This window comes from Cutibacterium namnetense (assembly GCF_001642025.1).
Taxonomy (GTDB): Bacteria; Actinomycetota; Actinomycetes; order Propionibacteriales; family Propionibacteriaceae; genus Cutibacterium; species Cutibacterium namnetense.
The window spans coordinates 564353-621283 of the sequence record NZ_LWHO01000001.1; the positions used below are offsets into that span (position 1 = coordinate 564353).

Here is a 56931-nt window from a genome sequence, read left to right on the forward strand (position 1 = left end):
CTCCGATTACGATCGCGAGAAGTTGCAGGAGCGCCTCGCCAAGCTCGCCGGTGGCGTCGCCGTCATCAAGGTGGGTGCTGCTACCGAGGTTGAGCTCAAGGAGCGTAAGCACCGCATCGAGGATGCGGTGCGCAACGCCAAGGCCGCTGTCGAGGAAGGCATCATCCCCGGTGGTGGTGTTGCCCTGCTGCAGGCGTCCAAGGCTGCCGAGATCGAGGGCCTGGAGGGTGACGAGCTCACCGGAGCTCAGATCGTCCTGGCTGCTTGCGCCGCTCCGCTGAAGCAGATCGCTATCAACGCCGGTCTTGAGGGTGGCGTCGTGGCTGAGAAGGTCGCCGGTCTGCCCGCAGGACAGGGCCTTAACGCTGCAACCGGTGAGTACGTCGACATGGCCAAGACCGGAATCATCGATCCGGCCAAGGTGACCCGTTCCGCTTTGCGGAACGCCGCCTCCATTGCGGCTCTGTTCCTCACCACTGAAGCTGTCATCGCTGACAAGCCCGAGCCTGTCAAGGCTCCTGCCGGCGGCGGTGACATGGACGGTATGGGCGGTATGGGCGGCATGATGTGATCGCTCCCACTCGTTGACGACGGCGGGGCACCCTGCGGGGTGCCCCGCCGTCGTATGTAGTGAGGTCGTCGGCCCAGCGGCATCGACTACTCTCAGATGGTGCCCCGAATACCCTCTTCACGGCGTCCCGTCGACCGATTCCTCGCCGGAGCCGGATTATTCCATCCACTGCTGTCACTGTTAGCAGCAATCACCATCCTCGGAGTGGGGCAGGTTGGTGTTGCCTTGGTGCTCACAGCGTTGGTCGGCGGTCATCCAGACGCTCAGACTTCGACGATCGTGCTGTTGACATCTTTCGCCGGGGTCTGGCTCATGTTGTGGGCCTGGATGCGATTCGTCGACCAGCGACCCATGAGCTGTCTTGGCTTACACGGACCGGGCAGTGACGTCTGGATTGGGGTGGCAATCGCGGTCGCAATTCTCGCTATTGACGTTGTGACCATGACGGCCAGCGGCCAGGTGACGATGTCATGGACCAGACCGAGCGCCATGGCTATGGTGTTCATCATCGCCGCGATCCTGCTGTTTTTGGTACAGGGATGCGCCGAGGAAGCTGTGCTGCGCGGCTACCTCATGCAGTCGGTGGCAGCGAAGTGGGGGATTCCCGCCGGGCTGGCCATTCAAGCCGTCGTCTTTGCCGCGCTTCATGGAGCTAACCCAGGCACTACATGGGTGGCCTTGGTCAACGTTGCAGGATTCGGCCTCATGCTGGGGCTGCTGGTGGTTTGGCGAGGCAACCTGCTTGCCGCGATGGGTTTCCACACAGTCTGGAATTGGTTGCAGGGGATGGTGTTGGGATTCGACGTCTCGGGTCTGGAATTTCACCACAGTGTCATGACGACCGCCAGGGTGACTGGTTCCCGTTCCTGGCTAACTGGGGGAACCTTTGGAGCGGAGGGATCCGTCATCAGCACGATCGTCCTGGCCATTCTCATTACCGGCCTTCTCGTGACGATTCGACATGACTGGCGCAACAATTAGACCTATGGCATTGCTCGAGGTCATCTGTCTACACGAACACGACGCCAAGCGGGCAGCGGAGGGAGGTGCCGACCGCATTGAGTTGGTCGGCACGATGGATGACGGCGGTTTGGCGCCCAGCCCGGAGCTGTTGGCACGCACCCTCAGCGCCGTCGACATCCCGGTGCGTCCCATGCTGCGCCTGGACGGTGGGTTTCGGGCTGATCCGCGGCATCGTGAAGAAATGTTGCACCTGGTTCGTACTTACCGCGATCTGGGAGCTGACGGTCCGGCGCTGGGATTTCTCGACGAAGCTACCGGGGTCGACGTCGACACCGTCATGGAGTTGTCGCAGGGCTGGCCTCGTTGGACCTTCCATCGAGCTATTGATAACAGCCTGGAACCAGACAAAGCATGGATGCAATTACTCGGTTTTCCCGGGCTCGACCAGGTGCTAACCGCTGGATCACCACGAGGGGTTGGGCACGGCCTTGATGATCTTGTTGCCCGAGCCGAAGCGGATCCCCAAGTAGCCGATCTCATCATGGCTGGCGGCGGGTTGCGCGCTGAACATGTCCCGTGGCTGTACCGGGCTGGCATCCGGGCCTTCCACATTGGCAGCCCCGCTCGTCCTCAAGGGACATGGAAAGCGTGGGTGGATCCTGGCCTGGTGCGGTCCTGGCGAGATCTCCTCGATCGCTTGGCGGGGTGACCCGGGGCTCGCGTCAAAACGCCTGGATCCACATATCCCGTGTGCCCGGCGCCCGGAAGGGAATGTGCCCATGATCGTCTCCGGTGGCGTAAGGGGCTGGGGTCGAGGCCTGTGACGGCTGAGCTGTAACGCTACGCGGCTGATGGCGGGCAATGATTCGCGCCATTCCCTCGATGGTTTCCACGAGATCGTCCATAGACGCTGTGGCGGAATGGGTTAGGCCGACGGCGGTGTATCCCGTGGTCCCGGTGGAGGCCACGGAATTCACGTGCCAACCATCGTCGCGTGGTAGCCACCCGTTCTTGACGAAAGCGGATTTCATGCCCGCTGTCATGCCCCAATCCTGGTCTTCTGCAACGCTAGACATGAGCTCGCGGGCGTATGCGCGCATGGGCTCGGGAATGACGTCATTGTGGCAAAAAATGTGGTCGGCGAGTATGACCTGATCGGCGGCGGTCGTCGACGTCAGGCCCCAACGCTGTTCGGGATCGAAGGTGGTGTGGGTGGCTCCCATACGACGCATGGCATTGCGGACTCCGTCAGCCCTGCCGGCCTTGGTCCACAGAGCGGTAGCGGCGTCGTTACTGGAATTCTCAATCATGGGGACTAAAAGATCTTTTTCATCCTCCGTGAGCTGACGCTTCTCGCCGGCAGCCTGGATCATCACGGTTTCCATAATCGCTAGCTTGATGATGGAGGCGGTGATGTAGGTGGTGGCGCCGTGGTTGAGAACGTGGATTTCACGCTGCCCGTGTACCCGCATAGCCACGGACTGTTCTCCGTCACGGGTATCGAGGTATTTCTTCAGCTCATCCTGGTAGGGAAATGGCACGTATGGCCCGGGATCCGCAGGGCTGGCCAGCTTGGTCGGGGCAGGTTTGCGTGGTGCCGCTTTCTCCGGTCGATTGGCGGCTCGCACTACTGGTACACCGATGGCAGCTCCGGTAGCGACGAGCAGGCCCCTGAGCGCCGTGCGTCTGGTGATTAGCGCCTTCGCAGACATGCGTGCCCTCCTGTTCGTGGACCCGATGCGTTCGTATCCATTCTCACGCCGTTCGGTCCAATGCGTCCAGATCGTCTGCATCAATGATGCGGTACGAGTACCCTTGCTCGGCCAGGAATCGCTGACGATGGCTAGCAAAATCGGCGTCAACGGTATCGCGGGAAACAACTGCATAAAAACGGGCTACCAGGCCGTCCTTGGGGCGCAGTAGGCGGCCCAAACGTTGGGCTTCTTCTTGACGCGATCCGAAGGCTCCTGAGACCTGGATGGCGACTTCTGCGCTTGGTAGGTCAATGGAGAAATTGGCGACCTTAGAGACTACGAGCAGGTCGATCCGTCCCTCTCGGAAATCCTGGTAGATCTCCTGACGTCGAGTGGGTGTCGTTGAACCAGTGATAATCGGACACTGCAATTCGGCGGCCAGCTCCTCCAACTGGTCGACATATTGGCCGATAATGAGGGTGGGCTGGCCGCGATGACGCTCGACCAACTCTTCCACGACCCTGTTCTTAATCGGAAGGGTCGCGGCCATCCGGTAGCGGACGTCAGGTTCGGCCATCGCGCAGGCCATCCGGTCAGACTCAGACAAGCTCACTCGCACCTCGACGCAATCAGCAGGCGCGATCCATCCCTGGGCCTCAATCTCCTTCCACGGAGCGTCGTAGCGTTTCGGGCCAATGAGGGTGAAAACGTCGTCCTCGTGGCCGTCCTCACGCACCAGGGTGGCCGTCAAGCCGAGACGACGACGTGCCTGCAGGTCGGCCGTCATTCGGAAGACCGGGGCAGGCAGCAGGTGTACCTCGTCATAAATAACGAGACCCCAGTCGCGGGCTTCGAACAGTTCTAGATGTGGGTGCGTTCCGTGTCGCTTGGTGGTGATGACCTGATACGTGGCGATTGTTACCGGGCGTACTTGTTTGCGTGACCCGGAATACTCGCCGATTTCGTCGGGGGTGAGGGAGGTTCGACGAACGAGTTCCTCCTTCCACTGCCGAGCCGAGACGGTGTTGGTGACGAGGATCAAGGTCGTGCAGTGGGCGAGGCTCATGGCGGTGGCCCCGACAATTGTCTTGCCAGCACCGCATGGCAGTACGACGACTCCGGAGCCGCCGTCCCAGAAGGACTGTGCCGCTACCTTCTGGTAGGGGCGCAGGCTCCAACCGTCCTCGTCGAGGTCGATGTCGTGGTGCTCTCCGTCGACGTAGCCGGCGAGGTCTTCAGCCGGCCATCCCAGCTTGAGTAGCGCCTGTTTGAGGGTGCCGCGCTGCGAGGGATGGACCACAGCCGCCTCATCATCGATCTGGTCACCGACGAGACCGCGCACTGACTTGGAGCGCAACACCTCGGTGAGCACGGCTCGGTCAGTCGACACCAACACCAGCCCATGAGTGGGATGCTTCTCGATGCGTAGCCGGCCATAGCGCGACATCGTCTCGGTGACGTCGATGAGCAGCCCGGAGGCTACCGGGTAGCGCGAGTATCTCATGAGGATGTCGACGACCTGCTCCGCGTCGTGTCCGGCGGCCATGGCGTTCCACAGTCCCAGCGGGGTGAGCCGGTAGGTGTGGATGTGCTCGGGGGCGCGTTCCAGTTCCGCGAATGGGGCTATGGCGTGACGGCACTCGTCTGCCTGGGGGTGGTCTACCTCCAGCAGAAGAGTGTGGTCGGACTGGACAATGAGTGGGCCGGGTACAGAAGTCATCACCTCAAGTATCGTCCCGCAGCGCATGTTTGTTCCCCGCGAGGTTCGGTGTTGCGCGGTACGGTACCTTGATTCCCGTGGCGTGAAGACCGCGCTTAACGTGGAGCCGATTGAGCGATTGGGGCACGTACCACGCACCGATGGCTAACTCGTCTGGCAGGAAGTGATTCGCGAGATCGGCACGATGACTACCCCGCCGCCGCCCCGAATGACGCAGCGCACCGCACCGGCAGCCACGGCCATGATCCGTACCGTCTGACGCACTGAGGTGCCGTCATCAACAACCCGTTCGATGTGCATCCAGGTGCCATCCTGTTGGGCTTGGTGAAGCTGGGCGATGAGTTGCCGTCGATCAGAGAATCCGCGTCCCTTATTGTCCAACAGCGAGGCAGCCAGCTCTTCGGGGTCGGTCTGAGGAGCCGACGATGCCGGTAGATCTACCTTGGCTCGTGGGGGAGGGGGTGCAGAGAACACGTCGCCGTAGGCGTCGCGGGCTACCGGGGACATTCCCAACTGGCGCAGGCCGGCCAGCACCTGGTCGGGTTCGGCCTGAGCAACCAACACCTGGGGTCCGATGCGGCGCAGTCCAACATCGGTGGTCAGTGGGCTACGTAGAATTGCCTCGACGGCAGCTGGATCGTCGACCTCCAGGAGGGCCCCGGCAGCCGCTACTGACACTCGACCGTGGTCACGCACGACGTCATCGAGGAGCACTAGAAGGCTTTGCGGAACATCCCCCAGCGAGTGCTCGGCCCACCACTGGCGCACTCGCTCACCGGTCCACCCAGCATCGAGGGCACGACGCAGGCTGGAGCGGTTGAACCGTCTGACCCCGGCGATCCCGGTGGACTCGCGATCGGCAAGCAGGGCGAGGTCGGCAGCGGTGTCGGGGGTTAGCGGGCCGGGAGCGACTGCGGTCAGGTCAGACTGCAAAATCACCTCTTCGGTGCGTTCTGGCATGTCGGCACAGGTGTGTGCATCGACCAGGTCGGTACGCGCGTCCAGTGCGACCATTCCGAGCACTCGGCACTCGTCGAGGACCGCCTCGACGAGAGAGTCATCGACGGTGGTGCCCGGCTGACGCCACCGGATTCGATTCGCGACGACCTCGGTCTCGATCGGGGTGCCCGGTTCGGCGCTGCGTAGCTCTCGATGCACCAGTCGACGCCATGCCCGAGCAGTTGCAGGTGCAGAGGCGTCGAGAGTGTTGTCGAGGTGACCGGGCAGCTGCGAAATATGCCGCCACGCGTTTCTGAGGCTCACCCATTGTCCCCACAGCGAGTCAGCGCGCCATCGGTCGGCGAGGGGGGTGGGAAGCCAGCTGCGTCCGTCAGCCCCGATGAGACCGCCTGCGACAGCCAGAGCGAGATAGACCCATCCATCGTCCCCAGACGCCACCCGAGACAGTACGATGCGGGCATCGCGCTTGGCGAGGCCACCGTTGGCCAGTACAGCGCAATTGTGACGCTCTACTGCCTCCAATAGGGCAGACATCGCGCTGACAGCTTCGAGGGCTGTTCCGAGACCGGCACGGTTCACCAAATTGGTCTGACGTGGTTCAGGCCACGGCGGTGGGGTAGGGCTGGGCTGCTTGGCGAAGAGGCGGTTCCCGCGCAGCGCCAGGGACACTTCCCGGGGCAAAATAACGGTGTCGTCGTCAAGGGGACGCAATAGTTGATGGGCCAAAGCAGTCTCGACGGGGGTGGTGGCCGTGGCAGGAGTAACTGTGCGCCGAGCGTTGGGGACGTGCCCAGTGGGGGACCACATCAGACGTTCCAGCACCGGGCGAGCCTTGGGGCCGGCCTCCGCCAACCTTTCGGTGACCTTGTCGGGCTCCATGGGCATGACGGATACGGGGGCGAGTCCGGCGGGATATCCGGACAGATGAGTGGTGACGATCTGGATGACGTGCAGCCGTCCGGAATCTTCCAGAACTAGGACCATGTCGAGCAAGTCAGAGATGCCGTCGGCAATGTCGGCCTGGATAGCTTCAGGTTTAGTGGGCCACCCGTGGCACAAGGCCTCAGCTAGCTCGGTGAGGCTGAGGTCCCCTTGGGCAGCTAGCGCCGTCAAAAGACTCAATCGCCAGCGATCGAGGCTGGAGATCGCAGCATTGATGGATGCGTGGGTGCCCGCACGTGAAGACACCTCAGCCAAATCTTTCGGGATGGGATTGGCTAAATCGGGACGCAGGGTTAACAGCCGAGACAGACTCTGCGCGTCGAGATTTCGGATGGTGGAGGCAAGGGTCGTCGGCTCCTCGGTCGCACTCATTGGCAGGACCTCGGGTCTTTGGGTGTGAGTTGACGATCAATAAGCATGAACCCCAGACCAAGCATGATTACGCAACCCACACGAGACATCCATGCGAACTGTGCCAAGACGGTGCGTACCGGTGACTCGATAGCCCCGCCAATAATGACGGCTGCTGTCACTGCGGTAAGAGCTTTGGTGAGGCGTCCAGATGCAAAGGGGTGACGCCATGCCAGCCACCATGTGACGAAGAGGGCTGGAATAGATAACGGGGACCAAGCAGACCCCAGGGCGAGGATGACGATCCACGGCCATCCCAACCCCCGGCACAGGTCGAGGAGGGATCGGCTGCCAGCCTTGGTAGGAGTACGCGGATCGAGACGGGTAAGCATGCGAGCCGGCTTGATGCGGGGCGGCGGTGTCGTCGATACCGGCGCTTCGGTCGGTGCCGACCACGCGGAATAGCCGCTAGCGAGCCGACTGGTGCAGATCGGTTCATGCGGATCGCGGTGCCCAATACGCGGCCCTGTCAACCCAGCCTGGGTGGAAAACGGATCGGTGGGCTGACGGCTGCTGCGTCGCCGAGGGGTCAGCTCGCTGAGCGGGCGGTGATCGCCCCCCTGATAGTGACGTGGGGCGCTAATGGGCTTACCCGCGGCAGGATTGAGGGGCTGGGTCGGGACCTCCAACGGATCGACCCGAGGTGCCTGGAAGGCGCGCGGAGCAGGCCGGGAACCGACGACGTCGACGGGTGTGGTGGTGCTGCGTGCCATAACTCCATGGTAGGGGGTGAGGCCGACCAAGCGGCACGCTCACTTGACTCGGACCAACGCTCATAGGTGTTGAGTGTGATCGCTCAGGAACGCTCACATGGCTTTAGTCTCACTGCAGGCACGTCTCAGATTAGGACGTGACGCATGCTGTGATCGCGTCAAGGAGGGTTCGACATGGAGGTCATCATCTGCTCTGATGAGCAGGCCGTCGGGCGGATCGCCGCCGACCGAATTGCAAAAGTTTTGGGTCGGGCCGAGACTCCGGTGTTGGGTGTGGCGACTGGATCGACTCCGCTGACGACCTACTCTTCCTTAGCTGTACTCGCAGCGGAGGGTGAGGCTGACTTCACGGAGCTACGCGCCTTCGCTCTTGACGAATATGTCGGGCTTCCCGCAGACGATGAGCGTTCTTATGCAGCCACTATCCGCCACACCGTCACCGAACAGCTGGGATTCGACTCGGCCAACGTTCATACTCCCGACGGCATGGCTGACGATCTCGATGCTGCCTGTGCCGCCTATGAGACGGCTATCCAGGATGCTGGGGGGGTCGACGTTCAGATCCTCGGCATCGGGGCAAATGGCCATATTGGGTTCAATGAGCCCACCAGTTCGCTGTCTTCGCGCACTCGCGTCAAGACCCTCGCGGAGCGCACCAAGGCCGACAATGCTCGCTTCTTTGAGAAGGGGGAACAGGTCCCGAGTCATTGCGTCACCCAGGGGCTCGGCACCATTATGGATGCCCGCAATGTCGTGTTGTTGGCTCTCGGAGTCAACAAGGCTGACGCGCTGGCAGGGGCTGTCGAGGGGCCTGTTTCGGCGATGTGCCCCGCGTCGGTGCTGCAGTTGCACCCGCACGTTCTGGTGATCGCGGACGAGGCCGCAGCCTCGAAGCTCACCATGGCTGAGTATTTTCGATGGACCGACTCTCAGCGAGGTGACCTCTCCGGAGCGATGTGAGATCCAGTGACGTCCCTGGCTTGCTAGGCGTCCTAGGCTATCGAATCTCGAAACAATTGTGAGTGGTGGACCGCCGTCAAGGCTTGTAGCCTTGTATGGTGGTCTACCGGCCGTCATGACCAGAAGGAGTGAGCCAGAGATGCCAACCGGAAAGGTGCGTTTTTACGACGCCACCAAGGGGTTCGGTTTCCTGACGAAGGACGGCGGCGGCGACGTGTACGTCAACGCTTCCGCCCTACCCGCAGGGGTGAATGCCCTGAAACCCGGTCAGAAGGTTGACTTCGGGGTTGTTGAGGGACGTCGAGGAGAGCAGGCCCTGTCCCTGCAGATCGTCGAGGCCCCTGTCTCGCTGTCTAAAGCCAGCCGCAAGAAGCCGCAGGAGATGGCGGTGATTTGCGAGGACCTCATCAAGATGCTCGACAAGATGGGCAATGGTTACCGGCACGGACGTCACCCCGATCCTCGCACTGCCGGTGCGGTGGCCAAGATGCTTCGTGCCGTTGCTGACGAGTTGGAGCTGTGATGACACAGGTGACGTCGAAGCCGCGTACTGCGACCCGAGCTATCAAGACCGATGCGACCATTGCAAAGGCTGTTGATCAGGCCCGGGAAGCTGCCGAGTATCGCGCTGGTGACTTTGGTGTGGGCGAGCACGTCGGAACCATCGCCGAGGATGAACGAGTCCTTACCCACCTCTTCGAGTGCCCGCATCCTGGGTATCGAGGATGGCGTTGGGCCGTGACCATGTCGCGTGCTCTACGTGGCCGTAACGTTACTGTCAATGAGGTCGTCCTCATCCCCGGTGAGGATTCTCTACTGGCCCCTGCATGGCTGCCGTGGCGTGATCGGGTGCGTGCTGGTGACATCGCCGCTGGCACCCTCATGCCGACTGCCGACAACGACCCGCGTTTGGAACCTGGTTACACCGGCGGTGAACTGGCCGCAGACGAGGACCCAGCTGAATGGGCTGCCACTCGCGCTGTTGCCGCTGAGCTGGGGCTGGGGCGTGAGCGACTGCTATCGCGGGAGGGTCGTGACTCCACTACCGAGCGCTGGCTTGCCGGTGAGGGCGGCCCGGATAACGCGACGAGCCGTCATGCGCCAGCCAATTGCGTGACTTGCGGATACTTCGTGCGGCTACAGCATTCCCTGGGGCGAATTTTTGGGGTGTGCTCGAATGAGTACTCTCCCTCCGACGGTGCGGTGGTCCACGTCGACCACGGTTGTGGAGGCCACTCCGACGTCGTCGAGAAGCGTCGGGGGATTGAGCTCCCAGAGCCGGTTTTCGACACCATCTCGCTTGACGAGTCGTTGTTCGACTGAGGTCGTCTCGCTTGTAGGAGTCCCGGCCTATGAGCGAGCTCAACGATGGGAACGTCGCCAGCAATATGCGGTGCCGACAACACCCAGGCCGGTACCCGTCAGGCAGATCCATAGCCAGTCACGGTAACCAGTCTCGGTGAGACGGTCGAGCATGATCCAGCAGATGAGGGATGCTACGGCGAAGGCGATAGTCCCCACGATGCCGACCGTCACCCCGTTTTCGTCAACTGGGGCGACGTCCGCCTGGGTAAACAGGTGATGGTTGGACACGATTCCATCGTAAGCCCTGCAACACTGCTGTGACGCGTCATCTCTAGAATGCCTCCGTGCCTAGCAACACCGCATCAGCAAGATTCGATAATTGGTTCCATTTGACAGAGCGTGGCTCGACGAGGTCACGCGAGGTTCGCGGCGGCATCGTCACCTTCTTCACGATGGCCTACATCCTGGCCCTCAATCCGCTCATCATCGGTACTGCGGCGGATAAGAATGGCAAGCTTCTCAATGGAGCTCCGAAATTCCTCGACGCCGCCGGCACCAGCCTCAATACCGCTGGTATTGACGACAACAAAGTCATGGTAATGGCGGTGACTGCTCTCGTAGCAGCCGTCATGACGATTGCCATGGGCATCTGGGGACGATTCCCGATGGGTATCGCAACAGGCCTGGGCATTAACTCCCTGCTTGCCTACGTCGTGGCCCCGACGATGACGTGGTCTCAGGCTATGGGCTTGGTTGTCTGGGAGGGCATCCTCGTCCTGGTGTTCGTCCTCACTGGTGTCCGGGAAATGATTTTCCGGGCCGTCCCGAATTCCTTGCGGTCAGCGATCAGCGTCGGAATTGGTCTGTTCATCGCTTTTGTGGGATTTGTGGATTCCGGCGTGATACGCCGCGGGGTGGGTACCCCTGTCACCCTCGGAGTAGGCGGCAACTTGGAGGGGTGGCCAATCTTGCTGTGCCTGTTCGGCTTCCTGCTGCTGGTGGTGTTGCATCAGCGTCACGTCAGGGGATCCATGCTTATCGCGATCATTGGCACGTCGCTGCTGGGTGTAGTCATTGAGGCCGTGGGAAAGATTGGCGCGCAAAGTGACAAGAACCCCACTGGCTGGACCCTCAATGTGCCCCGTCTGCCTGGAGCTACGGATTTCCGCTGGCCCGACCTGGGCCTGCTCGGTCATGTCGATCTCTTTGGTGGGTTCCTTGCCGACGGGCACTTCCGTATTGGTGTCTTTTTGGGCACCTTGCTGGTGGTCTTCTCCCTCATGCTCGCCGACTTCTTCGACACCATTGGGACGGTTGTAGCAATCGGAGACGAGGCCGGGATTCTTGATGAGACCGGCAATCCTGAGCACCTCAGGGGAATCCTCGTCGTTGACGCGTTGGCCGCAGTAGCCGGCGGCCTTGGCTCGGCGTCGTCGGCAACGGGTTACGTTGAGTCGGCGGCCGGTGTGGGAGAAGGAGCCCGTACCGGGATCGCCTCCATCGTAACCGGACTGGGATTCCTGCTGGCGATGTTCCTGTCGCCGATTGTCTCGATCATTCCGTCTGAGGCAGCCGCGCCGGTGCTCGTTTTCGTTGGATTCCTCATGATGACTCAGGTTACGCACATTGACTGGAAACACGTCGAGGAAGGCTTGCCGGCCTTTCTGGGCATGGTGTTGATGCCGTTCTCCTACTCGATCACTACGGGTATCGGAGCTGGCCTCATCATGTTCTGCATCACTAAGGCCATCGCGGGCAAGGCTCGCAACGTGCATCCGCTACTGTGGGTCGTTGGCCTCCTCTTCGTGGTGTACTTCAGCCAGTCTCTCCTCATGAAGCTGTTTGGCCAGCTCTGAGACCAGTGAGGTGGATGTCTTTGACGGTGTCCGGCTGCCAGACTACTAAGAGGTCTGGTGTCGGGCGGCCCAGGTCGACGGCGAGGTGGCTCCAGCCCGGATATGAGTTGAGGAACTTCAATACGGCGTCAGCCTCACCTCGCCGTGCCGTCGGCACTGTGCCGATGATCTTCGACAGCTCAACCCAGGTGGCCAGTGTTTGCCCGGTGCCGGCGTAACCGATTTTCATGCCGGGTGCTGGGCGTAGTGGAAGCTGTGGGTCCTCACCCATGAGTTGTTTCAACGAGTAGGTGCTTGGTAATCCGGCGGCTGCCAGATCACAATCCAGCTCCTCGGAGCGTGCCACCGTCATGGGGATTTCGGTCCACCCCCACGATAGATGGGTAAGCCATTCATTGACAAGCCGCCAGCACCGTGCCAACCGATCGGATTCGATATAGCGTCCCCTAACGAGGTCTTCGACATCGTTAGGGGTCGGCCATCCGGTTGGCAGCATTGGACCTTCAACATTGGGCTTGTAGAGCGGGTGGAACGGGCTGCGCCACCTCGACCGGCGATGATGGTGAACGGGCACGCTGAAACGAGCCTCGGTCCACTTACGCAGTTTCTTGGCGAGACCCTCGTCGGCCTCGAATATGTCGCGAACTTCGTCGATCGCGATGGCGTTGAGTCTTAACCCACCCATAGCGACAGGGTATAAGACAGCGGGCTGACATAAGGTGTCGTCCATGAATCCACGCTCCCGGCAGCACATCATTAGCGGGGTTCTCATCGTCCTCGTACTTCTCGTTGTGCTGGGCTCCCTGCTGTAATAGGTCGGCCTCGCATGGCAGGATGTGTCAATGTGAGCCAACGATTTCGGACCCGACGTCGCGCTTGCCGAAGTGCGACTGCGTTGCTAGCACTCGGATGCGCTTGGGGGCTATCGGTCGGCCCTGCTGCAGCTGCCGGCTTCACCGTCAACACGAATAGAAAGCTCGGCAAACCCGTCGGTATGGCTGCCGACCTTAATAATGACTGGTACTGGATCACCGACGGTTCCTCGTCGACGGTTCGCTCTCTGCTTGCTGTCGATAAGTCAGGCAAAGAGGCTCACCGGGTGACATGGGAGCCAGCCTTCCACGACGTCGAGGCGTTGTCGTGGGCTCATGGGGTGTTGTACGTTGCTGACATTGGCGACAAAAAAGCTCAACGTCATGGCATTCGGGTAATGTCGCCCACCTCAACGGCAGCTAAGCATTCCACCTATTACGAGTGGATGTTCACTTATCCGGACGGTGCTCACGACGCCAAAGCGTTGTCCGTCAGCCCCAAAGGGAATTTTTACATCATCACCGACGGCCCGCACCCTGCGATTTACCGGGGCGGCCCCCAGGTGAGTCGCACGGAGTCGAACCCGCTAGAAAAGGTAGCGGATGCGCCCGCCGGGGTAAAAGATGCCACATTCCTACCAGACGGGTCACGATTGGCCATACTCACCGACCATGAGGTGCGCATCGTTGACGCTTACTCCTGGAAGACGCTTGCCAATGCGGCCTTTTCCGGGGGGCAGGCCATCACGACAGACACCACTCAAAAAGGTCTGGAGATTGCGACCTCAGGCAACAAGGTGCGGGGGATCAAATTCCCGACAACCTTGACCTCGATCACGCCGACTCGGTCACCTTCTCCGAAAGCCACGGCGGGAGCCACCCAGGCCAGCGGCAAGCCGACATCCAAGGCGCGATCAGGAACTTTTATCGCGGTCATGGGGGCGGTCATAGTGGCGTTGTGTGCCGGCGTCGTTACCTTCTTCCACGGGCGTTCCCGGGACACCACTTGGCGGCACCGTTAGTCGCGGTTGTCTAATAACCAGTCCAGGCATGCCGTCAGAGCTTCGACGTCGCTCGGCTCAATCGAGCTGAAAGTTGCGACTCGGATCTGATTGCGCCCTAATTTGCGGTAAGGCTCGATATCGAGGATGCCGTTGTCTCGGGCACGGCTGCATAGCTGTACGGCGTCGACGGACTTGTCGATATCGATCGTCACAACAACCGGGCTGCGCAGCACCGGATCAGTGACGAACGGGGTCGTCAGAGGGTTGTCCTCGGCCCAGCGGTAGAGAATTCCTGACGTTGACGCGGTGCGTAATGCAGCCCACGCCATACCGCCTTGATCAAGTAGCCAACGGCATTGCGCCTCGAGCATGACGAGGGTGGCCAAGGCTGGAGTGTTAAGCGTCTGATCTGCTCGCGAGTTCGTCACGGCCAGACTCATATCGAGCATCTGGGGCACCCAGCGGGCCGATGAGGTCACTCTGTTCGAGCGTTCGATCGCGGCGGGTGACAGGAACGCAAGCCACAATCCACCATCCGAGGACAGGTTCTTCTGTGGGGAAAAGTAGTAGGCGTCAACGGTTGACATATCCGCCGCGACGCCGCCGGCGGCCGAGGTGGCGTCAACGAGAGTGAGGGAGTCGTCGTCAATGTCATCAGGTCGCCGAACTGGGGCGACGACGCCGGTGGAGGTCTCGTTATGAGCCCATGCGTAGGTGTCGACGCCGCTGACGGCCTTTGGCAGGGCAAGCTCGCCGGGTTCGGCTCGGAATACGGCGGGGTCAGCAAGGAAAGGGGCACGCTGCAGAGCCGAGGAGAATTTTCGCGTGAATTCGCCATAGACGCCGGTGGCAGCTCGTTTTTCCACGAGGGAGGCGGTCGCCATATCCCAGAAAAGAGTGGCGCCACCGTTGCCGAGTGCCACCTCATAGCCGGCTGGCAGATTATACAGTTCGGTCAATTCTTCACGGATCGCCGCAACCACATGACGGACCGGTGGTTGGCGATGGGAGATGCCCATCACTGATCCCGGTTCGGACAGACTGGCCAGCACTTCCCGCCGGATCCGAGACGGGCCGCAGCCGAATCGAGGGTCGGAAGGCAAAAGGTCACGGGGAATCCTCGACTGAGCCATGATCCGATCCTTGCAGATCATGGCGGGCATAGCGGCGGTGTTCACGCTGTGATCGTGTGGCAGGATGAAGGAAACTCGGTTAGGAGGCATTGATGATCACCCGCATTGCTTCTCAGCACGTCGTCGATCGTGATGGCAGTGATTCACCAGCGACTATCACCGTCGAAGCTGGACGCATTAGCCACGTCAGCGAGGGCATTGATCCGAAGGCCGAACTCGTTGACGAGTGGGTCTTGCCCGGATATGTCGACACTCATTGTCACGGTGGGGCTGGTGCTGACTTCACCGATCCTGACCGTGAGGTCGCTCTACGAGCCGTCCGCTACCATCGCAGCCAGGGATCGACAACTCTGTTCGCATCGACGGTGACTGCAGCACTTGACGATGTCGTCACGCAGATTGGGCGGCTTCGCCAGCTCGTCGACCTTGACGAGATCGCCGGCATCCACTTGGAGGGGCCGTTCCTCGCTGAGTCGCGGAAGGGGGCCCATGCCGTTGAGCTGCTGTGTGACCCAGATCCGGTGTCCGTGGATCGTCTCATCGCGGCTGGCAGTTCGGCTCTCAAGATGGTGACTATTGCGCCAGAACGCACGCACGGCTTGGAGGCGGTGGCTACCTTCAGTAACGCGGGAGTACACGCTGCTATCGGTCATACCGAATGTGACAACACCACGGCTAGCGCCGCAGTCGACGCTGGAGCAGACGTCATCACCCATCTGTTCAATGCGATGCCATCCATCCATCACCGAAGGCCCGGTCCGGTGCCGCCGATGCTCACTGATCCGCGCGTGGTTTGCGAGCTCATTTGCGATGGGGTGCATCTGGCCCCAGACGTCATTCGGATGGCGGTGTCGACTGCCGGCCCGAAGCGTATTGCCCTGGTGACCGATGCCATGAGCGCGACCGGTCAGCCCGACGGCGACTACATCCTGGGCCAGCTGCCAGTGAAAGTTGTGGATGGAAGAGCCCGTTTGCTGGCCGCTGACGGTTCGCTGGGAGCGATAGCCGGATCGACTCTCACGATGGGGCGAGCGGTCGAGTTCGTCACTTCCGTCGTGGGTATCCCGTTGGGGCAGGTTGCCGTGATGGCGGCCACAACACCGGCCAAACTCCACGGTTTGGACGAGGTTGGCGTCATCGAGGAGGGCCACTGGGCTGACCTGTGTCTCACTGACGCGAAGGGTCACCTGGTACGCGTTATTCACCGTGGTGAGGCCGTCTGAGGGCCACTACGGGTGATTGAGCACTAAACTTCTTGTGAAGAGGGTCGCTCGGGCGTGAGCAGTGGCGCCCGAAAATTTGTTGATAGTTAGCTTGTCTAATAGGCAGGCGGCTAGCGTCGCCCCTCGGCTGTGAGGGCGGGGAAGAGGTGGACCGTGAGCAGTGAGCTCGTCGACACGACAGAGATGTATCTGCGGACTTTCTACGAGTTACTCGAGGAGGGTGTCGAGCTGCGTCGGGCCCGTATTGTTGAGCGACTGCACCAGTCCGGTCCGACCGTCTCCCAGACGGTGGCTCGTATGGAGCGTGACGGCCTCGTGGTCGTCCAGCCTGATCGCTCCATCTCGCTGACCCAGGAAGGCCACGACGTGGCCCAGACCGTTATGCGTAAGCATCGTCTGGCCGAGTGTCTGCTTACTCAGGTTATTGGTCTTCGTCCCGATCTGGTGCATGATGAGGCTTGCCGGTGGGAGCACGTCATCTCCGGTGAGGTTGAGAAACGTCTTACCGGGCTCCTCGACGATCCTGATGTTTCCCCGTACGGCTGTCCACTGCCGCCGGAGCAAACAGCGTGTCGTCCGGATGGTTCCGCCCGCTTTCGTGACGATTCCCAGCCCCTAGACGAGGTCATTGCCGAGGCTGGCTGCCCGGTTAGCGTGACCGTCATCCGATTGTCGGAGTTCTTCCAAGCTACCGAGGGCAATCTTGCGGACGTCTACGCTGCTGGCCTGTTACCGGGTAAGAGCGTTGAGGTCGATGATGACGCCGACGGTATCCGTTTGACGGGCCCCGACGGTTCTGTGGTCATCGATCCGGAGATCCTCTCGGGTCTGTTCGTCGTCCAAAATTCTTGAGCTGCGGTGACCTTGTCGCGATGAGTGTGCCTCAAATCCTGGGGCCCAGTCAGTTGCTGGCCCCGGACCAGATTGCCACCCTCTGTGAATCGGGCTGGTATGACACCGCCGATTCCATGTTGAGGATGGCGCACGCAGCTGAGTCTGATAATCCTCACCTGGTGCAGGCTGCGGCCGTGACGGCGGCAGCTCGCCGGGTCTTGGCTCTGGACGCCGAGGACTTTCAGGAAATCGGTGACGCTTTGCCCGCTGACCTGAGATCGCGCCTTGTTGACTCTGGTTTTCCGCACCACCCACGGGCCGTAGCGAGGGGAGCACTTGGGAGTCTTTTCCCTCTGTATGAGCTCATGCTCGAGATCCTCGACATCCGGATGCATCGGGAGGAGCCTCAGCAGGTGGTTGTGACCTGCCACATCTTGGGCGAGTACTTGGTGCAGTTGGCCTGGCAGTCGGTCTTAGGTGATGGCGGGGATCCGCTCACCCTGCCTGACAAGGTAGGCGAGAAGTGGGGTGATGATGGTCAAGGCTGTGCTCACACCTCCGCTATGAATGCCACAGCCCGACGCAGCCTGCATGCTGCCCAGGGAGACGAGGAAGGTTATACCTCGTACCTCGATAAGTTCCACTCCCGGCTGGGGGAGGCCCTCGGAGTGTGCGCGATGAATCATGCCACTATCGATGCCGGTGAGCGTCCCGATGTTGGTATCACCTGTCCTGACCCGTGCCAGTGGGTCTTAGCTGGAACTTGGGAGGAGCGCAGAGCCCTTGACGCTCGGGTGCGTCTGGCTCGGATTTATCAAGAGTCCGGCCTGGTCGCCCTGCGTCACCACGCTCCGGTAGGACACTTTTTCGGGGTGCCGTCGGGCAGCGAGATCGGCAATGCTTGGGTGACGACGTGGAACAAACTCAATGAGCAGTGGGCTGACGGTTCCAACCCGATGCTCGACCCATCGGCCCCAGGGTATGGCGTTGACGCGCCTGACGAGGCACTGCCTGGCCTGTCCCGGGTGGTGTCGGTCATTGCAGCGCGGCCGATTCGAGCTGGCCGTTTGCTTCGGGATCTGGGAGACACCGCGATTGCCGAATTGAAGGCAGCTTGACGCGGATCGCGTATTGGTGCATCGGGAATAGCCGGGCGCCTGATGCTGTTGGACGACATATGGGCCGAGGCGCCACGGCGTTGCGGTCGACTGAACCCAAGCAACTACCGGGAGGTACAACGTGGCTACCGTCGCATTGACTAAGGACAATTTCTCCTCGACCATCGATTCCAATGATGTCGTCCTCATCGACTTCTGGGCCTCCTGGTGTGGGCCGTGCCAGCGGTTTTCACCGATCTATGAGGACGCTAGTGGGCGCCACTCTGACGTGACCTTCGCCAAGGTCGATACTGAGGACCAGCAGGAGCTGTCTGCCGGTCTGGAGATCACCTCCATACCAACGATCATGGCTTTCCGTGCCGGATACCTTGTCTTCCGCCAGTCTGGCTTGCTGCAAGGCCGTCAGCTCGATGAGCTTATTGAGAAGGTCAAGGGGATCGACGTCGAGGATCTCAAGAAGCAGGCTGCGGCCCAAAACCAGGGCTGACACCGGTTTTTTCATGCTCAGCTGAAACGCGAGGCTCAGGGCCGGCGGCGGGATGGTAGCGTCCTGCTGTCGGCCCGTCTTCCGTCATACCTCGTTGAGAGACGATGGAGCGGGTCGTGGTGCCGAGCGCATAGGTTCGCCGGCCAACCATGCCGTTCCTAGGAGCTGTCCGTGACATCGAGAATGGAGGTGGCCGAGCTCGTCGAGACGACGCAGCCGGCCGGCCCGAAGCATCGCATAGGTGCGGTTGCCGCAGTCGCTACCCTGGGTTCGCTGTTATTCGGCTACGACACTGGGGTGATTTCTGGTGCCCTGCCGTTTATGTATTTGCCCTATGATGCCGGCGGTCTGGCCCTGACGGTGGGGCATGAAGGTGCCATCGGTGGCACCCTAACCCTTGGTGCTGCTTTCGGCGGCCTCATAGGCGGCATGATGAGCGATCGCTGGGGTCGACGCCATAACCTCCTGACCCTGGCTGTTCTCTTTGTCGTGGGAGCCTTAGGAACTGCCGTAGCTCCCAGCATCTGGGTGATGTATCCCTTCCGGGTGGTGCTCGGATTCGCCGTGGGAGCGGCTTCAGCGACAGTGCCCGTCTACCTGTCAGAGACCTCGCCCAAGCGGGTGCGTGGTCGGATTGTGGCACTCGACCAGTTCATGATCGTCTTTGGCCAGTTGCTGGCTTTCTCTGTTAATGCCGCTATCTCGGCGGCTCAAGGGGGACCCAGCTTGACGGTAACTGCGGATCCGACGGGGCGGCTGTCTCCGGGGACCTATTCCTGGGACACCCTGCAGACCATGACGACCTCCCATGGGGGAGCGATGACCGACGAGGCCTTTCGCGCCTTCTTAGCTCAGCTGTCGATATCCGCAGGATCCGGTGGAGCATGGCGCTGGATGCTCGTGGTATGCACCCTGCCCGCCATCGCGCTGTGGATCGGTATGCGGAAGATGCCCGAGTCGGCTCGCTGGCATGTGAGCCATGGCCAGCTGCGGGAGGCCATCGCATGCCTCAAACAGGTGCGCGTCGAAGGGGTTGATGAGCCGATCGTCGACGAGGTCACTGAGATGGTTGCTCTCAACGGTGAGGGCGGCAGACTCAGCCATCGTCAGCAGTGGGCGGTCGTCATGGAGTCACGCTGGACGCGTCGCCTTCTGCTGGTTGGGATTTTCCTTGCGGTCGTTAACCAGACTACCGGCGTCAATACCGTCATGTATTACGCTCCCAAGGTTCTGGAGTTCGCAGGGATGAGCACCCAGGCGTCGATTATCGCTCAGGTGGCCAATGGCGTCATGTCCGTTATTGGTGCCGCCGCAGGCTTGTGGCTTATCGAACGGTTTGACCGTCGTCACCTGCTCATCTTCGATGTCACCGCGGTCGGTGCGTGCCTCCTTGGTATTGCGGCTACTTTCGGGTTGGCGATTGCTCCTCATGTGGGTAAAGGGATACCGAAGTGGTCACCCATTCTCGTGCTCGTGCTGATGAGCATCTTCATGCTTATCGTGCAGTCCACCAATGGCACAGTGGTGTGGACCATGCTTGGTGAGATGTTCCCGACCCGGATGCGCGGGGCGATGAACGGCGCTGCGGTGTTTTGCGGGTGGCTGGCTAATGCGACGATCACCTGGACTTTCCCGGCCATGCTGGCAGGGTTCGGTGGCGCAGGAACCTACCTGACCTATGGTCTGGTAAACCTTGTTATCGCGTTGGTTCTCGTCAAGATCATGCCGGAAACCAAGGGGCGCTCGTTGGAGGAGATTGAGGTCGAGATGAAGGGGCGCTACGCCTGAGATCGGTCCGATAAACCTCGGTTCACCTTAAGCTGGAACCGCCACGACGCAACCGGGGTACGAAGATTTATCGATGTGCTACGACGACTGCGGATGGAGAGCGCCTCTCCCTGTCAAAAGCAATTTGTATTGCGGCCCCGATAGGATTCGAACCTACGACACATGGTTTAGGAAACCACTGCTCTATCCCCTGAGCTACGGGGCCCTGCCCACACAGGGCCTTACTAGACTAGTCCGACAGGGCTGCCTGGACCAACCGAACCCCATATTGTCATGAAACTGGGTTGTCGATGATCTTGTCGTGCCTGCCGCCAACTTGGCTCACGACGGAGTGGCGCGCTGCTTTGGCGGTGGATTCTTCTCGATAGACTGACGGCGTTTGTTAACACGCAGGGGAGCCAGGATGAGCGAAGAAGGACTTGCGGCCGCACGCCAGAAGATGACCGAGGCAGGTGTCGATCCCGTCGCCATCGAGGTCTTCACCTCCTATTACCACCAGCTCGAGACCGGTGATACCGGGCTCATCCGCGAGGACACGATTTCCCCGCTCACCGATCCGCCACTACTCGACGACGTTGAGGTCAGCGAGGAGCAGGCTGCTGAGGCCCTCGACAAGACCGTCATCATCAAGCTCAACGGCGGGCTCGGAACCTCGATGGGTCTTGACCGAGCTAAGTCACTGCTCGAGGTGCGAGACGGCAAGTCCTTCCTCGACATCATTGCCACCCAGGTGCTCTCGGCCCGCAAAGCTTTCGGCGCGCGACTGCCGCTGATGTTCATGAATTCCTTCAATACCCGCGAGGACACTCTTAAGGCCCTCGAGAAATATCCGGACTTGGCTGTCGATGGCCTAGAGCTCGACTTCCTACAGGATCAGGAACCTAAGCTCGACGCTGAGACCCTCGCCCCGGTTGAGTGGCCGAAGGATTCCTCCCTCGAGTGGTGTCCCCCGGGCCACGGCGACCTCTACACCGCCCTGCTCGGATCCGGCATCCTCGACCATCTACTCGAGGCTGGATACCAGTACGCCTCGGTATCCAACGGTGACAATCTTGGTGCCGTTCCGGACGGTCGTCTCGCAGGCTGGTTTACGGCGTCGGGTGCTCCTTACGCTGCTGAGCTGTGTCGTCGCACCATTAACGACAAGAAGGGCGGCCATCTGGCCATTCGTAAGTCTGACAACCAGCTTATTCTGCGCGATACCGCGCAGACGGCTGAGGAGGAGATGGATTACTTCACCGACGAGCATCGTCACCCCTTCTTCCACACCAACAATCTATGGTTCGACCTTCAGGCCCTTAAAAAGGTGCTAGACGAGCGACACGGCGTGATGGGCTTGCAGATTATTCGCAACGAGAAGACGGTCGATCCGAAGGATTCCTCGTCGACTCCCGTCATCCAGATTGAGTCCGCTATGGGGGGCGCTATCGAGGTTTTCGAAGGCGCCACCTGCATCTGCGTCGATCGGTCCCGATTCTTGCCGGTCAAGACGACCAACGAGCTGCTGCTGCTTCGGTCTGATGTCTATGACCTCGACGATTCCGCTCACCTCGTCAAGACCACCGACCGGACGTGTGCAGTCGATCTTGACAAGGACTTTTACAAAAAGATCGGTGATTTCGACGACCGTATCCCTGAGCCGCCTTCGCTGCGCCGTGCTACCTCGCTGAAGGTCAGGGGAGACTGGGCCTTTGGTTCGGGAGTTGTCGTTGAGGGGGACGCTTCGCTGATCACTGAGAAGCCCCAGGCGGTTCCGGACGGGACCGTGCTCACTGGCGAAATTCCCGGTGTGAAGAAGTGACACCGGATCAGCAGTGTTGGGAGGCGGTGGCCGCAGTCCTGACTGGACAGCGACTTATCGCCCCTGACAAGCCAGGATGGCAGGCCATTGACCTCGTGAAGTGGCTGGCGGAGCAAGGGTGGCCGGCGAGTCGATTGGCGCAGCGGCGTGCTGAATCCCAGCAGGCCGGACGATCCTGGCCCGAGCCGATTCCCGATGACTTGTCCACAGGCCTGGAGTTCGCTCGCTACGGAGCAGTACTAGCGCAGGTGCGTCAGATCGCTGGACTCGATGGGTTGAGTGCCAGGGTGCACCGGGGCGCGGTGGTCATTGGGCCAGACGAAGCTCGTCTGTTGGCCGAACGTCCACCGCATAACGTGCTGCACTGAGCCTGGCAGCTCTGGCGCGCCTTCACTGGACCGGACGAGAGCGTAGTTCGTCGCGGATCTCGATGAGTAGGTCAGCGGTGGTGGGGGCAGCCACGGGTTCATCGTTAGTGCGCTTGAGCTTCTCCGTAGCCAGCTCGATGGGCTTGATGAGCCCGAAGTAGATGACGAGGGACATAACGAAGAAGGAGATGACGGCGGTGATGAAGGCACCGACGTGGACCCCGCCTGGAACCCAGTCGGAGAAGTTCGGCGTGCCGCCCAGCTTGCCGATCAGATCCATGAGGATCGTCGTAAATGATTTGACGACGGTGGAAAATGCGCCGCCAAGGATGAATGCGACGGCCAGTTCAATGAGATTGCCGCGCATCAGGAAGTCCTTGAATCCCTTCACAGAGCTCCTTTCGGGTTGGTGTGCTGCCCGCAGACGTCGGGCCTGCTAAAAACCGTAACGCGACTGGGAAAGCGCTGATACTGCTTCCCGCGTCTGGACAGCTGCAAACTCACTCCACCACCAATCCTAATGGCTGCCCCTGACCAGCCACCGCGATCGCTGCGGCTTCGGCCGATTCGGTGGATACCACGACGAGCTCCGTTGACGGAGATCCCTGGATGAGTCCGCCTCCGCTGGTAGGTAGGCTCCGGATGATGGCACCGCGCGTCAGAACGCGTGGAGTCCCATCTTCGCTAGGACAGACAACGGATATTCGCTGGCCCACCTGCAACATCCCGACCATTGACGAGTCAGCCAAGTGGATGCCGACGAGAGCCTTTCCAGGCCCGACGGCGGACCCGGACAGCACTGTTGAGTTCGTCAAGATTGTCCCCTCGGTGATCCGTACCGATGCTTGACGGCCCTCCACTTGCGCAAGGGTGACTGTCTCGTGAGGGAGAATACTTGGATCGACCCGGATGGTATGAAGGTCAGACCGCTGGATGACGCGACCGCCCTCAATGGCATGCGCGGCGACGATGACCTCACGCCCCGACGACGAGGTTGCCACGCCGGGGGACGCCACTAGGAGCACTGCGAGGGCCGCGAGGATTGCAGCTAGCCCGCGCCGGTGACGGGCCACCATGACGTGCACACGTCGCCGCGCGGTGGGTTTATGGGTACGGCTTAAGCGTCGGGTGTCCTGGGAGTTTTTCGATGTCAGTTTCACACCGACAGTTATCGGCAGGGGAGAGCAGATTTTTCAGTTATCCACAGGACAGTTTTGACATTGCTTGAGCCAAGCTCACGTCAGGAGGTGCTTTCGGATGTCTTCGTCGTCGAGGAAGATGAGGACGAGGCCGGTTCAGACTTCGTTGAGGACTCTGAGGTCGTTGACGAAGAGCTATCCCCGGTGGCTGCCTTTGATGCGCCTTTGGTGTGATTGTCGGTGGAGTAGAACCCTGACCCCTTGAAGACTACCCCGACCGCGCTGAAGACCTTGCGTAGATTGCCCTCGCAGGACGGGCAGACGGTCAGTGAGGGGTCGCTGAACTTCTGCACAACCTCGAGGTCACGACCGCAGTCGTTGCATTGGTACTGGTAGGTGGGCATGATCTCCTCGTTCCGGCGGTATCGGGCGCCTGTCGAATGATAGGCGTGTTACCGGGCACCAGAAAATCGTGGGCTCCCTACTGGCCGAGCAGATGCAGCCCGCTGGGGGTGAGAGCCGCCGTGACGGGCTCGTCCCAGGGGTCGTGGGGCACTTCGTCGAGGATTTCGTCATCATTGACGACCGCCCACACTGGAACGTCACAAGCCCGGTAGGTGAGGACACGGTCGTACCAGCCTCCGCCCACCCCCACACGGTATCCAGATCGGTCGACGAACAGCGCCGAGCACAGCACCACCTCGACCTGGTCGATCGCCGAGGCAGGGAGACTAGGAGCTACCGGCTCAGGGATCTGCCACAGGCCAGTTCGTACGTTCTTGCTGTCATACCATGCCCAGGCCGGTTCATTGAGGGGACGGCCGTGGCCGTCAGTTAGAACGGGTGCCAGAACCTTTTTGCCCATCATGACGAGAGTGTCGGCGAGATCCATGGTGTCCGGTTCATCGCCACGAGAGAGGTAGAGGGCGACCGTGTGGGCCCATAGCAACCGGCTCATGGCATGCTCGGTGCGCCGATCGTCGCGGCTCATCCGCGTTCGGTGATCCAATGCGGCACGATGAGTCAGGCTACGACGTCGCAACTCTTCCTTGCCCGGCTGAGGATCCACTCCGGCGGGTCTCCTATCTGACGGAACATGGTCTGTCGTCACCACCCCATGCTATGCCCTAGCCGAGTCGCTGCCAGGCAGATAGCAGAACGCCCTCTAGGGTGATGTCATGGCGTTCTTCCATAGGAAAAAGCAGGTCGAGGCCCCACAACCCGAAGCGGAACCCCTCGGCCTGCCGGGAGCGCCGGAGACAGATATGTCAGGCCGTCGTTCTGTCGACGATCATCGCGACTACCTGTGCAGCCTGGTGCAGGCCGTCCCCCCAGTAGCCGTAGAGGTGCCCAGAGCCGTCGGTCTGGCTGTCTGCGAGGACGTTCACGCGCCTCACGATGTTCCAGTCGTGACGACGGCGGTTTCTGACGGCTACGCTCTGGACTCAGCGTCGACTCGGATGGCCGGACGCCCAGGTGCCGTTGAGATTCAGGTCGACCGCCGCCCACCTAGCCCGGTAATTCCTGGTACCGCTGTGCGGGTCATGGCTGGATCGCTGCTTCCCGAGGGAACTGACTGCGTCCTGCCGCAGGATTTATTGAATAGCGACGGCGACATTGTGCTGTTTTCTCCGGTGAAGAGATGGGCTGGCACCCGACTTGCGGGCTCGGATTACGGCGCTGGTGAGGTCTTGGTGCGCAATGGGACGATTCTTCACCCCGGCATCATCTCGGTGCTTGCTTCGGCCGGAATCAACGAGGTGTTCGTCCGTCCGCGCCCCAAGGTCGTCATTGTTGCGGTGAGTGCTGATGAGGATCAGCGTGAGGAGATCGAGCGACGGGCGCGGGTCAATGGCGCCGAGGATATTGCCTCTGTTGATGCCACTGCTGCAGCCATCGAATCTGCTACCCGAGCGCTCGACGTGAATGTCACTGTCGTCTCCACCGGCACCTCCAGTGACAGCGAGTTGACCCGGTTGCTGGCGAATGCCGGACGTGGGGCTGATCTCGTGATCGTCACGAGCGACCGGGTAGTTGTCGGTCAGCAGGATCCCGTGTCATCGGTGTTGCCACCCATGGGAGGTACAGACTTCGCTAGGGTGGCGATGGAGCCGGGGGCAAACCAAGTGTTCGCCCTGATAGATCCGGGTTTGGTTCCCCTGATCGTCCTGCCGGTTGGACCTGGGCCAGCTCTCATCTCCTTCATGGCCTTTGTACAGCCCCTGCTGCGTAAATTGTCAGGTCTTCCCCCGGCCGAGAAACTCAAAGCGGAGACGGATCGACCGATTGCGCGGCATCCAGAATCCACCACGTTCGTCCCAGTACGTCTAGCGCGGGTGGGTGGGCGTCCGGTGCTATCGCGAGCCGGAATGGGGGATGTCACCCACGTTGTCGATTTGTCGATGGCCGATGCTATCGCTGTTGTCGGGGCGGGGGACGAACCAGTTCCCACTGGCATGCCGCTGACCTGCTGGCGACTGGGGTGATGTCGTGACCTCATCTCGTCTGCCGTGGGGAGTGTCGATGCCGCGGCATCATCACTGGCCAGTGACTATGCAGGCTGGCGGGGTGGTGCTGCGTCCGCTGCGGCGTGCCGACGAGGCGAGGTGGACGACGACGCGGGAGCTCGATTGGGATTGGCTAGGCCCGTGGGAGGCGACCAAGCCTCCTGGCTCTCATGAGAGGGTTGGTGGCTATCTGACGATGATTTCCCGAAGCCGCCGACGTGCCAAGGAGGGCACGTCGTTGCCGTGGGCAATTGGGTGGGATGATGGTTGGCCGGACCATCCTGCCGTAAATCGAGCCACCACGCCCCTTATCGGGCAAGTGACGGTGTCATCGATCTCGTTGGGATCTGCGATGTCGTGCTCCATGGGCTATTGGGTGGCTTCCGCTCATGCCGGTAAGGGGATCGCGCCGACCGCGGTGGCGTTGGCGTGCGATTACGTTTTCCAGGTCATGGGATTGCATCGCGTCGAGATATGTGTGCGGCCAGAGAATACGAAAAGTTTGCGCGTCGTTGAAAAGCTGGGCTTGACAGAGGAAGGGTTGCGGCCGTCGTATTTGCATATCGATGGCCAGTGGCGCGACCATCGAGTGTTCCGCCTGTTGAATGACGATTATCCTGACGGGGTGCTGCGCAACTATTTGGTCAATCACCTACTTCCAGGATCTGCGGTAGGGGAGAACGAGGACTGAACCACATTGTTGTGATTCGTTTCCCGACACTCCGCGTGTGGTCCCTGCGACACGCCGAAACGGGCCCGTAGCGTGTCACTTGTGGAAGCCCTCCAAGCTGTTCTCATCGTCATTGTCCTCGTGGGGTGGATCGCCTACCTCGTCCCCATGGTCGTCAATCGACGGCGCTCCCAAGAGGTTGCTGATGACAAGCACGAGGACTTTCCGAACACCATGAGTGTGGTGTCCCGGGGCTCTTGCACAGTTACTCCTGACGATACCGGCGAGGATCCTCAAGTGGAGCTGTCCACCCCGTACACGCGGTCTTATGCACGTTGGGACCTGAGGCGTTCATGGGCGGTAGCCGCTCGACGCCGGATGACGACAATGTTGGTGCTATTGGGACTGACGGTGTTGTCGATGGTGCTCGCTATTGCTGACGTGACGCCGTGGTGGCTGGTGGCCGTCTTTGCATTGTTGTTGGTGGGCTTCTTAGTCCTTGCCCGCTGGTCCGTGGTGGCCATGGCCAAGCGTTTCGATCGCAGGTACGCGCTCATCAATAAGGGATGGGACGAGGAGACGGTGGCGTTGGAGGTGAGTGCGAAACCCTTTCCTTCCGAAGACGAGCCCACCTCCTGGACGATCGACCTCGACCGTCCAGTGACGGCCCCGGAAGGCTCGCTGTGGGATGACGTCGTCGTCACTGCTCCGACCTATGTCTCGACACCACTGAGCGCCCGGACGGTCCGCACCATTGACCTATCCGCTCCTGGGCCGGTCCCTGGTCAGGTCGACACCCCTGTCGTTGCCGAGAAGCCGGTCGAGACGCCCGACGATGAGCACGCTGCGGAGGCCCACGAGGGTCCCTCGGGGATTGTTGGTGTCGCCTCAGCCTGAACCGGGTTTTGAGCTGACACAATGTTCCTTGTGTCGTCCGCGCCTCGGGCAGGGATCGCGCGGTGCCCTGGCAGGTTGGCCTTCGGAATTGACGAAGTCTTCGCCCAATCATGCGTCGTATGGCGCGGGGTCGCCAGGGTGTGGTAGCGTAACCGCGTTGTTGGGGCATTGGCGCAGTTGGTAGCGCGTCTCGTTCGCAATGAGAAGGTCAGGGGTTCGAATCCCCTATGCTCCACTCGTAGTCAAAGGTCAGTTCCGCTCGTGGCAGTAGGCGATTCCGCTGCGGGCAGCTGCGTCACCGAAGCACGGTCCGGGTCTGGGGTGAAGCTGAGGGTGCGGGTACCGACGCCGAGAGCGTCGATGACGATGAGTTTTCCCACGGCCGGCGTCCCGATCCCAGTAAGCACCTTCACGGCTTCGGCCGCCATCATTGACCCCACCTGGCCGACGACCGGGCCGAATGTGCCTCCAGCAGCGGCCGACGGTACCGAGTCGCCAGCGGGGACTTCGGGGAACAGATCACGCAACATCGGCCCGTGCCCGGGCCAGAAAACCGACAGCTGTCCTTGGTACTGCAGAATCGTTCCCCAAACCAGCGGGGTTCCGGTGATCTCGGCAGCGTCGCAAGCTAGGTAGCGAGTGGCGAAGTTGTCGGTGCAGTCGAGGATGACGTCATGACCCTTGACGAGGTCGAGCGCATTGTCAGTTCCCAGCCGGGCGACGATGGCCTCCACCAGCAGATGCGGATCCAGTCGTTGCGCCGCATCTTTGGCGCTGAGGGCCTTGGGCCGCCCCACGTCGGCCTGACGGTGGATCACTTGCCGCTGCAAGTTGGACTCGTCAACGACATCGTCATCAAGGATCGTGAGGTGGCCTACCCCGGCGGCGGACAGGTACAGCAGTACCGGGGAGCCGAGGCCGCCAGCCCCGACGACAAGCACCCGGCTGTCTTGCAGTCGGCGTTGGGCCTCCTGCCCGAATCCGGGCAAGACGATGTGGCGGGCGTATCGGGTTAGGTCACGGTCGGTCAGCAATGACCTGGGGCCCAGGTCTGTTACGACATTGTGGCCGCTGGCAGCACGAGGTATCGCCTCGCCCATCGGGTTTGGAAGGCTCACAGGCTGTCGTTCTCCCTCGGGCCGCGGACTCGCTCAGTGATGATCCCGTCGAACGACGAGCTGGCTTGCGCCAGACGCCGACGAGGGATGCGTCCCGATGTGCGAGCCGCCCGTCCAGCCGCCACAGCCATCTTCATCGCCTGGGCCATGCCCACCGGATTGTGGGCACGGGTTACGGCCGACGCCAGGAGTACCGCGTCGCACCCCAGTTCCATGGCCAAGGCGGCCTCCGAGGCTGTGCCGACCCCGGCGTCTAAGATGACGGGGACGCTCGCCCGATCGACGATCAACTCGATATTGTGCGGGTTGAGGATGCCTAACCCGGTACCGATCGGGGCGCCGGCCGGCATCACCGCAGCACAACCGAGGTCTTCCAGCCGCATAGCGATCGCTGGATCGTCATTGGTATAGGCCAACACGACGAAATCATCGGCCACGAGTTGTTCGGCGGCGTTCACGAGCTCAACGGGTTCGGGCAGCAGGGTGTCTTCATCAGCGATGACCTCGAGCTTGACGAGGTTGGTATCCAGGGCTTCCCTGGCCAGTTTCGCGGTGAGGATGGCGTCTCGCGCTGTGTAGCAACCAGCCGTATTCGGCAGGGCGGTGATCTGGTGGCGTTGCAGGATCTCAAACACGGACTGACGAGCCCCGGCGGCGAATCGACGCATAGCCACGGTCGTGAGTTGGGTCCCCGAGGCCACCAGTGCCCGCTCGAGGGTGTCCATGCTCGTGCTACCGCCGGTGCCCATGATGAGTCGGGATGTGAGCTTCAGGCCACCGATGCGCAGCGGTTCGTCGGGGTTCGGCGCAGCTTTGTCGTCACAGTTCACTATGGTCTGCTTCGCGTCCGCTTCTTCCGTCATCATCCGCCCTGTACTGCCGTCACAACGTCGATGGTTCCTCGTACCGGGGTTGTCGCCCACTGTGAGCGACGTATCACGGCCCCGTCCACGGCCACTGCAATCCCCAGCGGCGAACCATTGATGGTCCGCCCGTCGGCTCTTAGCGCTTTGCCGGTACGGGCACTAACCAGATCGAGAATCGTCTCATCGCCGCTGTGAGCATACGGTTCTCCGTTGATCATCGTGGTGGTGTAGCGGCCGTGGTTGGGCGCCATGTGATCGCCATTGTTTGTCGTCATGATGACTCCTTACCGGTTGCAGAATCGGAATGGGTCGACCGCTGCGAGGAGGGCCGAATTGTTGTCCTTCTCGGTGCCGCAGACGACATCTGCGCCAATCTTTGAGCCGATTGCAGCCAGGAGAATGCCGTGCCGGAAGTATCCCATCGAGACAGTGAGCCCATCGCCTACCTGTCCGATCATGGGCACGTCGTCGGGGGAACCAGGACGGGCCTTGGCTGTCATCTCGTAGATCTCGCAGTCGAGAATTCCGGGTACTAAGCGGTGGGCGTCGCGCAGCAGCTGGTGAACACCCTCGGCACGCACTCCGATCATGTCGTCTTCTCGAGTCGTCGCGCCTAGGACGATGGTGCCGTCGGTGCGCGGGACGATGTAGACGGCACGGCCCTGAACGACGCCGCGGATGGTCCGTGTGACCAATGGCTGCAGGGGCTCGGGGACGCGAAGTCGCAACACCTCACCTCGTACTGGGCGCAGCAGGTCAGTGAGAGCGTGCGGAATGCCGGTGATTGCGCCAGTGCCCACCCCAGCGGCGAGTACGACGTGATCGGCGTAATACTTCCGGCCGTCAGCGCCACCCAGGCCGATCGCACGATGATCCTTATTGAAAAGTACCTCACCGGCTCGGGTGGGTACGACTTGGTCACCAAGGATCTCGAGAATGGCACCACACAGCTGTCGGGGATCAACTTGGTGGTCGCCGGGAATGTCGACTGCCCCGACGAATCCTGGGCCCAGTGCGGGTTCCGCAGCTCGCGCCTGGGACACACTAAGCCGGTTGACTGTCATGCCCATCCGGTGCTGGAGCTCGAGCAATTCATTGAGGGTCTGGCGGTCGGCGGAATCTCCGGCGCAGACAAAGGTGGAGCTTTCCAGATACCCGATGTCGTGGCCAACATCGTCGGCTATGGCGGCGGCGAAGTCGCGGTAGATCCGGCCCGACTCCACCATGAGGGGGTAGAGGGTCGGCTGGTCCCAGACGACCTCGGAGACCGGGGCGAGCATCCCGGCAGTAGCGAAAGTGGCACCGGAAACTGGGGCGTCGTCTAGGACGGTGACCTCGATTCCGCGACGACGCAGTTGCCAGGCCGTCGTCAGGCCGATGATTCCGGCTCCAGCGATGACAACTGAGGAGGGGCGACCACGCTCTGACGGTGGAATAGTCGAAGCCTTGGTGGCGTGACTGTGGCTCTTCTTATCGGCGTGACCCACGGCAGTGGATCCAGCGAACTCTGGTCGTGTGGCGGCAGTGCCCACAGTGTGTCCTCCCTTCGGCGGCATGACCCGCATCAGGTAAAAGCGGTCGGCGAATGTGCCCTCTCAGCCGCATCCTGTTCCGTGCGGCTCCCGCGGAAACTTCTCCCATCATAGGCCTCGTGGGATCTGGGCTCGTGACCCCGGCGTCCGGCTTTAGTCGGGCGGTGCGGTGGTACGGTCATATGCCGCTACCGTGTCACGATTTGCGGGGAATAAAACATCCCGGTTATAGCCAGTTGTTTTTGTGGAATATGACATAAAGAATTCCGCTGCTGGCCACCATGGCGAGTATGCAGTATAGGTAGCCGAACCTCCAGTGTAATTCTGGCATGTTGTCAAAGTTCATGCCATAAATCGACCCTATGAGAGTGGGCACGACGAGGATGGCCGCCCATCCCGAGATGATCTTGAGATCCTCGTTGGAGCGTTGGTCGACCAGGGTGGCGTTGACGGTAAGAATCTGGGTGAGCAGCTCCCGAATGTCGGTGATTTGTGAGGATATTCGGGCTAGGTGGTCAGCGACATCGATCAGGTAGGCCTGCAGCTCTGGAGGAACTTGGTGTTTGGCCGATCCGGCCCTGAGCGCAGCGATGACCGGGATGAGCGGGTTAGTGGCGTGCTGTAGGTCGATGGCTTCCCGAGACAGGCGGTAGATGCGCTCCGGGGCTGCGGAGTCCCCACTGAACACCTGCCTCTCGATCTGCTCGATGTCGAACTGAATGCCGCCGATGACAGGGAAGGTCTGATCGACGACGCCGTCAAGGATCGTGTACAGCACCGATTCAGGACCGTGACGCAATAGTTCCGCCTCCGTGGGCAGGCGAGGGGTCCACTTGAGGCTCGACAACTCGTCGGGTATGCGCTGCATGATGACGACGACGCAGTTGCGTTGCTTAATGACTTCGGCCTCGACAAAGGCGACGTCCTCAATTGAATCGATATAGAACGGCGGATGCAGCACCAGGAACAGAGCCTCGCCATGGCGTTCGAGCTTGGGACGTTGATGACCTTCGGCGAGGTCCTCAGCCAGCAGCGGATCGAGGCTCATGAGATCAACTAACCGCCTGATCTGCGTGCGGTTAGGACTCTGCTCGACGATGATCCCTAGACGTTCGGGATGGCCGTCCAACCATGACAGAGTGGTTTCGACGTCAGGCTGATGCTCCGGATCAGCCGGAGCTCCCTGCTCGAACCACTTGATATCGACGATGCCTGGTTTGGTGTCGGCGATCGGGCCGGTCACCACTGGTGAAGTTCCCCCATGTGTCCTCGCGCTTGTTGACGCAGTGTTCCTGGATTGGAATGTTGGTGACATTGATCGCCTCCTTTAACATCTGCCTGGCAAGCCTACTGCGTACAGCGTCAGTCGCCGTCGTCGTGACCGCGGCCGCTAGGGGCGTCGTCGTCGACGTACATGCCTGGGGTGTCCAGGATGATGGTGGTGCCGCCGGCTGCGTCGGACAACTCGCTGGGGGCCAGCCACTTGGCTAGATGGTAGACACCGACGGTGACGATGGTGCCTAGAGCGATGCCGCCCAAGGTGAATGACTCGCTGAACTTCAGCGACACGTCTCCGACGCCGATGATGACCCCAGCGGCCACCGGGACGAGGTTCACTGGGTTGCCGAAATCAACCTCATTTTCCTTCCAGATTTTCGCCCCGAGCAGACCGATCATTCCATACAGGACGACGGTAATGCCGCCCAGGACGCCGCCGGGGGTTGCCGAGATGACAGCGCCAAATTTGGGGGAGAAGCCGAACAGGATCGCCACGACTGCCGCTACCACATAGGCGGCCGTCGAGTACACCCTCGTGGCGGCCATGACACCGATGTTCTCCGAGTAGGTGGTCGTCGGGCCGGCACCCAGGAAGGTCGCCAGCATCGAGGTGGCACCATCGGCAGCCACCGCCCGTCCAACCTGGTGGTCGAGGTCTTTACCGGTCATCTCGGCGACGGCCTTGACGTGGCCGGTGTTCTCAGCGATGAGGGCGATAACCACTGGCAGAGCTAGCAAGATGAAGGCCAGGTGGAAGGCCGGCAGGTGGAATCCGACGACATTGGTTGATGCGTAATGGGATCCGTTGTGGGCCTGAGGTAGGTATTGCCAGTTGTCCAGGTTCGTCACCGGAGGCAAGCCGATCCATCCGGAGTTGTGCACCGCCGACCAATCTACCCGTGGGGCGACGCTGTTATCGGAGCGGTGCAGCGGGCCGAATACGAGATCTTCGATCCACGACAGCAGATAGCCGATAACTAGGGCTAAGAAGATGGCGATCCGGGACACGAATCCGCGCGGTCCCACCGACAGTGCGATGACGAGCAGCATGACGATGAGTGCGGTCCACTGATCGGTAGGCCAGTAGGTTTTGGCAACGACCGGGGCGAGGTTGAACCCGATGAGCATGACGACGGCGCCGGTCACCGTCGGCGGCAGAACCTTATGGACTATTCGAGATCCGGCAGCCTGGATGATGATGCCGCAGATTAGTAAGGTCAAACCGACGCACAGCAGGGCGCCCGAGACATCATTGGGTTTACCACCCGAGGCATATATAGCGGTCGCCACTCCAGGGAAGGCGGCCGACGAGCCGAGATAGGACGGTACTTCATGCTGGGTGACGAAGATAAACACGAGGGTCGCCACGCCCGACATCATGACCGCCAACTGCGGGTTGAGACCCATGAGAACGGGAAAGACGAAGGTCGCCCCAAACATGGCCACGACATGCTGGGCACCTAGGCCGATGGTACGGCCCCACCCAAGTCTCTCGTCGGGAGCCACCACCTCACCTGGTTCTAGTACACCGTGATTGTGCAGTTTCCAGATCATGGGTGTCCTTCCGGGGTCGGCTCCCTTCCGGAATCTCAGCGTATCGGTCGGGTAGGCGTACCCGTCCAGGGCCCCGATAGGTGGCTTAAATCCACGAGTGGAACCACATTCTCGCCAGCCATGCCTTTCGGGTCATGAGACCGTCGGTGAGGATCGGGTAAATGAAGGCAAAGTCTGCGGCGACCAGAACCATAACCGTGCCCACGACAATCGCGCCGATGCGTCGTCGGCTTGTAGCCCTGGCTGGTCCGAGGATCTGACCGAGCCAGATCGCCAGGATTGTCACGGTGAACGGGATGATGCAGATCGCGTAGAAGAAGAACAGCGGGCGATCGTCGTAACGGAACCACGGGATCCACGTCGACATCATCGCGACGATCGGCAAGGTGAACCGCCAGTCACGGGCGAAGATCCACCAGATCACCGCAGCTGCCAGGGCAATGGCCGCGAACCACCACAGCACGGGGGTCCCGGTCGCAGAGATGACGCGCAAGCAAGTATCGCCGACGGCCTGGCAACCCTGCTGACCGGGCTTGATGCCGTTGACGGCGTCGACGCCCAGTGGGCGCTGGTTTACCAGCCACCCCGACGGATTCGAGGCATAGATGTGGGTTTGCGTCATCATGTACGAGCTGGTGTGGAAGTCGTATATCTGCTGGTGGTAATCCCACAGCGCGGCCAAAGGCCTCCCAACCACCTTTGACAGGGCTGGATTGGGGGTCGGACCAGCCCACGACTTACCGAAAACCATGTGCGGGTAGGTGGCCAGCCATTTCGCCCAGGTGGCGAGGTACGTCAACAGTGCGACGACGACGAGGTACACAAAGGCGGGCACCCCGTCTCGGAGGAAGGACCACCACGCCTTCGTTCCGGCGCCGGCTAGACGACGTGCCGACCAGTCCCAGATGACACTAACGATTCCCATGGTCGCCAGCACGAACACGGAGTTCCACTTCGTGCCACAGGCCAGGCCGAACATGATGCCTGCGACCAGACGCCAGGGTCGCCACCCCAAAACGGGGCCGAAACCTCCGTCAAGATGCGGATTGCCAATGGTGCGCAAATGATCAGCCAGTCGGTGACGGAACCAGTCTCGGTCGGCCGCTACCGCGGACACACCTGCCACCAGAAAGAAGGCCTGGAAGATGTCGAGCAGTCCAATCCGGCTCATGACGAAGGCCAAGCCGTCGAGGGCGAGCAAGATGCCGGCAATGGCACCCACCATGGTCGAGCGGGAGAGGCGTCGAGCCAGCCGGATCGTCATGAGGACGAGTAAGGAGCCAAAGACCACCGAGCCGAACCGCCAACCGAAGGAGCTAAATCCAAACAACTGCTCCCCGGTCGCGATGAGCCATTTGCCGACTGGCGGGTGGACAACGAACTCGGCGTCTGGAGTCCAGGTATTCGTGACTCCGCGCACGATGTCGGCATTGGCTTTGGCGGCGTCAGGCCAGGTGGCTTCGTACCCCTGATGGAGCATCGTCCAGGCGTCCTTGGGGTAGTAGGTCTCATCAAAGATGAGGTTGTGGGGGAAGCCGACGTTCCACACGCGCAGCAGGAAGGCCACCATGGTGATGAGAGCCGTGATGATCCAGCTCGTATACTCGTCGGTCATCCGACCGTCATCGAGGCGTTCGATGGGCGACAAGGATCTTCTCGTTGCTGGCACAGTGCCATGATAAAGGGTTGGTCGGACGTCATGGTCGGTCCGCCGTGGGACGATAGCTCGGTGAGCAAGACACAACCGGGACGAGTCATCCTGGCAGGCACCCCGATAGGCGACCGTCGTAGCGCCTCGCCTGCCCTCATCGAGACCCTGCGGGATGCCCGCATCATTGCCGCCGAGGACACCCGTCGGCTGCGTGACCTGCTGCGCCGCCTCGACGTCGAGACTTCCGCCCGCGTGGTGTCCTACTTCGAAGGCAACGAGACCGCGCGCACGTCCGAACTCATCGACTGTCTTCTCGACGGCGACGATGTCGTCGTGGCTACTGATGCGGGGATGCCTTCGGTTTCAGACCCAGGGTACCGACTTGTCATCGCGGCTATTGAGCACGGCATCGTCGTCACCTCAGTGCCCGGGCCAACCGCCGTCACGACCGCCCTAGCCATCTCCGGGCTACCCACTAACCGGTTCTGTTTCGAAGGGTTTCTGCCGCGCAAACCGGGGGAGAGGCGTCGTCGGTTGGGCGAGCTGGCTGAGGAGCCACGCACCGTAGTTCTCTATGAGGCTCCGCATCGGCTCGCTGATCTTCTTGACGACGCCGCCGAGATCCTTGGTGTCGATCGACGGGCTGCGGTGTGCCGGGAATTGACGAAGACTCACGAGGAGGTTCGCCGCGGCGGCTTGGGGGAGTTGGCTGAGTGGGCCCGTGAGCATGCCCGCGGGGAGATCACGGTTGTCCTTGAGGGAGCCCAGGGCACCATCGTCAGCATTGACGAGGCTGCTGAAATGGTCGCACAGCTCACCGCTGACGGCCTCAAACGATCTAAAGCCGTCGCCCAGGTGGCCCGCGCCACCGGAGTCGACCGCCACGAACTCTACGACGTCGCGCAGCAGGCTTTGGCCACCGACAAGGAGGAATCGTGAACGAAGCCATCCGTGAGGTGCTGGGAGATGCCGGAGCACCGCCCCTGCCCGAGCCGCTGGCGGGTTCCATTGTGGACTCCCATACCCACTTGGACACCGTGAATGACATCGTCGGCATCGAACCGGCTATCAGCTTGGCGGCCGCCCGTGAGGTCGGGGTGACCCGCATCGCTCAGATTGGGTGTGACGTCGAGGGGTCCGAGTTCGCTGAGGAGCTAGCGCGGACGCACAAGAACATTATCGCTGCGGTCGCCATCCATCCCAACGACGCTGCCCGTCTCGGCAGGAAAAAGATAGGCGATGCCTTGAAGCGGATTGACGAGCTTGCCGGCGTCGGCAACCACGTCCGCGCCATCGGTGAAACCGGTATTGACCATTTTGGGACCATCGACGCCGACGGTCAGGCCTTGCAGCGCGAGGTCTTTGCCGCCCATATCGCCATGGCCCATACCCATAATCTCACCCTGGCGATCCACATGCGCGATGCCCGTAATGGTGGTGAGGGCGACGGGTCGACCTTGGGCCGTCAGGCTCACGATGACGTCATCGACATCCTCAATGCGGAAGGCTGGCCCGATCGGGTTATCATGCACTGCTATTCGTGTGACGCTGACCTGGCCCGGATCTGCTTGGATCACGGGGCGTACCTATCGTTTTCCGGGACCATCACTTTCAACTCGGCCGGCCCGCAGCGCGATGCCCTGGCAATCGCGCCAGATCATCACATCCTGGTAGAGACTGATGCGCCTTTCCTTACTCCCGCCCCGCGGCGAGGTAAGCGCAACGGGCCGTACCTGCTGCCTCACACGGTACGTTTCATCGCCAAACAGCGTGGGTGGGATGAGGCCCGTGCCTGCCAACAACTAACCGATAATGCTTTTGCTGCCTACGGAGGTGCCTGGTGAGTGAGACCGGCCTGCTCAATCCGGCGTCGATCCGACGCATTGCTGATCAGATCGGTCTGCGACCGACGAAGGCTCGAGGACAAAATTTCGTCCACGACGCCAACACGGTGCGCCGGATAGTCTCCTTGGCACAGGTGGGTGCTGAGGACCGAGTTATCGAGGTCGGTCCTGGACTGGGGTCGCTCACCTTGGGGCTGTTGGAGACCGGTGCGGAGGTCATCGCCGTTGAGATCGACGAGGTGCTGGCCAGCCAGCTTCCCCATACTGTCGCTGAGCGGATGCCGGATGCTGCAGATAGGTTGGAAGTCGTCGTGTCCGACGCCCTTGACGTCCAGGCCGTCCCTGGCCCGCAACCTACCGCCTTGGTGGCGAATTTGCCGTATAACGTCGCGGTCCCGGTGTTGCTGCACATGCTGGCGGTCTGCCCGCAGTGGAGCACCGGCGTCGTCATGGTGCAGTCGGAGGTGGCCGACCGGCTGGTAGCCGCTCCCGGTTCCAAGATCTATGGGGTTCCCAGCGCCAAGTTGGCATGGTACGCCGAGGCGAAGCGGGTCGGAAACGTTCCCCCGACGGTCTTCTGGCCAGTACCTAATGTGGAATCTGGGTTGGTTCGGATTACGAGACGACGTCCTCCCCAGGTCGATGGACGGGACCCGCGCGCCACCCGCTCTCAAGTTTTCCGGGTTGTCGACGCGGCCTTCGCCGCTCGCCGCAAAATGCTGCGCTCGGCCCTAGCCGGGCTATGCGGTGGATCGACGGCGGCTGCCGAGCTCATCACTGCCGCAGGAATTGATCCGACGGTGCGCGGCGAAGCCCTCGACATTGGCGATCTGGCCCGCGTCTCGGAGTCCCTAGCCCAGGCGGGTATCCTCGCCGATCCAAGTCAGGTGTGAACTTCTGCCGGTACGGTAAGCACATGGTGATGATGGACGATCCGTTCGACTTGCTCCGGCCGACGACCGTGACGGTGCGGGTCAGCGCCAAGGTCAATTTGGCGCTCGGGGTTGGCAGCCTTGCCCCCGACGGGTTTCACCCACTGGCAACTGTGTTCGAGGCTATCGGTATTTACGACGAAGTGACGGTGACTCGTCGCGAGGATTCGCGCATCACCCTCACTGTCTCGGGAGCGGACGCCGATCAGGTTCCCACTGACGAAACGAACTTGGCCTGGCGGGCTGTGGAACTCGTTCGTGAGGAATTCGCGTCAGGATGGGGGCAACGCGGCCATGGCATCGACATTCATATCGATAAGTCGATTCCGGTTGCGGGTGGAATGGCTGGCGGATCGGCTGACGCTGCGGGCGCCCTCATGGCCGCGGCTGCGCTGTGCCGGGCCACCGATTCCCCTGAGGAATTGCAACCGTTAGCTGCCCAGCTCGGCTCTGACGTGCCCTTCTGCCTTACCGGTGGAGTGGCTCTAGGGCGAGGCCGAGGAGACCGTCTTGCACCAGTGATTTGTCGAGGGCGTCATTGCTGGGTATTTGCGACGTCAAATCAGGGGCTGTCCACCCCGGCTGTCTACCGACGTTTCGATGAGTTGGGCGGTAACCCTGGGGGAGAAGCGGTGCCCAATGATCTCATTTCGGCCTTAACCCGCGGTGATCTTGATGCTGTCGCTGCCAGCCTGAGCAATGACTTACAGGCCGCTGCCATTGATCTTCGGCCCGAACTTGAACAGGTGCTGACAGTGGGGCGGGAGGCTGGCGCGCTGGCTGCTGTGGTTTCTGGATCGGGGCCGACCTGCGCCTTCCTCGTCCGGGACACCGCTGGCGCCAAGAAGGTCAGTGCTGCTGTATCCAATCTGCCTCAGGTCCATCGCACCCGAACTGCCCGCGGTCCAGCGGTGGGAGCGCAACTCCTGCCTGGGCCGGTGGGGAGCTTCGCATGACGGACTTACATCGCAACGCTTCGCACCAGAGCTCGCTGCGCAAAGACCCGGTGGACGGCATCATTGCGGCGTGGGCTAGGGAGCGGCCTGACCTGCCCGTCGAGGTGATGGAGGTGTGGTCGCGCGTCACGAGGCTCGCCCGTCGTCTGGACCGTGATCGCGCCAAAGCGTTCTCGCAGTGGGACCTTGAAGGCTGGGAATTCGATGTGCTAGCTGCGCTGCGACGCTCTGGTGAGCCATACCAGCTCAGCCCAGGCCAACTCCTCAGCGAGCTTGAGGTGGCATCGGGGACGATGACGAACCGCATCACACGGCTTTCAGATCGCGGACTGGTGCGTCGTCTTCCCCATCCCAGGGACGGGCGTGGAGTTATCGTCGAACTTACCGATGAGGGGTGCGAGCGGGTTGATGGAGCCCTAGCGGCATTGCTGGAGTCTGAGGGGCGCTTGCTCGAGTCAATGGATGCCCAGGTTGTCGAACAGGTGGGTCAAGGTTTGCGCGCCGTGCTGGCCCGTCAAGAAGAATTGGATTGAGGGTTTTCTCTTTGGGCGTGACGGCTGAGACGTGGGCTCTCCGAGAGACGAGCAAGCCCGTTGAAAGCCAGGTCAACCAGGTGGGCAGCAACGACTTCCTTGGCTGGTTCACGGCTATCGAGCCAGGCCTGCCCGGTCATGCCAACCATGCCGGTAAGAGCTTGGGCATACAGGTAGGAGTACGAGGCGTCGAATCCGTGACGGTCAAAGTTGTCGGCGAGTATCCCCTCAGCCCATGACGCGACGTCGGAGAGAATTGACGCGTACGAGCCGGTGGTTGAACCGACCGAGGAGTCTCGCGAGATGATCCGAAAACCGTCTGAACGGTCATCGATGTAGTCCAGCAAGGCCAGTACTGCTGACTCGAGGGTGCGTTTTGGGCCTTGCCTTGGGCGGGCCATGGCGGCATTGAGAGAATCTTGCAGGTGGCGCACCTCGCGGTCTACCACGACGGCGTACAGCCCATCCTTAGACCCAAAATGCTCGTAGATGACTGGTTTGGAGACTCCCGCGGCGGCGGCGATCTCCTCGACGGAGGTCCCCGCCACGCCATTGTCCGCGAAGAGGCGACGCGCCACGACGATGAGCTGTTCACGACGTTGGCCACTGGTCATCCGCGCCCGGCGGCGCGGGGATGACGGCTGGGAGGCGAACTCCGACGGCATGATATTGAGCCTACTGGGCGTCGCCGCATGGCCGAATCGCGATGCATGCTCTATGGTTATGGGGACTCGGTTCGCCGAGCGTTCCCCGGTTGGTCTGTCGGCAGGGCCCGCCTGACTTTGAATCAGGACTAGCGACGCAGGTTCGACTCCTGCCCGGGGAGCTCGCTCATCGTGCTCCCCACAGTGCGATGCAGCCGAGTGACGGCTAGAGTAAATCTTGCATGCCGCATCCGAACCTGGGGGAGCACCGTGACGCCGAGCCCGTCCACTGACCGAACCGAGATCGACGGAGTGGCCGCCGTCATCGTGTTGGCTGCCGGCGGCGGCACTCGTATGAAGTCGACGAAGTCTAAGTTGTTGCACGAGGTTGCTGGTCGGCCAATGCTGTCGTGGGCGGTCGGGGCAGCTCGCGGACTTAGCCCGGAACATCTCGTCGTGGTCGTGGGGCATCGTCGCGAGCAGGTCGAGGCTCATCTTGCTGAAGATGCCCCCGACGTCACCACCGCCGTCCAGGCTGAGCAGAAGGGTACTGGTCACGCTGTCGCGTGCGGTCTCCAAGGATTAGGCGAGCTCCACGGTGAGGTCGTCGTCACCTACGGTGACGTCCCCATGCTCACCGGGCAGACCCTCCAGCAGATGGTTGCGGTCCACCGTGAGCGCCGCAACCTTGTGACCGTTCTGACGGCCGAAGTTGAGGACCCCACGGGTTACGGACGCATCCTGCGTGACGGAGAAGCTGTCGTGGGCATCGTCGAGCATAAAGACGCCGACGAGGTCCAGCGAGCCGTCCGTGAGATCAATTCCGGTATTTATGTTTTCGATGCCGAAGCCTTGCGCGATGGCGTTTCCAAACTTTCTAACGACAACGTTCAGGGTGAGTATTACCTCACCGACGTCGTCACCATGGCTGCTGACGGCACGGTCGAGGTTCCTGGCCGCGGTCGCGTTGGTGCCTTCCGTATCGATGACGTGTGGCAGACTGAAGGGGTTAACGACCGGGTTCAGTTAGCCCGTATGAACGCTGAGGTTAATCGCCGTATCGTCACTGGATGGATGCGCGCTGGGGTCACCGTCGTTGACCCCATTTCGACGTGGATCCAGCCGGATGTTGACCTTGCCAATGACGTCACTTTGTACCCTGGGGTTTTCCTCAGCGGGGCCACTACTGTTGGTGCTGGGGCCACGGTTGGCCCGGAGGCCACCGTTACCGACTCGGAGATACGTGAGGGGGCCACCGTCACCCGTTCTGAGGTCACCCTTGCGGTTGTCGGTGAGGGAGTGCGGGTTGGCCCGTTCTCCAATATCCGTCCTGGCTCTGTACTCGATCGTGACGCCAAAGTTGGAGCCTTCGTCGAGACCAAGAACACCCACGTCGCAACCGAAGCGGCCATTCCCCACCTGGCCTACGTTGGCGATTCCGAAGTAGCCGCAGGATCCTCCGTCGTTGCGGGATCCATCCTCTCCCGGGAGTGTGCAGCTCCCGCCACCGACTCGGACAGCACGTCCGACAGCCAAGACGACACCCCGAACCCGGAGGCTGACCAGTGAGTGGAACCACCCGTCCGAACAACAAGCATCTCGTGATCTGCTCAGGACGGGCCTATCCCGAACTTGCTGAGCAGATTGCTGCCGAGCTCGGCGTCGAGCTTGTCCCGTCGCGTCAGGTTACGTACGCGAACTCGGAGATTTACGTGCAGTTCCAGGAATCTGTGCGCGGCTGCGACGCCTTCGTCATCCAATCCCACAGCGCCCCGGTGAACGAAGCCATGATGGAGCAGCTCATCATGATTGATGCGCTCAAGAGGGCCTCGGCTAAGCGCATCACCGTGGTTTCTCCGTTCTATCCCTACGCCCGTCAGGACAAGAAACATCTGGGCCGCGAGCCCATTTCAGCCCGCCTCATGGCGGACCTCTATCAGGCTGCCGGAGCCGACCGCATCATGTCAGTCGATTTGCACGCAGCCCAGATTCAGGGATTCTTCGATGGTCCGGTTGACCACTTGTGGGCCCTTCCGGTGCTTGCCGACTACGTTGTCTCTAAATATGACAATTCCGACATGGTCGTCGTCTCCCCGGACGCCGGACGGGTGCGCTTGGCTGACATGTGGACCGACAAGATCGGCTGCCAGCTGGCCATCATTCATAAGCGTCGTGACCCAAGCAAGGCTAATGAGACGACCACCCATGAGGTTGTCGGTGAGGTCGAGGGTAAGACCTGTCTGTTGGTCGACGACATGGTCGACACCGCAGGCACGATGTGCCAGGCTGCCTTAGCCCTCAAGAAGCACGGTGCCAAACGAGTTATCGCCGCAGCTACCCACCCGATTCTGTCGGATCCCGCCGCTGAGCGCATCAATAACTCCCCGATCGAGGAACTCATCGTCACCAACACTCTCAAGATTCGCGACGACATTGACATTCCTGCCATGACCTTGCTGTCCATCGCCCCGCTCATCGCTAAGGCGATCCAGGAGGTCTTCGAGGACGGGTCTGTGACGAGTCTGTTCCGCTGAAGTCAGCTTTTTTGGGGGGCGCAGCGTCGCGCCCCTTCTCGTCGGTCCGAATGGCCCTTTCGCCTGATACTTTCTTTTCGTCAAGGTCAGATCTTGGCCGGAGTTGCGCTGTTCCAATACCCCTCGAGTGGCACCTTCGGCCTGCCTCGATTGGAGGGAATATGTGGCCCATTAGGACGGTGAGGGCCTGTTGCGCAGGGGCCGTGGCGACAGCGGTTGCCCTGGCTGGTTTTGCAACGGGCGGGGCCCACGCCGCAGGAACTAGGGAAACGAGCAAGCCGCAGGCATATCCAGTTCCTGGTCTTTTTCATCCGTGCAGTGGTTCTGTGACCCCTGATTGGCACTACGGGGAGACGAACCGCCACTACCAGTCTGACGGAACCCTGCAGTTCACGAACCGAACCGATCATGCCGTCGACTACACCGCCAGCGTGAAGACATCCACCAACCACAAGATCGATTCCAACTCAGTAGCCAAGCTTCCCCCGAAGTGGAACACCACCCTCAAGACCGAATTGGGGATTGTTGCTTCCAACGGGTGGCAAGACAAGGAGACGTTCGGACCTGTCAAGCTCGGCCCCGGAGAGTCGTTCCGAGTTGAGTACGGGGTCACCCTCAAGAACTTCGTAGGCATGTTCCTGGGATGCCGGGACGGATATTTGCAGCCCAGCGGTGGGGCTGGTGTCATTCAGGGCACCGCGCCAGCCGAGCGATACGCCTACGCTCTTGTCATCCACAAGGACGGTTCCATTTCGGATCGTGCCTTGTCCATCCCGTCGCGAGGATCAGGCAAGAACAGTCGAGTCGTTGACGATCGTGACATTCGCATGGCCGGGCCGAACCTGGAGAAACTTGCCGACCCCAGCAAGGACGTTCCGGTAGAGCCTACTAGCCCGCTACGGCGCGATCCCTCCTGGCCTAAGCAAGGGCAACGGTGTCCGGCGAGGGGTTGGTACCCGCTAGACATCTCCGGCATTGATCCGCTCATCCGCCAACCGGGGTACTCCCAGGACTTCCTCAACTGGTCCAAAGGTCAGTACCATTTCACTCCGGTCACCGACACCGTCGTGGGCGCTCAGTTCGCCGGATACGAGAACTGGAATCCGGCCGCCGGCGGACCACCCCGCGGATGGCTGGAGTCCGTCGGGGCGATTTATCGTGCTTATCTACCCGTTAAGACCGTGCTCAAGGGTGTCGATCTCGCTCCTGGGGAGAAGGTTCACGTCGAATACGGCACCCTGCTACGTCGGGTGAACTACCGCGAGGTCGGCTGTCAGAACGGCGTTGCATCTATCGTCTCTCATTACGAGCTGGCCTCCGCGCCTGCCGGATTCTGGGCTGAGGCCACCATTACCGGTGCCGACGGGGCCAAACGCACTGTCGACGTAACACCGGACGCGTGGAAGCATCTTCCCGTACCTACCCAGACCACCCGCTGACTCCCATTCTCATCTGCGTCTTGGAAGGAACCACAATGATTCGCTCATTCGTTGCCACTCTCGCCACCGGGGCAATCGTCGCCGCTGGTGCCCAGATGCCCGCCCAGGCCTTGCCGGTGCAGCACCAAAACCCCGCCAACCCGACCACCATCGGTGCCCCCTGCTCGAATCCTGGTGACACTGGACAGACCGTTCACGTGGTGCGCAGCTACTTTGATGGCTCTGCTGGGACGTGGACTATCTCTAACTACAACGACACCCCACTGCCGGTCACGCGATCCATCACGGAAACTAAGACGAAGAACTGGTCGATTTCGGCAGGCATCGACTTCCCGCTGCTCGATGTGATCCACATCTCCATTTCCAGCAGCTACAGCACCTCTTCTACCTATGAGGTCGGGGAGACTGTCGGTCCTTACAACGTTGCTCCAGGCAAGACTGCAGTTCTGCAGGCCGGCTGGATCGTCTCCGACTTCGAGGGGCAGCACACCGTCTGCGGTCCCGACAAGAAGTGGCAGGGCCGCGGTGACCACTTCACCGCCACCCTCCCGCGTGAGCACCACGTGAGGATCAGCACTCGCGACAATGCGCAGTACAACGCTTGAGATGCTAAGGAGGATCAGTGTGTTGCGGCGTGCAGTAATGGGTACGGTGACCGCAGCAGTGGCGTTGACCACCGTGCTCTCAGCAGTTCCCGCTGCTGCCGTCGAGGAACCGTCGAACAGTGGGATTAATTTCGAGTTGCCCCAGCGATGGAACGACAACTACAAGCCCGGCACTCGTTGTACACCGCAGGGGACGCGGGGCGTGTACGTCACGGCGTCTCGTCGGTGGTTCAAACAGACCGACGGGGCCAGTGTCGAAAACACTACTGACACTGTCCTGCCCGTGACCCACACCGTCACGGTCAAGCGTAGTGAGACCACCGAAGTCAAGGCTGAGATCAAGGCTGATGGCACGTTGGCCACGTATCTCAATCAGTCCTACGGTTTCGACTACATCGACACGGTGTCATGGGAGTTGTCGCAGAAGGTGGGGCCTTACAACCTTGCGCCGCACACCCATGGCCGCCTGGTCTGGGGATTCATCATGCTGGATGTCGACGCCCAGAATGTGAGTTGTGGGGCCGATCTCACCTGGCACGCCGTCGGCAAGCCGTTCTCGGGAACTAATCCGGAGTCCCGGTACGCCGAATTGAGATCTGAGGGCTCGATCGACTGAGTAGTCTGAACGTGTTCGGCGAGGGCCACAACCTGGGTTTACCAGGTTGTGGCCCTCGCGTCGTACGAGTAAACTACCGGAAGCTTGGCGAGGGACCGCAAGGTCCGTGATCGACTGGCCGCCTACCTGGGCTTCCTCTCGTCGAGCCGGACTACGTCAACGAGAAGGAGATGCCACCATGGCAGACATCATTCACCTGAAAGCAGAGCAGCGTACCGAGTTCGGTAAGGGTGCCGCGCGTCGTATCCGTCGTGACGACAAGGTTCCCGCCGTGATGTACGGCCACGATCACGATCCGATCCACGTGACTCTTGAAGGCCACGCCACCTTGCTCGCTCTGCGTACCGAGAACCCGCTGCTCTCGATTGAGATCGAGGGTCAGAAGCCTATACTCGCCCTGCCGAAAGACGTTCAGCGTGACGTCCTCAAGGGATTTGTCCGCCACGTCGACCTGCTGTCTGTGCGTCGTGGCGAGAAGGTTGACGTGAACGTGGCCCTGCGTATCGTCGGCGAGTCGGCCCCCGGCACCATCGCCATGACCGAGTTCAACGAGATCGAGGTCCAGGCTGACCTCCTCAATATCCCTGAGGCTATTGAGATCGACGTTACTGACCTCGAGGCCGGCACGACTATCTATCTTGGTGACCTCAAGCTCCCCGAAGGCACCAGCCTGCTGGGCGACGCGGAGGATGTTGCTGCCACTGTCGCGTTCCCGGAGACCGAGCCCGTTGAAGATGAAGGGTCCGAGGGGGAGGACGCTGAGGGCGAGTCCGAGGACAAGGCTGCGAAAGAGTGAGCCCATCTTGGCTCGTGATCGGGCTCGGCAATCCGGGCCCGCGTTATGACGGCACCCGACACAATGTCGGGGCAGACGTCGTGACCGAGTTATGTCTGCGGGCCGGCGAGAAACTCTCGCCGGCCCGCAGACAGCAGGCGGAACTCGTTTGCACTCGCGTGAGCTCGGCCGGGCTGGGCGTACCGGCTGCGGATGCCCAGGCCGTTACTTTGATGCGCAGCCGAACATATATGAACGAGTCGGGGATAGCCGTCCGCAAGGTCGCGAGCGTTGCCGGAATCACTCCTGACCATCTCATCGTCGTTCATGACGAAATTGATCTTGATCCGGGTCGGCTGCGCCTCAAAAAGGGAGGCGGAGACAACGGCCACAATGGGCTGAAGTCCATTCGAGCTCATATGCGTACCGGCGATTTTATTCGGGTGAGGGTAGGTGTTGGACGACCTCCGGGGCACCAGGATCCAGCTGACTGGGTGTTGGCCCGAGTGCCCGCCAGACAACGTGCTGACATGGATGTTCAAGTGACGTTGGCCGCCGATGCCGTCGAGACGATTATTAATCAAGGGCTGACGGCGGCTCAAAACCGTTTCAATTCCTAACTTCGTTAGGTTGATGAGCGACGGCTTTCGCGCTTCAGCGAATGCTGAAGGTCTCAAGTAGATCGCTGAGGGTTTACCCCGATTTGTAGCCGGACGACGTGCTTGACGGTGTCGTTGAGTTTTATAGCGGGCAAAATCCCGGTGGTAGGGGCGCGGTTGTACCAATGCAAGCGTGGTTGGGCTCGGGATGGCGAGCCTAACCACGGACGTCTGCTTCAGTGGGTGAAGTCAGTGATAACGCTGGTCCCCACCGTGTTGTAGGTGGACATGGCGTTGAGAGCGTCGTTCACGTCCTGCAGAGCGATGGTTTTGGTGACGAGCTGGCCGGGCTGCAGTTTGCCGGCGGCAACCTGGTTGAGCAAGTAGCGGAACTCGACAGCGGGCATGCCGAAGGAACCCCGGAAGTCAATTTCTTTGGCGACAATGTCGTTGATGGTCAGCGGTACATCACCCGCTGGCCCTTCTGGGGTCATGCCAATCTGAATATGAACTCCCCCAGATCGCAGAGAATTGACGGCATCGTGGAGTGTGTCGGGGATTCCCAGAGCGTCGATGCTCTTGTCTGCCCCTCCACCGGTCAACTCGCGTACTGCTTCCACGGGATTGGTCTCGTGCGAATTGATGGTCTCGACGGCACCGACCTTGCGCGCCAACTCAAGTTTATCGTCAGCGATATCGACGGTGATGACGTTTGCTCCTGCACTTGTGGCGATATGAGTCGCCGAGAGGCCCACGCCCCCTGCGCCATAGACAACCAGCCAGTCGCCAGGATGGATTCGGCCAACCTCAACAACACCGTGATAGGCGGTCATGAGGCGGCAACCCATACCCGCAGCGTCGGTGAAGGCGACGGTGTCCGGGAGTTTTACGAGATTAGCGTCCGCGTCGGGAACGGCGACGTATTGCGCAAATCCGCCGTTGTAGTTGAAACCGGGCATGGATACGTCGGGGCAGAGATTAGAGTGGCCGCTCCGGCAGTACCCGCAGTGGCCGCAACCCAATGTGAAGGGGACAATCACCCGATCACCGATGTGATAACGGCTGACATTGCTACCGATCTCACTAATTTCGCCAACGAATTCATGGCCGAAGATGTGGGGTAACGAGTCCCCGGTAAACCCTGGCCACTCGCCTTGCCAGCCGTGCCAGTCGCTGCGGCAAACGCCACAGGCCTTCACCTCGACGAGGACCCCGTCCTGGTCGTGAGTCGGTTCGGTTACGTTTTCGACGATCAATGGTTCCTTGTAATGTTCGACTACTGCTGCTTTCATTGTTGGCGCTTTCTCTTAATTCCGTACGGTTCCGTGTCGCAGTCGTTGCGCCGGAAGAGTCCAATGCCCCCAGATGGAATCACGCGATGTTGATGGCGTCGTTGATGGTGCCCTGGGAGAATCGTCCATATCAGGATACCGCGCTCTAGGTGTGGTTGCCGTGGAATCGACATGACCTGATTGATGCCGCCGCTGTCATAATAATTTGGGGCTTGTTGAGTGGAGATCGTCGTATTAGTGAGGTTGCATAGTCCCTAGTGATTCGCATGGGTGCCCGAGGCGACTGGCGTGATCGTGTTTTGTCGAGTTTGCTCATCGGTCAGATGATCATCTGGCGTCTACACTGTGTCGGTGACTTCTGGCGGATTGACCTCTCTTCTTTCCCGCGAGCCGGTGCTCTCCCAGGCGGTGGAGGATGCTCTTACCCGGCGCACCCCTACCCTTGACCTCCAGGTGGCAGCTTCTGCCCGTCCGGCGGTGGCCGCAATATTGGGCCGCTCGCTCGATGGCTCTGGGCGTCTGCCAGTACTGCTAGTGACGAGCACGTTTCGGGAGGCCGAGGAGTCGGTTGCCACCTTGGAGACGTGGCTCGGCGCCGACGCTGTCTGCTATTACCCATCATGGGAGACCCTGCCCCATGAACGTCTGAGTCCGCGTACCGACACCGTCGGTCGGCGCATGGAGGTGCTGCGTCGGCTGTGTGGCACAGAGGGCGAGGTGCCACAGGTGGTGGTTGCCCCGGTGCGCTCCTTGCTGCAGCCTCAGGTTGCCGGTCTGGGACGCATTGAGCCGGTGCGTCTGGCAGTAGGGGAGGAACATGACCTCACCGAGCTGGCGGCTGAACTCGTCAACGCCGCCTATAGCCGGGTTGACATGGTGGAACGTCGTGGCGAATTCGCAGTGCGGGGCGGTATCGTCGACGTCTTTCCCCCGGTGCTGGAACACCCGGTCCGTATCGACTTCTTTGGTGACGAGATCGAGGAAATGACCTCCTTTGCGGTGGCCGACCAGCGTTCCACCGACGAGACCCACCAAGAACTTATCTGCGCTCCTTGCCGTGAGCTTATTCTTACCGAGGAAGTGCGTTCCCGAGCCAGGGCCTTGCTGTCCGACCATCCCGAGTTGGCTGACATGCTGGAGCGGATTGGCAACGGCCAAGCTGTCGAGGGGATGGAGGCTCTCATGCCGGCCCTGGTCGACGAGATGGAATTGCTCGTTGACGTCTTGCCTGAGCACGCTATGGTCGTCTTATCGGATCCTGAAATGGTGCGCTCTCGTGCTGCGGATCTGGTTCGCACTTCCGAAGAGTTCCTCGGTGCTGGATGGGCAGCTGCTGCTGGGGGCGGACAAGCTCCTATCGACCTGGCTGCCTCGGGATATCGCAGCTTGGCCCAGGTGAGATCGCATTGCCTGGAGCGCGGCATGGCGTGGTGGTCGATGTCGTCCTTTACCCTTGATGCCCCGGCAACTGACGCCCTCGCCGTGGACGGATCCGTCACCAGCGCCCCGCGAACCGTAAATCCCCAGCTAGTGGCCATTGAGCCGTGGCACGGTGACGTCGAGGCAGCCGTCAAGGATCTGACGACTCGTCTTGACGACGGCTGGACGGTCCTGTTGTGCGCCGAGGGCGAGGGCATGGCCAAGCGCATGACTGAGCTGCTGGGGGAGCACCATGTCGCGGCCAGAATGGTTGAGGATTTCGACCCGGATGCCGGCGAGCCGTGTGTTCAGGTCGTCCGATTGCACCAGCGTCATGGATTCGCGGCTGAGTCCCTCAAGTTGCTCGTTGCCTCCACCGGTGACCTCGCCGAGTCCCAGGACCTCGGCGGCACCGGCGAGCGTCGTATGCCTCGACGGCGTCGTAATCAGATCCAACCCTTGGAGCTCAAGTCGGGCGATCTCGTTGTCCACGAGCAGCACGGGGTGGGACGGTACGTGGAGATGGTGCAGCGCACTGTCGGCGGTGCTACTCGTGAGTATCTCGTCATCGAGTACGCGCCCTCCAAGAAGGGTCAGCCTGGCGACCGCCTTTTTGTCCCGGTGAACTCGCTGGATCAAGTGACCCGCTATGTCGGTGGGGATGCCCCCAGTCTCGACCGCATGGGTGGGGGAGACTGGCGCAAGCGTAAAGCACGCGCCCGTAAGGCGGTCCGCGAGATCGCCGCCGAGCTCATCAAGCTCTATGCTGCTCGGCAGGCCACTAAGGGGCATGCATTTGGCCCTGACACTGCATGGCAGCGGGAGCTGGAGGACGCCTTCGCCTACGTCGAGACCCCCGACCAGCTCACCACCATCGCCGACGTTAAGCACGATATGGAGCAGGTTGTCCCGATGGATCGACTGGTCTGTGGCGACGTCGGCTACGGCAAAACCGAGATCGCGGTACGTGCTGCGTTCAAGGCGGTTCAAGATGGCAAGCAGGTGGCGGTACTGGTGCCCACCACTTTGCTGGTGCAGCAGCATCTCCAGACCTTCACTGAGCGTTACGCTGGATTCCCCGTCAAGGTGGCGGCCCTGTCTCGTTTTCAGACCGATGCCCAGGCCCGCGAAACCTTAGAAGGGCTCAAACGCGGTAGCGTCGACGTCGTTGTCGGTACCCATCGCCTGTTGGGCAAGGAGGTTGAATTCAAGGATCTCGGCTTGGTCATCGTCGACGAGGAGCAGCGTTTTGGCGTCGAGCACAAGGAGGCGCTCAAACGCATGAGAGTCAACGTTGATGTGCTTGCTATGAGCGCTACGCCGATCCCGCGCACCCTGGAGATGGCGGTAACGGGAATCCGCGAGATGAGTACGATCGCCACCCCGCCGGAGGAGCGCCACCCGGTACTTACGTTCGCCGGTCCCTATGACGAGGGTCAGGTCGTTGCGGCCATCCGGCGCGAGCTTGCCCGTGAAGGTCAGGTCTTCTACATCCACAACCGGGTGCAGTCCATCGAGAAGACGGCTGCCAAGTTGCGCGAACTCGTCCCGGAGGCACGGATTGTCACTGCCCACGGCCAGATGAATGAGAAACAGCTCGAGCAGATCATGGTGGACTTCTGGGAGCGTCGCGCTGACGTCCTGGTCTGCACGACGATCGTTGAGTCGGGCATCGACATCTCCACTGCCAATACCCTGCTCATCGATCGTGCCGATCTTATGGGTCTGTCTCAGCTGCACCAGCTGCGTGGCCGGGTAGGGCGCTCTCGGGAGCGCGGCTATGCCTATTTCTTATATCCGGCAGACAAGCCACTGTCCCAGACGGCTCACGACCGCTTGGCGACGATGGCCGCCCACACCGACCTGGGCGCCGGCATGGCCATCGCCATGAAGGATCTGGAGATCCGCGGTGCCGGGAACCTGCTCGGTGGCGAGCAATCCGGGCACATCGCCGACGTCGGCTTCGATCTCTACATCCGTCTGGTAGGTGACGCCGTCGCTGAATTCCGTGGCGACGGTACCGCTGCCGATGAGCCGGAGATGCGTATCGAGCTTCCCGTTGACGCCAACCTTCCGGTTGAGTACGTCGAAACCGAACGCCTACGCCTCGAAATGTACAAGCGACTGGCCGAGGTACGCAGCGACGAGGAGGTTGACGCCATTGGATCCGAGTTGGTGGACCGCTATGGACCGATGCCTGAGCCCGTCCAGGCCCTGCTGGGGGTGGCGCGTTTCCGCCTGCTATGTCGACAGGCAGGAATCCACGAGGTCGTTCCAGCCGGACGTAACATTCGGTTTTCGCCGGTGGATCTGCCGGAATCTCGGATAATGCGCCTCAAGAGGTTGTATCCGGGATCAGTGGTCAAGCACACGGCGGGTCTGGTGCTAGTGCCTAAACCCATGACCGCAAAGATCGGAGGCCGACCATTGGGCGGTGCCGAGTTACTGCAGTGGACTACTGACCTAGTGACGAACGTTCTGGTCACCGACACCCCCGGCCAGCGCGGACAAACCGACTGAGCCATAGAATCGTGGGCGGCATAGAATAACCGACTGTATCCTCGTTTTTCGTGGCAGGAGATGTGATGACGATGCGACGACGACTCGGTGCCGCTGTGGTGGCCGTTGCCCTAGTGGGCGTGGTTTCGGGGTGTTCGAGTTCCCCGAGCACTGCGGCCACGGTGGGGAACACGGCGGTGGCCATGGAGTCCGTTGACGATGCCGTCGAGCATTGCTCGAAGTTCATCAACCCGTCCTCGGAACTCACCCCGCGCCAGATCATCGCTTCGACGGTCATCCGTGGTGCTGTTGCACAGGAGGTCCTGGACAAGCACGGAGCGAAGCTGTCTGATACCGAACGCGATCAGATCGTCGCTCGAAATGGTATGACGGCACTCACCTCCGATCGGGTCTGTCACACGATGGCTCGTAGCTTCGCGGGACTGTTCCATCTTTTTGACCTCGAGGGTGAGAAGCAGGCGAAGGCTGACTTGTCCGCCGTCGATGTGAAGGCCAACCCGCGTCTAGGATCCTGGGACGCTGGCAATTTAGTCCTCCGAGGTAGCTCGTCCCTGTCCCAACCTTTCACTAAGACTTTCTGATCTCATCGATGGCGATTGAGCACGCGCGGCCTAAGGCTAGCTTCAGCGATCTCGTCAAGGTGATGGCGAAGTTGCGTGAGGAGTGTCTGTGGGATCGCAGCCAGACGCATCGATCCCTGGTGACCTACCTGGTTGAGGAGATGGGAGAAGTCATTGACGCGATCGAGGCCGGTACCGATGACGATCTCGTCGAGGAGCTAGGGGATCTGCTACTCCAGGTCGTCTTCCATTCCCGGATCGGTGAGCAGGAGGGACGTTTCGACATCAACGACGTCGTCGGTGGGATCGTCGCTAAGCTTGTGGCCCGGCACCCTTATGTGTTCTCGGACGAAGAGGTTCCTGAGGACCTCGACGCCGCGTGGGAGGCCCGCAAGGCCGTGGCCAAAGGACGTACCTCCAGTTTGGACGGCATTGCCCACTCTTTGTCCAGCGTGGCCCGCAGCGGCAAGGTCATCTCACGGGCGCGGACTCGTGGGGTGGGCGTCGAGCTGGCCGATGAGCCGATCACTGCGGAGGAGACTGGTGATCAGCTTTTGACTCTCATTGCTCGCGCCCAGGCAAGCGGTATTGACGCGGACCAGGCGCTACGAGATCGTTTGCGAGATCTCGAAGGCGAGATCAGGAAGGCTGAGTGCCGAACTTCTTGACCGATACTCGGTTTATCACCGCTTATTGCTGTGGCATCCGTTGTCGAGGCGGTGGCCTGGCCGACTGAGTAGCCAAGACCAGTACGGTAGTCGGAGGCACTAAGGAGGTGTGCGATGCGGCGAACCCTAGCAGCGACGTTTGTCGCCGTCGTCACCCTTGGCGCGCTGTCTGGTTGTAAGGGCAGCGCGAACGATCCGGCCGGCATCACTCAAGTATCGGATGCGCCCGCGGCTTCTGCGCCGTCGACGAGTCAATCCCCTGGGCCCAAGCCGACCTCGCAGGATGTGAATCCGAACGCCAAATCGACGGCGACCCCACAGCGAGGCGGTGTGAAGGAATTTCTGCCTGGCGTGACTGGGATCATTAGTGATCGCGTCGTTACCGGACCCACGTCCCAGACCCTCGTCGTCAACGCTGGCACCGTCACCGACTACTACTTTCTGTGTGATACCCCCGACGCGCTGATGAGCGTCACTGAAGACGACGAGTCGACGATATCGGCTCCGTGTCATGAAGGGTTCGCACATCTGAGTGTTGGCAAGCGGGTGCAAAACGGGCAGATCGAACTACACGTCGATGCGCCTGAGAACGTCACCTATGAATTCGTCATCACTGAAAATGCAGTGGACAACCAACGCCACTGAGCTACGGGCAGCCCTGAGATACCTCAAGTTGGTCGGCTTCGATACGCTTTGGGATGGACGCAAAGATCCTCTCTGAAAGGTTGGTCCATGGCAACCATCGAATTCATCGAAGCCCGTGAGATCCTCGATTCCCGCGGCAACCCGACCGTTGAGGTCGAGATGATCCTCGACGACGGCACTCAGGCCCGCGCTGCGGTTCCTTCGGGCGCCTCGACCGGTCAGTTCGAGGCCGTTGAGCTGCGTGACGGCGATAAGAAGCGTTACTCCGGCAAGGGTGTTCTCAAGGCTGTCGAGAACGTCAACGAGAAGATCGCTGAAGAGGTACTCGGCTGCGACGCAAGCGAGCAGCGGATTATCGACCAGATCATGATCGAGCTCGACGGATCTGACAACAAGGGCAAGTTGGGTGCCAACGCCATCCTCGGCGTCTCCCTGGCTGCCGCTCACGCCGCCGCTGACTCTGCGGAGCTCCCGCTGTACCAGTACCTCGGTGGACCGAACTCCCACGTGCTGCCCGTCCCGATGATGAATATCCTCAACGGTGGTGCCCACGCCGATTCCGACGTTGACATCCAAGAGTTCATGATCGCCCCGATCGGCGCGGAGTCCTTTAAGCAGGCTTATGAGTGGGGCGCTGCCGTCTACCACTCCCTCAAGAAGGTCCTCAAGGACAAGGGCTTGGCTACCGGTCTGGGGGATGAGGGCGGTTTCGCCCCCAACCTCCCCAGCAATGCTGCCGCCCTGGACCTCATCATCGACGCTATTAAGGCGGCCGGCTTCGAGCCTGGTAAGGATGTTGCCCTCGCTCTTGATGTCGCTGCCTCCGAGTTCTTCGAAGACGGCAAGTACACGTTCGAGGGCCAGGCTAAGACCTCGGCTGAGATGATCGAGTACTACGAGGGTCTCATCGCTAAGTACCCGCTGGTCTCCATCGAGGACCCGCTGGACGAGGAAGATTGGGACGGTTGGACCGAGTTCACAAAGAAGCTCGGCGAGAAGATCCAGATCGTCGGCGACGACCTGTTCGTCACCAATCCGAAGCGCCTCGCCAAGGGAATTGAGACCAAGGCTGCCAACGCCTTGCTCGTCAAGGTGAACCAGATTGGCTCCCTCTCGGAGACCATTGACGCCGTCGAGCTCGCCCACCGCAACGGTTACCGCTGCATGATGTCGCACCGTTCTGGTGAGACCGAGGACACCACTATCGCCGATCTCGCTGTCGCGCTGTCGACCGGCCAGATTAAGTCCGGTGCCCCGGCCCGCGGCGAGCGTATCGCCAAGTACAACCAGTTGCTGCGCATTGAGGAGGAGCTGGGTGACTCTGCCGAGTACGCCGGCGCTTCCGCTTTCCCGCGCTTCCAGGCCTGATTGACGCTACGAGGTGCTGACCACAGCACCTGACATGGCACGACCGTCCCGGTGTTTCCGGGGCGGTCGTGCCATGATGGATCACGATGGCCACTACACCAAGCAACAGACACCGTCCGTTCGGAAGGTCCCAGCGACCGGTCGGGGGGCGGGCGCGCGTATCTTCGCCGAATCGCTCAGGTCCGAGGAACCGCGGAAATTACGAGCGCACTACGCGCACAGAGCCTCCTCGTAATCGAGCTACCCACGAGGAGGGTGGCCAGCCTCGCCGGTTCGGACTCACCCTCAGGGCAGTTGTTATGGGCGCTGCGGTTCTGCTGGTGCTTGTCATGATTACGCCGAGTTTGGGTCTGTACTTCTCTCAGCGTTCCCAGATCTCCCAGATCCAAGATGACGAGGCCCGCACACGCGCTTCCATCTCGACCCTTCAAGACGAGGTCAAGAGGTGGCACGATCCCGACTACGTCCGTGCTCAGGCGCGCTCCCAGCTCGGCTGGGTGATGCCGGGCGAGACTGGGTATCAGGTCATTGGGGAAAATGGCAAGGTCATCGGTTCGGCAACTTCTTTGGACGAGAAGGACCCAGCGACTGTGGCCAGCGCTGACGCCCACTGGTGGCGACAGGCTGCGGGGTCAGTCCGAGACGCTGATCATCCAGCTCCTCCCAGTGCCACTCCGGGTGTGATAATCACGCCTACGCCCTCAGCGAAGCTGTCTTCGCCCAGCCCTTCTCATAGATGAGGTGACCATGCTCGAAGAATTCACCGAGAACGACCGTCAGGACGTCCGGGACCAGCTGGGCCGCGAACCACGAGGAGTCGCTGGTGTGGCCTGGCGCTGTGGCTGCGGCAAGCCAGGTGTCATCGCTACTGAGCCCCGGTTGCCGAACGGCACCCCTTTCCCAACGACCTATTACCTCACTTGTCCGCGTGCTGCATCTCTCATCGGCACCCTGGAGTCTTCGGGGCTGATGACTCGAATGACGGAACGTCTCGGTGAGGATGAGGAGCTTGCCGACCAGTACCGGCGCGCCCATGAGTCCTACATTGCTGATCGCGCCCGGATCGGTGAGGAGGCTGGTCTTGACCCGGTTCCGGAGGTCAATGGG

Annotated in this window: 57 protein-coding genes, 3 tRNA genes, 1 pseudogene and 1 riboswitch (2 of these 62 only partly in view); of the genes and pseudogenes, 40 read left to right on the top strand and 21 right to left on the bottom strand. The window is 61.1% G+C overall.

Going from position 1 to position 56931, the window contains the following annotated elements:
• From groL to A5483_RS02480, 3 genes are all read left to right on the top strand, one after another.
• A protein-coding gene (gene groL, locus A5483_RS02470; protein ID WP_002549477.1) for a chaperonin GroEL crosses the window boundary here: on the top strand, positions 1-571 show its end. Its footprint begins 1064 nt before the window's first position; 571 of the gene's 1635 nt are visible here — the last part of the coding sequence; its start codon lies off the left edge, out of view; its stop codon occupies positions 569-571.
• 189 nt (positions 572-760) lie between these two features.
• On the top strand, positions 761-1552 hold the full coding sequence (locus A5483_RS02475) for a CPBP family intramembrane glutamic endopeptidase (protein ID WP_063810970.1): 792 nt from the start codon (positions 761-763) through the stop codon (positions 1550-1552).
• A 4-nt stretch (positions 1553-1556) separates the two neighbouring features.
• Complete coding sequence (locus tag A5483_RS02480) at positions 1557-2243, top strand: copper homeostasis protein CutC (RefSeq protein ID WP_063810889.1); 687 nt, start codon at positions 1557-1559, stop codon at positions 2241-2243.
• A gap of 13 nt (positions 2244-2256) precedes the next feature.
• On the opposite strand, the gene A5483_RS02485 is transcribed toward A5483_RS02480, so the two are convergent.
• From A5483_RS02485 to A5483_RS02500, 4 genes are all read right to left on the bottom strand, one after another.
• The gene (locus A5483_RS02485) at positions 2257-3075 is read right to left on the bottom strand and encodes a serine hydrolase (RefSeq protein ID WP_042843011.1); all 819 of its coding nucleotides are present in this window, start codon (positions 3073-3075) and stop codon (positions 2257-2259) included.
• A 214-nt stretch (positions 3076-3289) separates the two neighbouring features.
• The gene (locus A5483_RS02490) at positions 3290-4948 is read right to left on the bottom strand and encodes a DNA repair helicase XPB (protein WP_063810890.1); all 1659 of its coding nucleotides are present in this window, start codon (positions 4946-4948) and stop codon (positions 3290-3292) included.
• A gap of 144 nt (positions 4949-5092) precedes the next feature.
• Positions 5093-7222, bottom strand: a complete 2130-nt coding sequence (locus A5483_RS02495; RefSeq protein WP_063810891.1) for a helicase-associated domain-containing protein — start codon at positions 7220-7222, stop codon at positions 5093-5095.
• Complete coding sequence (locus A5483_RS02500; RefSeq protein WP_063810971.1) at positions 7219-7593, bottom strand: hypothetical protein; 375 nt, start codon at positions 7591-7593, stop codon at positions 7219-7221. The genes A5483_RS02495 and A5483_RS02500 overlap by 4 nt, the downstream gene beginning before the upstream one ends.
• A 105-nt stretch (positions 7594-7698) precedes the next feature.
• On the opposite strand from A5483_RS02500, the gene A5483_RS12330 reads away from it, so the two are divergent.
• From A5483_RS12330 to A5483_RS02515, 4 genes are all read left to right on the top strand, one after another.
• Positions 7699-8040, top strand: a complete 342-nt coding sequence (locus A5483_RS12330; protein ID WP_082863970.1) for a hypothetical protein — start codon at positions 7699-7701, stop codon at positions 8038-8040.
• A gap of 108 nt (positions 8041-8148) precedes the next feature.
• Positions 8149-8934, top strand: coding sequence for a glucosamine-6-phosphate deaminase (gene nagB, locus A5483_RS02505; RefSeq protein WP_063810892.1), 786 nt, complete (start codon positions 8149-8151; stop codon positions 8932-8934).
• A gap of 139 nt (positions 8935-9073) precedes the next feature.
• A complete protein-coding gene (locus tag A5483_RS02510) occupies positions 9074-9457 on the top strand; it encodes a cold-shock protein (protein WP_002549557.1) in 384 nt (127 codons plus the stop codon).
• Entirely contained in the window at positions 9457-10257 is an 801-nt protein-coding gene (locus tag A5483_RS02515) for a DUF3027 domain-containing protein (protein ID WP_063810893.1), read from the top strand. The genes A5483_RS02510 and A5483_RS02515 overlap by 1 nt, the downstream gene beginning before the upstream one ends.
• Positions 10258-10296: 39 nt before the next feature.
• Here the strand turns inward: A5483_RS02515 and A5483_RS02520 are convergent.
• A pseudogene (locus A5483_RS02520) lies at positions 10297-10568 on the bottom strand (DUF2530 domain-containing protein).
• Between the two features lie 15 nt (positions 10569-10583).
• Between A5483_RS02520 and A5483_RS02525 the strand changes: the two are divergent.
• Positions 10584-12095, top strand: a complete 1512-nt coding sequence (locus A5483_RS02525) for an NCS2 family permease (protein WP_417033705.1) — start codon at positions 10584-10586, stop codon at positions 12093-12095.
• Here A5483_RS02525 and A5483_RS02530 read toward each other — a convergent pair.
• Positions 12070-12780, bottom strand: a complete 711-nt coding sequence (locus tag A5483_RS02530; RefSeq protein ID WP_063810972.1) for a hypothetical protein — start codon at positions 12778-12780, stop codon at positions 12070-12072. The genes A5483_RS02525 and A5483_RS02530 overlap by 26 nt on opposite strands.
• A gap of 309 nt (positions 12781-13089) precedes the next feature.
• On the opposite strand from A5483_RS02530, the gene A5483_RS02535 reads away from it, so the two are divergent.
• Positions 13090-13929, top strand: coding sequence for a hypothetical protein (locus A5483_RS02535; protein WP_042843015.1), 840 nt, complete (start codon positions 13090-13092; stop codon positions 13927-13929).
• On the opposite strand, the gene serC is transcribed toward A5483_RS02535, so the two are convergent.
• Positions 13926-15074, bottom strand: a complete 1149-nt coding sequence (gene serC / locus A5483_RS02540; protein ID WP_169815245.1) for a phosphoserine transaminase — start codon at positions 15072-15074, stop codon at positions 13926-13928. The genes A5483_RS02535 and serC overlap by 4 nt on opposite strands.
• A gap of 62 nt (positions 15075-15136) precedes the next feature.
• On the opposite strand from serC, the gene A5483_RS02545 reads away from it, so the two are divergent.
• From A5483_RS02545 to A5483_RS02565, 5 genes are all read left to right on the top strand, one after another.
• Positions 15137-16267 (top strand): N-acetylglucosamine-6-phosphate deacetylase, encoded by a 1131-nt coding sequence (locus tag A5483_RS02545; protein ID WP_063810896.1) that lies wholly within the window; start codon positions 15137-15139, stop codon positions 16265-16267.
• Positions 16268-16396: 129 nt separating this feature from the next.
• Positions 16397-17119, top strand: coding sequence for a metal-dependent transcriptional regulator (locus A5483_RS02550; RefSeq protein ID WP_052647604.1), 723 nt, complete (start codon positions 16397-16399; stop codon positions 17117-17119).
• A 20-nt stretch (positions 17120-17139) separates the two neighbouring features.
• Complete coding sequence (locus A5483_RS02555; protein WP_063810897.1) at positions 17140-18219, top strand: hypothetical protein; 1080 nt, start codon at positions 17140-17142, stop codon at positions 18217-18219.
• Between the two features lie 121 nt (positions 18220-18340).
• The gene (trxA, locus tag A5483_RS02560) at positions 18341-18706 is read left to right on the top strand and encodes a thioredoxin (RefSeq protein WP_002549502.1); all 366 of its coding nucleotides are present in this window, start codon (positions 18341-18343) and stop codon (positions 18704-18706) included.
• Positions 18707-18877: 171 nt separating this feature from the next.
• Entirely contained in the window at positions 18878-20494 is a 1617-nt protein-coding gene (locus A5483_RS02565; RefSeq protein WP_063810898.1) for an MFS transporter, read from the top strand.
• 132 nt (positions 20495-20626) lie between these two features.
• Here the strand turns inward: A5483_RS02565 and A5483_RS02570 are convergent.
• Positions 20627-20699: transfer RNA gene (locus tag A5483_RS02570), tRNA-Arg, on the bottom strand.
• A gap of 198 nt (positions 20700-20897) precedes the next feature.
• Between A5483_RS02570 and A5483_RS02575 the strand changes: the two genes are divergently transcribed.
• Positions 20898-22295 (top strand): UTP--glucose-1-phosphate uridylyltransferase, encoded by a 1398-nt coding sequence (locus A5483_RS02575; protein WP_002549540.1) that lies wholly within the window; start codon positions 20898-20900, stop codon positions 22293-22295.
• Positions 22292-22663: a hypothetical protein gene (locus tag A5483_RS02580; protein ID WP_042842954.1), complete on the top strand. Its 372-nt coding sequence runs from the start codon at positions 22292-22294 to the stop codon at positions 22661-22663. The genes A5483_RS02575 and A5483_RS02580 overlap by 4 nt, the downstream gene beginning before the upstream one ends.
• 22 nt (positions 22664-22685) lie before the next feature.
• Here the strand turns inward: A5483_RS02580 and A5483_RS02585 are convergent, their stop codons facing one another.
• The 4 genes from A5483_RS02585 to A5483_RS02600 form a co-directional block, all read right to left on the bottom strand.
• Complete coding sequence (locus tag A5483_RS02585) at positions 22686-23054, bottom strand: MscL family protein (protein ID WP_002549701.1); 369 nt, start codon at positions 23052-23054, stop codon at positions 22686-22688.
• Between the two features lie 109 nt (positions 23055-23163).
• Positions 23164-23739, bottom strand: a complete 576-nt coding sequence (locus A5483_RS02590) for an SAF domain-containing protein (protein ID WP_063810899.1) — start codon at positions 23737-23739, stop codon at positions 23164-23166.
• Positions 23740-23903: 164 nt separating this feature from the next.
• A complete protein-coding gene (locus A5483_RS11145; protein ID WP_042842956.1) occupies positions 23904-24206 on the bottom strand; it encodes an FmdB family zinc ribbon protein in 303 nt (100 codons plus the stop codon).
• Positions 24207-24283: 77 nt separating this feature from the next.
• Positions 24284-24844, bottom strand: coding sequence for a 5-formyltetrahydrofolate cyclo-ligase (locus tag A5483_RS02600; RefSeq protein ID WP_082863978.1), 561 nt, complete (start codon positions 24842-24844; stop codon positions 24284-24286).
• Positions 24845-24980: 136 nt separating this feature from the next.
• Between A5483_RS02600 and A5483_RS02605 the strand changes: the two genes are divergently transcribed.
• The 4 genes from A5483_RS02605 to A5483_RS02620 all read left to right on the top strand — a co-directional run bounded on the left by A5483_RS02605 (position 24981) and on the right by A5483_RS02620 (position 28111).
• Complete coding sequence (locus A5483_RS02605) at positions 24981-26288, top strand: MoeA family protein (protein WP_063810900.1); 1308 nt, start codon at positions 24981-24983, stop codon at positions 26286-26288.
• 67 nt (positions 26289-26355) lie between these two features.
• Positions 26356-27000 carry a GNAT family N-acetyltransferase gene (locus tag A5483_RS02610; RefSeq protein ID WP_063810975.1) on the top strand — a complete coding sequence of 215 codons (645 nt, stop codon included), beginning with the start codon at positions 26356-26358 and terminating at the stop codon, positions 26998-27000.
• Between the two features lie 81 nt (positions 27001-27081).
• The gene (locus A5483_RS02615; protein ID WP_176607887.1) at positions 27082-27876 is read left to right on the top strand and encodes a hypothetical protein; all 795 of its coding nucleotides are present in this window, start codon (positions 27082-27084) and stop codon (positions 27874-27876) included.
• A gap of 162 nt (positions 27877-28038) precedes the next feature.
• A tRNA-Ala gene (locus tag A5483_RS02620) sits at positions 28039-28111 on the top strand.
• Positions 28112-28118: 7 nt separating this feature from the next.
• On the opposite strand, the gene A5483_RS02625 is transcribed toward A5483_RS02620, so the two are convergent.
• The 7 genes from A5483_RS02625 to A5483_RS02655 all read right to left on the bottom strand — a co-directional run bounded on the left by A5483_RS02625 (position 28119) and on the right by A5483_RS02655 (position 35839).
• Positions 28119-28976: a HesA/MoeB/ThiF family protein gene (locus tag A5483_RS02625; RefSeq protein ID WP_063810901.1), complete on the bottom strand. Its 858-nt coding sequence runs from the start codon at positions 28974-28976 to the stop codon at positions 28119-28121.
• Positions 28977-28990: 14 nt separating this feature from the next.
• Positions 28991-29860, bottom strand: a complete 870-nt coding sequence (locus tag A5483_RS02630) for a thiazole synthase (protein WP_063810902.1) — start codon at positions 29858-29860, stop codon at positions 28991-28993.
• Positions 29857-30138 (bottom strand): sulfur carrier protein ThiS, encoded by a 282-nt coding sequence (thiS, locus tag A5483_RS02635; protein ID WP_193790427.1) that lies wholly within the window; start codon positions 30136-30138, stop codon positions 29857-29859. The genes A5483_RS02630 and thiS overlap by 4 nt, the downstream gene beginning before the upstream one ends.
• 6 nt (positions 30139-30144) lie before the next feature.
• Positions 30145-31425, bottom strand: a complete 1281-nt coding sequence (gene thiO, locus A5483_RS02640; RefSeq protein WP_153023068.1) for a glycine oxidase ThiO — start codon at positions 31423-31425, stop codon at positions 30145-30147.
• Positions 31385-31496, bottom strand: a riboswitch (TPP riboswitch). It overlaps the preceding gene by 41 nt.
• A 122-nt stretch (positions 31497-31618) precedes the next feature.
• Positions 31619-32638 carry a magnesium and cobalt transport protein CorA gene (locus A5483_RS02645; protein ID WP_002549608.1) on the bottom strand — a complete coding sequence of 340 codons (1020 nt, stop codon included), beginning with the start codon at positions 32636-32638 and terminating at the stop codon, positions 31619-31621.
• A 116-nt stretch (positions 32639-32754) separates the two neighbouring features.
• Positions 32755-34224, bottom strand: a complete 1470-nt coding sequence (locus A5483_RS02650; RefSeq protein ID WP_002549682.1) for a uracil-xanthine permease family protein — start codon at positions 34222-34224, stop codon at positions 32755-32757.
• An 85-nt stretch (positions 34225-34309) separates the two neighbouring features.
• Positions 34310-35839, bottom strand: a complete 1530-nt coding sequence (locus tag A5483_RS02655) for a dolichyl-phosphate-mannose--protein mannosyltransferase (RefSeq protein ID WP_042843020.1) — start codon at positions 35837-35839, stop codon at positions 34310-34312.
• Positions 35840-35953: 114 nt separating this feature from the next.
• On the opposite strand from A5483_RS02655, the gene rsmI reads away from it, so the two are divergent.
• The 5 genes from rsmI to A5483_RS02680 are packed head-to-tail and all read left to right on the top strand — an operon-like array spanning position 35954 to position 40140.
• Positions 35954-36814 (top strand): 16S rRNA (cytidine(1402)-2'-O)-methyltransferase, encoded by an 861-nt coding sequence (gene rsmI / locus A5483_RS02660; RefSeq protein ID WP_063810976.1) that lies wholly within the window; start codon positions 35954-35956, stop codon positions 36812-36814.
• Complete coding sequence (locus tag A5483_RS02665; RefSeq protein WP_002549605.1) at positions 36811-37719, top strand: TatD family hydrolase; 909 nt, start codon at positions 36811-36813, stop codon at positions 37717-37719. The genes rsmI and A5483_RS02665 overlap by 4 nt, the downstream gene beginning before the upstream one ends.
• Complete coding sequence (rsmA, locus tag A5483_RS02670) at positions 37716-38612, top strand: 16S rRNA (adenine(1518)-N(6)/adenine(1519)-N(6))-dimethyltransferase RsmA (protein WP_063810905.1); 897 nt, start codon at positions 37716-37718, stop codon at positions 38610-38612. The genes A5483_RS02665 and rsmA overlap by 4 nt, the downstream gene beginning before the upstream one ends.
• A gap of 23 nt (positions 38613-38635) precedes the next feature.
• Entirely contained in the window at positions 38636-39607 is a 972-nt protein-coding gene (locus A5483_RS02675; protein ID WP_063810906.1) for a 4-(cytidine 5'-diphospho)-2-C-methyl-D-erythritol kinase, read from the top strand.
• A complete protein-coding gene (locus tag A5483_RS02680; RefSeq protein WP_063810907.1) occupies positions 39604-40140 on the top strand; it encodes a MarR family winged helix-turn-helix transcriptional regulator in 537 nt (178 codons plus the stop codon). Before A5483_RS02675 ends, A5483_RS02680 begins: the two co-directional genes overlap by 4 nt.
• Here the strand turns inward: A5483_RS02680 and A5483_RS02685 are convergent.
• Complete coding sequence (locus A5483_RS02685; protein ID WP_063810977.1) at positions 40122-40754, bottom strand: TetR/AcrR family transcriptional regulator; 633 nt, start codon at positions 40752-40754, stop codon at positions 40122-40124. The genes A5483_RS02680 and A5483_RS02685 overlap by 19 nt on opposite strands.
• Positions 40755-40887: 133 nt before the next feature.
• On the opposite strand from A5483_RS02685, the gene A5483_RS02690 reads away from it, so the two are divergent.
• The 8 genes from A5483_RS02690 (at position 40888) to pth (ending at position 47373) form a co-directional block, all read left to right on the top strand.
• Positions 40888-40966: transfer RNA gene (locus A5483_RS02690), tRNA-Gln, on the top strand.
• Between the two features lie 88 nt (positions 40967-41054).
• On the top strand, positions 41055-42353 hold the full coding sequence (glmU, locus tag A5483_RS02695) for a bifunctional UDP-N-acetylglucosamine diphosphorylase/glucosamine-1-phosphate N-acetyltransferase GlmU (protein ID WP_063810908.1): 1299 nt from the start codon (positions 41055-41057) through the stop codon (positions 42351-42353).
• On the top strand, positions 42350-43318 hold the full coding sequence (locus tag A5483_RS02700) for a ribose-phosphate diphosphokinase (RefSeq protein ID WP_002549704.1): 969 nt from the start codon (positions 42350-42352) through the stop codon (positions 43316-43318). Before glmU ends, A5483_RS02700 begins: the two co-directional genes overlap by 4 nt.
• A gap of 161 nt (positions 43319-43479) precedes the next feature.
• A complete protein-coding gene (locus tag A5483_RS02705) occupies positions 43480-44757 on the top strand; it encodes a hypothetical protein (protein ID WP_063810909.1) in 1278 nt (425 codons plus the stop codon).
• A gap of 35 nt (positions 44758-44792) precedes the next feature.
• Positions 44793-45362 carry a hypothetical protein gene (locus tag A5483_RS02710; protein WP_063810910.1) on the top strand — a complete coding sequence of 190 codons (570 nt, stop codon included), beginning with the start codon at positions 44793-44795 and terminating at the stop codon, positions 45360-45362.
• A gap of 1 nt (position 45363) precedes the next feature.
• Entirely contained in the window at positions 45364-45978 is a 615-nt protein-coding gene (locus A5483_RS02715; protein ID WP_063810911.1) for a hypothetical protein, read from the top strand.
• A 178-nt stretch (positions 45979-46156) separates the two neighbouring features.
• Positions 46157-46774, top strand: coding sequence for a 50S ribosomal protein L25/general stress protein Ctc (locus A5483_RS02720; RefSeq protein ID WP_063810912.1), 618 nt, complete (start codon positions 46157-46159; stop codon positions 46772-46774).
• Positions 46771-47373, top strand: coding sequence for an aminoacyl-tRNA hydrolase (gene pth, locus A5483_RS02725; protein ID WP_063810913.1), 603 nt, complete (start codon positions 46771-46773; stop codon positions 47371-47373). The genes A5483_RS02720 and pth overlap by 4 nt, the downstream gene beginning before the upstream one ends.
• 215 nt (positions 47374-47588) lie before the next feature.
• On the opposite strand, the gene A5483_RS02730 is transcribed toward pth, so the two are convergent.
• Complete coding sequence (locus A5483_RS02730) at positions 47589-48644, bottom strand: zinc-dependent alcohol dehydrogenase family protein (protein ID WP_063810914.1); 1056 nt, start codon at positions 48642-48644, stop codon at positions 47589-47591.
• Between the two features lie 345 nt (positions 48645-48989).
• Between A5483_RS02730 and mfd the strand changes: the two genes are divergently transcribed.
• The 7 genes from mfd to A5483_RS02765 form a co-directional block, all read left to right on the top strand.
• Positions 48990-52583, top strand: a complete 3594-nt coding sequence (gene mfd / locus A5483_RS02735; RefSeq protein ID WP_063810915.1) for a transcription-repair coupling factor — start codon at positions 48990-48992, stop codon at positions 52581-52583.
• Positions 52584-52648: 65 nt separating this feature from the next.
• Positions 52649-53164, top strand: coding sequence for a hypothetical protein (locus tag A5483_RS02740; RefSeq protein WP_063810916.1), 516 nt, complete (start codon positions 52649-52651; stop codon positions 53162-53164).
• Between the two features lie 8 nt (positions 53165-53172).
• Entirely contained in the window at positions 53173-53811 is a 639-nt protein-coding gene (locus tag A5483_RS02745; protein ID WP_063810917.1) for a nucleoside triphosphate pyrophosphohydrolase, read from the top strand.
• Positions 53812-53925: 114 nt separating this feature from the next.
• Positions 53926-54456, top strand: a complete 531-nt coding sequence (locus A5483_RS02750) for a hypothetical protein (RefSeq protein WP_063810918.1) — start codon at positions 53926-53928, stop codon at positions 54454-54456.
• An 87-nt stretch (positions 54457-54543) separates the two neighbouring features.
• Positions 54544-55824, top strand: a complete 1281-nt coding sequence (eno, locus tag A5483_RS02755; protein ID WP_002549588.1) for a phosphopyruvate hydratase — start codon at positions 54544-54546, stop codon at positions 55822-55824.
• Between the two features lie 299 nt (positions 55825-56123).
• Positions 56124-56564, top strand: a complete 441-nt coding sequence (locus tag A5483_RS02760) for an FtsB family cell division protein (protein ID WP_063810919.1) — start codon at positions 56124-56126, stop codon at positions 56562-56564.
• 7 nt (positions 56565-56571) lie between these two features.
• Positions 56572-56931: the 5' portion of a DUF501 domain-containing protein gene (locus A5483_RS02765; protein WP_063810920.1), read on the top strand. The gene runs 183 nt beyond the window's last position; only the first 360 of its 543 coding nucleotides appear in the window; the start codon lies at positions 56572-56574; its stop codon lies off the right edge, out of view.

Excerpts from the sequence above, each read along its gene's own strand:
- A5483_RS02480 (WP_063810889.1), top strand. The coding sequence starts at position 1,557 with ATGGCATTGCTCGAGGTCATCTGTCTACACGAACACGACGCCAAGCGG.
- A5483_RS02490 (WP_063810890.1), bottom strand. The coding sequence starts at position 4,948 with ATGACTTCTGTACCCGGCCCACTCATTGTCCAGTCCGACCACACTCTT.
- A5483_RS02495 (WP_063810891.1), bottom strand. The coding sequence starts at position 7,222 with ATGAGTGCGACCGAGGAGCCGACGACCCTTGCCTCCACCATCCGAAAT.
- A5483_RS02500 (WP_063810971.1), bottom strand. The coding sequence starts at position 7,593 with ATGCTTACCCGTCTCGATCCGCGTACTCCTACCAAGGCTGGCAGCCGA.
- A5483_RS12330 (WP_082863970.1), top strand. The coding sequence starts at position 7,699 with ATGCGGATCGCGGTGCCCAATACGCGGCCCTGTCAACCCAGCCTGGGT.
- nagB (WP_063810892.1), top strand. The coding sequence starts at position 8,149 with ATGGAGGTCATCATCTGCTCTGATGAGCAGGCCGTCGGGCGGATCGCC.
- A5483_RS02510 (WP_002549557.1), top strand. The coding sequence starts at position 9,074 with ATGCCAACCGGAAAGGTGCGTTTTTACGACGCCACCAAGGGGTTCGGT.
- A5483_RS02515 (WP_063810893.1), top strand. The coding sequence starts at position 9,457 with ATGACACAGGTGACGTCGAAGCCGCGTACTGCGACCCGAGCTATCAAG.
- A5483_RS02530 (WP_063810972.1), bottom strand. The coding sequence starts at position 12,780 with ATGGGTGGGTTAAGACTCAACGCCATCGCGATCGACGAAGTTCGCGAC.
- A5483_RS02535 (WP_042843015.1), top strand. The coding sequence starts at position 13,090 with ATGGCTGCCGACCTTAATAATGACTGGTACTGGATCACCGACGGTTCC.
- serC (WP_169815245.1), bottom strand. The coding sequence starts at position 15,074 with ATGCCCGCCATGATCTGCAAGGATCGGATCATGGCTCAGTCGAGGATT.
- A5483_RS02545 (WP_063810896.1), top strand. The coding sequence starts at position 15,137 with ATGATCACCCGCATTGCTTCTCAGCACGTCGTCGATCGTGATGGCAGT.
- A5483_RS02555 (WP_063810897.1), top strand. The coding sequence starts at position 17,140 with ATGAGTGTGCCTCAAATCCTGGGGCCCAGTCAGTTGCTGGCCCCGGAC.
- A5483_RS02575 (WP_002549540.1), top strand. The coding sequence starts at position 20,898 with ATGAGCGAAGAAGGACTTGCGGCCGCACGCCAGAAGATGACCGAGGCA.
- A5483_RS02590 (WP_063810899.1), bottom strand. The coding sequence starts at position 23,739 with ATGGTGGCCCGTCACCGGCGCGGGCTAGCTGCAATCCTCGCGGCCCTC.
- A5483_RS11145 (WP_042842956.1), bottom strand. The coding sequence starts at position 24,206 with ATGCCCACCTACCAGTACCAATGCAACGACTGCGGTCGTGACCTCGAG.
- A5483_RS02605 (WP_063810900.1), top strand. The coding sequence starts at position 24,981 with ATGGCGTTCTTCCATAGGAAAAAGCAGGTCGAGGCCCCACAACCCGAA.
- A5483_RS02610 (WP_063810975.1), top strand. The coding sequence starts at position 26,356 with ATGCAGGCTGGCGGGGTGGTGCTGCGTCCGCTGCGGCGTGCCGACGAG.
- A5483_RS02625 (WP_063810901.1), bottom strand. The coding sequence starts at position 28,976 with ATGGGCGAGGCGATACCTCGTGCTGCCAGCGGCCACAATGTCGTAACA.
- A5483_RS02630 (WP_063810902.1), bottom strand. The coding sequence starts at position 29,860 with ATGATGACGGAAGAAGCGGACGCGAAGCAGACCATAGTGAACTGTGAC.
- thiO (WP_153023068.1), bottom strand. The coding sequence starts at position 31,425 with ATGCGGGTCATGCCGCCGAAGGGAGGACACACTGTGGGCACTGCCGCC.
- A5483_RS02650 (WP_002549682.1), bottom strand. The coding sequence starts at position 34,224 with ATGATCTGGAAACTGCACAATCACGGTGTACTAGAACCAGGTGAGGTG.
- A5483_RS02655 (WP_042843020.1), bottom strand. The coding sequence starts at position 35,839 with ATGACCGACGAGTATACGAGCTGGATCATCACGGCTCTCATCACCATG.
- A5483_RS02675 (WP_063810906.1), top strand. The coding sequence starts at position 38,636 with ATGGTGATGATGGACGATCCGTTCGACTTGCTCCGGCCGACGACCGTG.
- A5483_RS02680 (WP_063810907.1), top strand. The coding sequence starts at position 39,604 with ATGACGGACTTACATCGCAACGCTTCGCACCAGAGCTCGCTGCGCAAA.
- A5483_RS02685 (WP_063810977.1), bottom strand. The coding sequence starts at position 40,754 with ATGACCAGTGGCCAACGTCGTGAACAGCTCATCGTCGTGGCGCGTCGC.
- A5483_RS02705 (WP_063810909.1), top strand. The coding sequence starts at position 43,480 with ATGTGGCCCATTAGGACGGTGAGGGCCTGTTGCGCAGGGGCCGTGGCG.
- A5483_RS02710 (WP_063810910.1), top strand. The coding sequence starts at position 44,793 with ATGATTCGCTCATTCGTTGCCACTCTCGCCACCGGGGCAATCGTCGCC.
- A5483_RS02715 (WP_063810911.1), top strand. The coding sequence starts at position 45,364 with ATGCTAAGGAGGATCAGTGTGTTGCGGCGTGCAGTAATGGGTACGGTG.
- A5483_RS02720 (WP_063810912.1), top strand. The coding sequence starts at position 46,157 with ATGGCAGACATCATTCACCTGAAAGCAGAGCAGCGTACCGAGTTCGGT.
- A5483_RS02730 (WP_063810914.1), bottom strand. The coding sequence starts at position 48,644 with ATGAAAGCAGCAGTAGTCGAACATTACAAGGAACCATTGATCGTCGAA.
- A5483_RS02740 (WP_063810916.1), top strand. The coding sequence starts at position 52,649 with ATGACGATGCGACGACGACTCGGTGCCGCTGTGGTGGCCGTTGCCCTA.
- A5483_RS02745 (WP_063810917.1), top strand. The coding sequence starts at position 53,173 with ATGGCGATTGAGCACGCGCGGCCTAAGGCTAGCTTCAGCGATCTCGTC.
- A5483_RS02750 (WP_063810918.1), top strand. The coding sequence starts at position 53,926 with ATGCGGCGAACCCTAGCAGCGACGTTTGTCGCCGTCGTCACCCTTGGC.
- eno (WP_002549588.1), top strand. The coding sequence starts at position 54,544 with ATGGCAACCATCGAATTCATCGAAGCCCGTGAGATCCTCGATTCCCGC.
- A5483_RS02760 (WP_063810919.1), top strand. The coding sequence starts at position 56,124 with ATGGGCGCTGCGGTTCTGCTGGTGCTTGTCATGATTACGCCGAGTTTG.